Annotated in this window: 40 protein-coding genes; 20 read left to right on the top strand and 20 right to left on the bottom strand. The window is 49.0% G+C overall.

The window, feature by feature from the left end; genetic code table 11:
- Nucleotides 1-77 precede the first annotated feature (77 nt).
- The gene (locus KME12_22530) at nucleotides 78-1,667 is read right to left on the bottom strand and encodes a hypothetical protein (GenBank protein MBW4490566.1); all 1,590 of its coding nucleotides are present in this window, start codon (nucleotides 1,665-1,667) and stop codon (nucleotides 78-80) included.
- 708 nt (nucleotides 1,668-2,375) lie between these two features.
- Here KME12_22530 and KME12_22525 point away from each other — a divergent pair.
- Nucleotides 2,376-2,582, top strand: coding sequence for a hypothetical protein (locus KME12_22525; protein MBW4490565.1), 207 nt, complete (start codon nucleotides 2,376-2,378; stop codon nucleotides 2,580-2,582).
- Between the two features lie 124 nt (nucleotides 2,583-2,706).
- On the opposite strand, the gene KME12_22520 is transcribed toward KME12_22525, so the two are convergent.
- Nucleotides 2,707-4,137: a HAMP domain-containing histidine kinase gene (locus tag KME12_22520; GenBank protein ID MBW4490564.1), complete on the bottom strand. Its 1,431-nt coding sequence runs from the start codon at nucleotides 4,135-4,137 to the stop codon at nucleotides 2,707-2,709.
- A gap of 225 nt (nucleotides 4,138-4,362) precedes the next feature.
- On the opposite strand from KME12_22520, the gene KME12_22515 reads away from it, so the two are divergent.
- Together KME12_22515 and rpsU are read left to right on the top strand one after the other, a co-directional pair.
- On the top strand, nucleotides 4,363-4,698 hold the full coding sequence (locus KME12_22515) for an RNA-binding protein (GenBank protein MBW4490563.1): 336 nt from the start codon (nucleotides 4,363-4,365) through the stop codon (nucleotides 4,696-4,698).
- A gap of 136 nt (nucleotides 4,699-4,834) precedes the next feature.
- Nucleotides 4,835-5,020 (top strand): 30S ribosomal protein S21, encoded by a 186-nt coding sequence (gene rpsU / locus KME12_22510; GenBank protein MBW4490562.1) that lies wholly within the window; start codon nucleotides 4,835-4,837, stop codon nucleotides 5,018-5,020.
- A 69-nt stretch (nucleotides 5,021-5,089) separates the two neighbouring features.
- Here rpsU and KME12_22505 read toward each other — a convergent pair whose 3' ends face one another.
- The 3 genes from KME12_22505 to KME12_22495 all read right to left on the bottom strand — a co-directional run bounded on the left by KME12_22505 (nucleotide 5,090) and on the right by KME12_22495 (nucleotide 9,327).
- Nucleotides 5,090-5,725, bottom strand: a complete 636-nt coding sequence (locus KME12_22505; protein ID MBW4490561.1) for a Uma2 family endonuclease — start codon at nucleotides 5,723-5,725, stop codon at nucleotides 5,090-5,092.
- 53 nt (nucleotides 5,726-5,778) lie between these two features.
- Complete coding sequence (locus tag KME12_22500) at nucleotides 5,779-5,997, bottom strand: type II toxin-antitoxin system HicB family antitoxin (protein ID MBW4490560.1); 219 nt, start codon at nucleotides 5,995-5,997, stop codon at nucleotides 5,779-5,781.
- Between the two features lie 120 nt (nucleotides 5,998-6,117).
- On the bottom strand, nucleotides 6,118-9,327 hold the full coding sequence (locus tag KME12_22495) for a glycoside hydrolase family 15 protein (protein ID MBW4490559.1): 3,210 nt from the start codon (nucleotides 9,325-9,327) through the stop codon (nucleotides 6,118-6,120).
- A gap of 353 nt (nucleotides 9,328-9,680) precedes the next feature.
- Between KME12_22495 and KME12_22490 the strand changes: the two genes are divergently transcribed.
- A complete protein-coding gene (locus KME12_22490; protein MBW4490558.1) occupies nucleotides 9,681-9,851 on the top strand; it encodes a hypothetical protein in 171 nt (56 codons plus the stop codon).
- Between the two features lie 123 nt (nucleotides 9,852-9,974).
- On the opposite strand, the gene KME12_22485 is transcribed toward KME12_22490, so the two are convergent.
- Nucleotides 9,975-11,063, bottom strand: coding sequence for a hypothetical protein (locus KME12_22485; protein ID MBW4490557.1), 1,089 nt, complete (start codon nucleotides 11,061-11,063; stop codon nucleotides 9,975-9,977).
- 300 nt (nucleotides 11,064-11,363) lie between these two features.
- On the opposite strand from KME12_22485, the gene KME12_22480 reads away from it, so the two are divergent.
- Nucleotides 11,364-12,155, top strand: a complete 792-nt coding sequence (locus KME12_22480) for a WecB/TagA/CpsF family glycosyltransferase (protein ID MBW4490556.1) — start codon at nucleotides 11,364-11,366, stop codon at nucleotides 12,153-12,155.
- Nucleotides 12,156-12,215: 60 nt separating this feature from the next.
- A complete protein-coding gene (gene ftsE, locus KME12_22475; protein ID MBW4490555.1) occupies nucleotides 12,216-13,040 on the top strand; it encodes a cell division ATP-binding protein FtsE in 825 nt (274 codons plus the stop codon).
- 54 nt (nucleotides 13,041-13,094) lie between these two features.
- Here the strand turns inward: ftsE and KME12_22470 are convergent, their stop codons facing one another.
- The 3 genes from KME12_22470 to KME12_22460 all read right to left on the bottom strand — a co-directional run bounded on the left by KME12_22470 (nucleotide 13,095) and on the right by KME12_22460 (nucleotide 18,704).
- Nucleotides 13,095-14,225, bottom strand: a complete 1,131-nt coding sequence (locus tag KME12_22470) for a HEAT repeat domain-containing protein (protein MBW4490554.1) — start codon at nucleotides 14,223-14,225, stop codon at nucleotides 13,095-13,097.
- A 58-nt stretch (nucleotides 14,226-14,283) separates the two neighbouring features.
- Nucleotides 14,284-16,197, bottom strand: coding sequence for an ABC transporter ATP-binding protein (locus KME12_22465; GenBank protein MBW4490553.1), 1,914 nt, complete (start codon nucleotides 16,195-16,197; stop codon nucleotides 14,284-14,286).
- A 95-nt stretch (nucleotides 16,198-16,292) separates the two neighbouring features.
- Nucleotides 16,293-18,704, bottom strand: a complete 2,412-nt coding sequence (locus KME12_22460) for a response regulator (GenBank protein MBW4490552.1) — start codon at nucleotides 18,702-18,704, stop codon at nucleotides 16,293-16,295.
- 355 nt (nucleotides 18,705-19,059) lie between these two features.
- Here KME12_22460 and KME12_22455 point away from each other — a divergent pair, with 355 nt between their 5' ends.
- From KME12_22455 to KME12_22425, 7 genes are all read left to right on the top strand, one after another.
- Nucleotides 19,060-19,575: a 5-formyltetrahydrofolate cyclo-ligase gene (locus tag KME12_22455; GenBank protein ID MBW4490551.1), complete on the top strand. Its 516-nt coding sequence runs from the start codon at nucleotides 19,060-19,062 to the stop codon at nucleotides 19,573-19,575.
- A 55-nt stretch (nucleotides 19,576-19,630) separates the two neighbouring features.
- Entirely contained in the window at nucleotides 19,631-21,097 is a 1,467-nt protein-coding gene (locus KME12_22450; GenBank protein ID MBW4490550.1) for an ATP-dependent DNA helicase, read from the top strand.
- A 502-nt stretch (nucleotides 21,098-21,599) separates the two neighbouring features.
- On the top strand, nucleotides 21,600-22,667 hold the full coding sequence (fbp, locus tag KME12_22445; GenBank protein ID MBW4490549.1) for a class 1 fructose-bisphosphatase: 1,068 nt from the start codon (nucleotides 21,600-21,602) through the stop codon (nucleotides 22,665-22,667).
- Between the two features lie 69 nt (nucleotides 22,668-22,736).
- The gene (tal, locus tag KME12_22440; protein MBW4490548.1) at nucleotides 22,737-23,882 is read left to right on the top strand and encodes a transaldolase; all 1,146 of its coding nucleotides are present in this window, start codon (nucleotides 22,737-22,739) and stop codon (nucleotides 23,880-23,882) included.
- Nucleotides 23,883-24,092: 210 nt separating this feature from the next.
- Complete coding sequence (locus KME12_22435; GenBank protein MBW4490547.1) at nucleotides 24,093-25,622, top strand: glucose-6-phosphate dehydrogenase; 1,530 nt, start codon at nucleotides 24,093-24,095, stop codon at nucleotides 25,620-25,622.
- Nucleotides 25,623-25,710: 88 nt separating this feature from the next.
- Complete coding sequence (gene opcA / locus KME12_22430; GenBank protein MBW4490546.1) at nucleotides 25,711-27,093, top strand: glucose-6-phosphate dehydrogenase assembly protein OpcA; 1,383 nt, start codon at nucleotides 25,711-25,713, stop codon at nucleotides 27,091-27,093.
- Nucleotides 27,094-27,176: 83 nt separating this feature from the next.
- Nucleotides 27,177-28,565 (top strand): cobyrinate a,c-diamide synthase, encoded by a 1,389-nt coding sequence (locus KME12_22425; GenBank protein ID MBW4490545.1) that lies wholly within the window; start codon nucleotides 27,177-27,179, stop codon nucleotides 28,563-28,565.
- Here KME12_22425 and KME12_22420 read toward each other — a convergent pair.
- The 4 genes from KME12_22420 to KME12_22405 all read right to left on the bottom strand — a co-directional run bounded on the left by KME12_22420 (nucleotide 28,562) and on the right by KME12_22405 (nucleotide 34,115).
- Nucleotides 28,562-29,071 (bottom strand): Crp/Fnr family transcriptional regulator, encoded by a 510-nt coding sequence (locus tag KME12_22420; GenBank protein MBW4490544.1) that lies wholly within the window; start codon nucleotides 29,069-29,071, stop codon nucleotides 28,562-28,564. The genes KME12_22425 and KME12_22420 overlap by 4 nt on opposite strands.
- A 124-nt stretch (nucleotides 29,072-29,195) precedes the next feature.
- Nucleotides 29,196-32,243 (bottom strand): HEAT repeat domain-containing protein, encoded by a 3,048-nt coding sequence (locus KME12_22415; protein MBW4490543.1) that lies wholly within the window; start codon nucleotides 32,241-32,243, stop codon nucleotides 29,196-29,198.
- A gap of 619 nt (nucleotides 32,244-32,862) precedes the next feature.
- The gene (gene infC, locus KME12_22410) at nucleotides 32,863-33,411 is read right to left on the bottom strand and encodes a translation initiation factor IF-3 (GenBank protein MBW4490542.1); all 549 of its coding nucleotides are present in this window, start codon (nucleotides 33,409-33,411) and stop codon (nucleotides 32,863-32,865) included.
- 239 nt (nucleotides 33,412-33,650) lie between these two features.
- Complete coding sequence (locus tag KME12_22405) at nucleotides 33,651-34,115, bottom strand: hypothetical protein (GenBank protein MBW4490541.1); 465 nt, start codon at nucleotides 34,113-34,115, stop codon at nucleotides 33,651-33,653.
- A gap of 203 nt (nucleotides 34,116-34,318) precedes the next feature.
- On the opposite strand from KME12_22405, the gene KME12_22400 reads away from it, so the two are divergent.
- The 4 genes from KME12_22400 to KME12_22385 all read left to right on the top strand — a co-directional run bounded on the left by KME12_22400 (nucleotide 34,319) and on the right by KME12_22385 (nucleotide 37,786).
- The gene (locus KME12_22400; protein ID MBW4490540.1) at nucleotides 34,319-34,672 is read left to right on the top strand and encodes a hypothetical protein; all 354 of its coding nucleotides are present in this window, start codon (nucleotides 34,319-34,321) and stop codon (nucleotides 34,670-34,672) included.
- Between the two features lie 104 nt (nucleotides 34,673-34,776).
- Nucleotides 34,777-36,291, top strand: a complete 1,515-nt coding sequence (locus KME12_22395; GenBank protein ID MBW4490539.1) for an AAA family ATPase — start codon at nucleotides 34,777-34,779, stop codon at nucleotides 36,289-36,291.
- A 146-nt stretch (nucleotides 36,292-36,437) separates the two neighbouring features.
- Complete coding sequence (locus KME12_22390) at nucleotides 36,438-36,791, top strand: DUF1257 domain-containing protein (GenBank protein MBW4490538.1); 354 nt, start codon at nucleotides 36,438-36,440, stop codon at nucleotides 36,789-36,791.
- A 131-nt stretch (nucleotides 36,792-36,922) separates the two neighbouring features.
- Nucleotides 36,923-37,786 carry an inositol monophosphatase family protein gene (locus tag KME12_22385; GenBank protein ID MBW4490537.1) on the top strand — a complete coding sequence of 288 codons (864 nt, stop codon included), beginning with the start codon at nucleotides 36,923-36,925 and terminating at the stop codon, nucleotides 37,784-37,786.
- A gap of 37 nt (nucleotides 37,787-37,823) precedes the next feature.
- Here the strand turns inward: KME12_22385 and KME12_22380 are convergent, their stop codons facing one another.
- Nucleotides 37,824-38,096 (bottom strand): hypothetical protein, encoded by a 273-nt coding sequence (locus tag KME12_22380; protein MBW4490536.1) that lies wholly within the window; start codon nucleotides 38,094-38,096, stop codon nucleotides 37,824-37,826.
- A 166-nt stretch (nucleotides 38,097-38,262) separates the two neighbouring features.
- Here KME12_22380 and KME12_22375 point away from each other — a divergent pair, with 166 nt between their 5' ends.
- Complete coding sequence (locus KME12_22375) at nucleotides 38,263-38,934, top strand: Fe2+-dependent dioxygenase (protein ID MBW4490535.1); 672 nt, start codon at nucleotides 38,263-38,265, stop codon at nucleotides 38,932-38,934.
- A 59-nt stretch (nucleotides 38,935-38,993) separates the two neighbouring features.
- Here the strand turns inward: KME12_22375 and gshB are convergent, their stop codons facing one another.
- The 5 genes from gshB to KME12_22350 form a co-directional block, all read right to left on the bottom strand.
- Complete coding sequence (gene gshB / locus KME12_22370; GenBank protein MBW4490534.1) at nucleotides 38,994-40,019, bottom strand: glutathione synthase; 1,026 nt, start codon at nucleotides 40,017-40,019, stop codon at nucleotides 38,994-38,996.
- Nucleotides 40,020-40,138: 119 nt separating this feature from the next.
- Nucleotides 40,139-40,405 carry a glutaredoxin 3 gene (gene grxC / locus KME12_22365; protein ID MBW4490533.1) on the bottom strand — a complete coding sequence of 89 codons (267 nt, stop codon included), beginning with the start codon at nucleotides 40,403-40,405 and terminating at the stop codon, nucleotides 40,139-40,141.
- Between the two features lie 235 nt (nucleotides 40,406-40,640).
- A complete protein-coding gene (locus KME12_22360; protein MBW4490532.1) occupies nucleotides 40,641-41,420 on the bottom strand; it encodes a cistern family PEP-CTERM protein in 780 nt (259 codons plus the stop codon).
- 232 nt (nucleotides 41,421-41,652) lie between these two features.
- The gene (gene hflX / locus KME12_22355; GenBank protein MBW4490531.1) at nucleotides 41,653-43,335 is read right to left on the bottom strand and encodes a GTPase HflX; all 1,683 of its coding nucleotides are present in this window, start codon (nucleotides 43,333-43,335) and stop codon (nucleotides 41,653-41,655) included.
- Between the two features lie 74 nt (nucleotides 43,336-43,409).
- Nucleotides 43,410-43,958, bottom strand: coding sequence for a tetratricopeptide repeat protein (locus tag KME12_22350; GenBank protein ID MBW4490530.1), 549 nt, complete (start codon nucleotides 43,956-43,958; stop codon nucleotides 43,410-43,412).
- 396 nt (nucleotides 43,959-44,354) lie between these two features.
- Here KME12_22350 and KME12_22345 point away from each other — a divergent pair, with 396 nt between their 5' ends.
- Together KME12_22345 and KME12_22340 are read left to right on the top strand one after the other, a co-directional pair.
- Nucleotides 44,355-45,158, top strand: a complete 804-nt coding sequence (locus KME12_22345) for a TPM domain-containing protein (protein MBW4490529.1) — start codon at nucleotides 44,355-44,357, stop codon at nucleotides 45,156-45,158.
- 196 nt (nucleotides 45,159-45,354) lie between these two features.
- Nucleotides 45,355-45,984, top strand: a complete 630-nt coding sequence (locus tag KME12_22340) for a precorrin-8X methylmutase (GenBank protein ID MBW4490528.1) — start codon at nucleotides 45,355-45,357, stop codon at nucleotides 45,982-45,984.
- 10 nt (nucleotides 45,985-45,994) lie between these two features.
- Here the strand turns inward: KME12_22340 and KME12_22335 are convergent, their stop codons facing one another.
- Nucleotides 45,995-46,684: a phosphate ABC transporter permease gene (locus KME12_22335; GenBank protein MBW4490527.1), complete on the bottom strand. Its 690-nt coding sequence runs from the start codon at nucleotides 46,682-46,684 to the stop codon at nucleotides 45,995-45,997.
- Between the last annotated feature and the right edge of the window lie 191 nt (nucleotides 46,685-46,875).

The raw sequence follows: 46,875 nt of genomic DNA, 5'->3' as shown, positions 1-46,875 counted from the left end.
AATCAAATTGCTGGCTGAGGAATTAGAATCCTATCTCCCCTTCTGGCAACGGTCTGAAACTTTACCCAAATGGGATATCACCATTCTTCCTGCTTGACAGGGGTGTTATTTATTTGCAACCCCCTTAAAGCAATGCCCAAGCCTAAAGCTAAGAATTCACTCCAGTCCGCGAGGCGTGGTTGCTGCCGTTGTCGCCAATACTGAGCCACCACGAGCATCAACGCTAAATAGGGGAAGAAGCCTACCCCAGCCAAGCTCGCAGCGGTGAATGAAGCTCCTGCTACCTGTTCACCCCAACTCAGAACAGCTTGCCTGTTTCCCACCGGAATCAACCGCCACAGCAACCAATAAGCCTGTAGCCCCACCAGAAAAGCAGCGGTGAGTGGAACAACCTGATGTAGCTGCCGTAAGCGATCGCTGAGGAGCCATAACCCTAAGCCACTAATTGCGATCGCTTGCCAAGGAGGTGCCACTGCGACTGTAGCCAACCAGCCAATCAGCAATAAAGCGGCTCCCGCTGGAACCCACAAGGCTCTGCCCGGATTCTGTCGTGCCAGCCAGCACAGCAGCCAACCACAAATGCCCACCGCCAACCCTAACTGATGGACTGGGACTTGGGCGACCAAAACAGCTCTGGCAATCAGTAGCAAAGCTGAAGCTGCAACCGCAATGATGCTAGGCGCTAGCCATGCCTGCCCCGGTGTGGGAGAAGAAACGGCCTCTGAATCAGGCGATCGCGCTTCTGGAACGGCTCGGGTCGTAGTAGTTGCTGAAGCTTGGTCTTGCTGCAACAACACAAATGCAGTGCCGACTGTCCCTAGATAGGTAGCAATCAGCGGAAATCCGGGCCACCCCCAACCCCAATGCAGCCAACTGAGGGCAATGCTATCGAGCAGGAGCAACCGAGAACTAGCGATCGCACTCTGCCTGAGCCCCAAACGCCTGAGTCCTAAAAGTTGCAGTAGCAGCGCCGTCAGCACCAAAGCCGCAATAGCCGCGATCGCCCAGCCCCCAGGTTGTTGCCACAACTTAAACCCATCCATCATCCAGAAATTAACTGGAATGATCAGCAACGTCGCCGTCTGCAACATGCGAGTGGTGAGCTGTAAGTGAGGTTGCTTCGCGGTCCACAAACTGACTGCCCAGAATGCCAAAGTGTAGGCAAACAGAATCCCGTATTGCCCCGTGGGAGGAAAGTTGCGCCACTGGCTTGCTGCGAGCACTCCAGAAGACACCACCACCATAAACACGCCCAGAAATAGCAGCCAAATGACGCTAATCTCGGTCATTAATGATTGCAGGCGTTCGGCTAAGAAGTTGCTTTGCCTGGTAGTAGAGCTTGTAACGCTAGTAGGGCTAGCAACGCTGGCAGAGCGAGAGGAAGATCGAACACCTGTTCTAATGCGGGGTCTTGACGGGGATCGCTCAGGTAGCTCAGTGACAAAGTCCGAGTCAAACTCAGCATCACTGACGGACAGGGGGGTGGGCAGGGGAGTGACCGGAACAGGCTCTGGTAAGGCACAGGTGAGATAGCGATCGCCAAGTTGCTTAATTTGAGTGTCTGAGAGTAGCCCCAGGTTTTGCCACGCTTCCAGCCCTTCTAGCAAGGCAGAAGTCTCCTGAACGGTGAGTTCAATCCTAACCAGGCGATCGGATTGAGATGCCATGCTTCACTGCCCTCCCCACTCATATTCGAGATTGCTAGCAAGATACCAAGCTTTTTTGCATGACCGCTCACTACTTGCACTTTATTAAGCATCAGCCCTTCAGGAGCGTGATCTTTTCACAGATAGCTATCCCATAAACCAGCTTCAAAAGCCTGATGAACATTTAGATTACATTAGGGCGTTTGAGGGCATCAGTTTTCCATCTGAAATCACAAGAATGAATTAGATGAACTTTTGTAATTGAGGATAAATACTTACTGATTTAAGTTGCAATATTGAATTCCGTAATTGAGGATAAATACTTACTGGTTTAAGTTGCAATATTGAATTCCGTAATTGCTATAGCTCTTGAGTAACTTGTTGCGTCATTTATTGAGTTGCTTTTTGTATCTGCCTCAGGGGGATCAGCACTTCAAGTTCACTGAAACCCTTGAGGCGGTGAGTGATTCGACTTCTACCTCTACCAAAAGGCAGAGATCATAGAACCCTCTAATTGCTTCACTAATTCGCTCGTTCTTCATTAGTTAGCGTCACTTCTTGGTGATCCCTCAATTGTGTAACAAAGGCTGCTTTCTGTTTTAGTGAAATATTAAATAACTTAATGATCGTTCTCTCTGTCTAGTGATAAGCTTTTAGGAATCAAGCGAAGATGTGAACGAAACACATCAATCGTAAATTTAAAAAAGCTTAATCTTGGGGAAAAACACCATGGCTATTACAGATAACTATAATGTTCAAATCGAATCAGGAACCCGTAACCATAAGGGTTTCTTCATTGAAGATACAGACTATAAATTAGTTGGGATCGACCAATCTGGCTGGGCGCTGATTTGCATGAATGATGCTGTTTGCCATTACGTTGATCCTGACAACATCAAGGTTTTGGCCGATGGCTCGGTAGAAATAGCTGAATAGAGTCTGCTCAGATAGCAGTCTAAAAGCTCATTCCTGTTAATCGGCTGTCCATAAGGGCAGCCTCTCTTTTTTGAAGCTTATCTGAGTTGATGATTTGGGTAATCCTGGTCGTGAGGCAGGGCCACTACCCCCTTGTGATTAAGGAGTGATGGCAGGTCAAGGTAACGGTAAAGGTCGTGCCTTGTTCCGGTTGACTGTCAACGCAAAGGCTACCTTGATGGTTCTCGACAATGGCATGAGCGATCGCCAGTCCTAAGCCAGAACCCGTGGTTGCAGGTTTGGCGATGCTAGTTTCGGCGTTTTCGTGAGTGCGGGCGGGGTCAACTCGATAGAAGCGATCGAAGATATAGGGCAATGCTTCCGGCGGAATGCCAATGCCTGTATCTCTCACCTGTATTTGCAACTGCACGATATGATTGCGCTTCACCTGCTGTAGCATCACTTCAACCTGTCCGCTACTAGGCGTATACTGCACGGCATTGCCGACCAAATTGGTAAATAGGCGGGCCAATTGATCGCGATCGCCCTGTAAGGTAAAGGGTTCGGGCGGGATTTCACCTTTACTGCTATTGCGCGGACGACTCTCAGGGCGAAGCTCTAATGGAGGCTCTGCTGGCTCCTCTATATCTAAGGATAAAAATACGCCTTTTTCGAGAGCGATCGCTTGTTGTTCCTCCACCACATCAATCAACAGCGCATCCAAGGCCACAACTGTCCAACGCGGTTGCACCATACCACTGTCTTGCCGCGCTAAAAAGAGCAGATCATCCACTAATCGCCCTAAGCGTCGAGTTAGCCGTTCCACCACTTGAAGTTGTTGTTGCTGCCACTGCGGATCAGGATTGGGGTCAGAGAGTGCCACCTGTACATTGGTCTGAATCGTGGCGATCGGGTTTCTCAACTCATGGGAGGCATCGGCTGTAAATTGTTTTAGCTGTTGGTAAGACGCTTGCACTGGCTGCATGGCTAACCCAGAAAGCAACCAACCAATGGCCGCAACTGCTACAACCATCAGGCCAGTTCCCAAGCTCAAGTCAAAGATTAACTGTCGAATCGGTTTGGTCACTTCAAACCAGGGATGACTAACCCGCAAATAGCCCAGCACTTGCCGCCCCACCTGGACTCGTTGGGTTACTTGCCGTAGCAGATCGGGTTCTTGGGTGCCATCAGTCGGTTGAGGCGGTAGATGTACTGTTTCGCCTGTACTATTGGGATGCAAAGGTACATTTAAGGGAGCTGAAAGAGTGGACCACAGCAGTTCTCCTTCAGGACTGAACCACTCTAAGTCAATGTGGTCATCTTCTACGGTGTCGGCATTGTTGCGAAAACTGGCCTCTATATTGATCCGTAAAGGGCCACCTTCTTTGTGAAAGTGCACTGGTTCCAAGACCAGCGATCGCTGAATTACTTCCACTACATGATTTAGCGTGTCGTCAATCCGCTCAATTAAAGTGCTACGCACATAGAAATAGAAGCCACTAGCAAACAACAACAGGAGCACTGCGGTTACAATCGTGTACCACAAAGCTAAGCGCCGACGAGTCGTTTGAAACATAATCAGTTAATATAAGTTAATATTAAAGCAATAAACCCTCGCTCCAGTCGCAAAATCTAGCTGCGTTATTTTGTCAACGGAACAAGAGATGGCCTTGGATGGGCTAAAGATTCTGTGCTACCGTGTCTAGTGAGCATTAAGTTTCGGCTGACGGGTTTGTTCTTTGATTGACAGGCATCTCTCCGAATCTCAATCTCTACACTTTTTCTGATTCTGGAGTTTTCCATGTCAATCTACATCGGCAACCTATCTTATGAAGTGACGCAAGAAGATGTGAGTGACATCTTCTCAGAATATGGTACGGTGAAGCGGGTTCAACTCCCCGTAGACCGCGAAACAGGCCGTATGCGCGGCTTTGGCTTTGTTGAAATGTCAAGCGACGCGGAAGAAACCGCAGCGATCGAAGCTCTAGATGGAGCTGAATGGATGGGCCGTGACCTGAAGGTTAACAAAGCGAAGCCCCGTGAAGAGAGAAGCCCCGGCGGTGGTGGCGGTGGCAATCGCCGAAGCGGTGGTGGCGGTGGCGGTGGCAGCAGAGATGGATTTTCTCGCCGCTACTAAACCTTCCTTAAAGCTTAGGGTTTAACTTAAAAGTTGTGGGCGAGTGAGGCAGGGGCCAGCCGTGTCTCACTCTGCTAGAAATATACTGGGGTGTTCACAACCACCTAGCAAGTAATGAAGCTCAGGAGGCAATCGCATGACCCAGGTGACTGTTGGCGAAAACGAAGGAATTGAGTCGGCGCTGCGTCGATTTAAGCGTCAGGTCTCCAAAGCAGGAATTTTTTCGGATATTAGACGGCGACGGCACTTTGAGACTCCCATCGAGAAAAAGAAGCGCAAAGCGATCGCTAGAAGACGGAAGAGACGGTTTAATTCAGCTTAATTGAGTCAGTTAAATAACCCGCTATTATCCCCCGCAGCGGTTGAACAGTAGGAGTGTAGTGAGCGATCGCTACACTCTTTGTTCTCTTACCCAGGATCGGAAAGTCCGAATTACACCTGTTTCACCGATCGCAGGGCTTTGATTCAGAAATCGGGGAATGACAGTCAGAAGCAAATTTCCAAAGGTAGGACTGTAGCTAAGTTGAGTATATTGTCCCTGCTGTAGCTGTTTGATGGTTAACTCACCATTGGCGTAACGCCAGATTTCGGGGACTCCCAAGGCAACATAGATCGGCTCTTTGTTTAGGGATGAACTACTGAAGTCTACTTCCAGCACTAAATCAGGTGGCGGGTCGCGATCGAGATCAATAGTTTCTAGCGCTCTCACCTTAGATTCGTTCTGAATGTAGAAGCAGGAGTCTGGCTCAATGCCCTTGAGTAAGTCTTTTCGTTTACAGGTCAATGCCCCAGCGCTACGAATCGGTAAATCCAACTCCTCTACAAGGACATCTATCAGCTTTTCGATCAGGCGTTTGATATGTTCATGAGGAAACAACGGGGACATAATTTCCAGAATGCCTTGGTCATAAGCGAGGCGGGCGTTGCTAGTCTCACCTAGCTCACTCAACATCAGCTCAAACAAACGCCAACTGACGTTGTGCAAAATGATGCGTTGTTCGCCTAAGGTGGGCGTTGCGATGGTCATTCCTTCCTCCGCTTTACTCCGAAAAATGATTCGTAATGCGATCGCCACAACGACTAGGCAACTTGCAGTGTTCTAGGTTCAGGTATAGGTTCACCTTCTGCTTGCCAAGCTTCGAGATACATTTCAATCACTTCTTCGCCTTGGTGAATTGCTTCTTCACGGGTTTTGCCATGAGTGCAAGGCATGACAACCAGATCTGCAAATTCTGGAATTGTCACTAGAAAAAGCTGATCTTCATCGGACCATTGAATAATCATGCTGTATCGACTCATGAATTCTTGTCCTCCCTTAGATTCTCCAGCTCAATTAATAACTGAGCTAACTGCTTTTCAAGGTAGCGCGGCACATCATCTCCATCTTTGCCTGGAATTGTCAGTGCGATCGCGCTTTACTTACACTGGGTTGGCTTGACCCAACTGAGCCAGGAACTGTAACGCCTTCACTACATAGCTGGCGCAGAGATAGGGTGAAGTGTCGTAGAACGATCGCCAAGCCGAGGCTTTGTATTGGGGATATTGCTCCGCGCGATCGGGGAATCTGTCTAGCCAGGACAGGCGCACGGCGTGGCCGATCAATACGTCGAGCACAATCAGTTCTTCAATTTGTAAGTTGGGGTTGCGTTCTGCGATCGCCGCCAATTCCATTAGAGTTTCGATGTTGACTTGGCGATACTCTGGAGCCTGAATTTTGTTCAACAAATGCTCCACTCGCAATGCAAAGTTGGGTTCTCCAGGCGTCATTTCCGCCAGAATTAAATGACTGTCTAGACGGTTGCGCCGCTCTAGCTTGTCGCCAATGACTAAGCCTTTGCAGTGTTTTAACAGTCGCCAAACTTTGAAGTAAAAGTCTTCTGGTACACGGTTGAGGGCTCCATCCAATTGACGTTTTTGTAACCAGCTACCAGTAGGTGACTCGGACTCGGATTGCTCTGGCAACACCACCCACTCGATCGCCTGTTGTTGTTTGACGTGCAACGATTCTTGCTGGAACAGGGTCTGATTCAAACCTTCGTATCCCGCTAAAACTTGGCGGAGGCGCATTTTTAGCTCGAAGGGGCTGAGTTCCATCAAGTGTTCGTAAGCTTCGTCTTGGGTGACTTGCAATTCACGGGACAAAGCAGTGGTAATTAATAAGATTAGGTAGCCCACTCGCAGCGTCAGCAAACCATCAAAAAGCTGTGGCTCCGATTGGATCAGCAAACCGCAGTAGATCAAGATTTCTTGAGTGAGGACGCGATCGCGAATGTCTTCGCCGCAGAACTCCTTGATTTTGTCGATGACCTCGGTGTAAGACATGGGACGGGTAATTAAGGAAGCTTCACTGTAGGACTTGCCCACCGTAATTTGCTTTTGCCGCACCAAAATATCAGTCACCGCATCCGATAAACCAATATCTACTTTATTGAGCAAACCCGCTGCCCGCCGAACTACCGCCCACAATTGCAACGTTCCAGCTTTGGTATAGACCTCATTGAGGAGATCAACTACTGTCACCGAGCGTTGCGGGCCTTCAAACCCCGTCTCAAACTCTAACCCTCGCAACCTTACCAAAGTTTGTAAGAGTTCAATTTGCTCGTAGATGTTTTCCGTCTCTCGCAAACTACTCAATAGCAAGTCGATATTGGTTTCGCATTCCAAGACAAATTCCTGAGTGTAGCCCAAGGGGCCGCTTTGCTCTGGATTGAACGCCAAGTAAGAGCAAACAGGCGAAGCATCTTGGACTGAGGTGGTAGAAAACTTGAAATTATGCAGAAAATCAATCCGCTCAACTCCTGCCGTCAGGATCAATTGGTTCAGTCGTCCCAATCGGACAGCAATGCCATTGCAGTAGCCATTCTGCAACTCTTGCATCAAATCCAGAAGCGCTCCACGGCCTGTTTCTAGCATTGCTTTGGTGATTAGCAATGTGAGAGTGGGTCTACCAAGTTGACACCAATGGGATTGAATATAGGCCAACTCACTTTTGATCTGAGCGACTAGAAAGTGGTAGTCCAGTGTTAGATAAAACTGTTGCGGATCGAGGCAAGAAGGCAAGAAGGCGATCGTTTCGCCACAAATGCGGAAGACGCGGCAAGTAGTGAGACTGCGGAGCCGTCGTATAGGCCGACCGCTCAGGTCAAGTTTATCATTGCGACCAATCTGGGTGTACGCTGCCGATAACTCAGTGGCATGACGAACTTGTAATGGTTCTACCTGCTTCGGAGTTTGGGTGGCGATACCATAGGCCGCAAGTTTCTCCTGAATGGCTTCATCCTCAGCCAGCATCGCAATCTGGATTAGGGGTTCTCGATGTCGTCCGACGCACAGATGCCGCCCTAGAGGATCAATGTCTCCCAAGGCAATTAAACCGTCGCTGAGCATACAGCCGAGAAAATAAAGGCTCTGTGCCCAAACCAGAGGGATGTTTTCATTGGGTAAACGCTTCTGGCTCTGGGGTTTTTGGCGCTCGGCATCAATACTTTCTTGGGGTACGTAGTACAGTTCTGGCAGCAGTTGCAGGCCGTCTTGCTCGACGAGTAATGTTTTTAGCTTGGCTTGGTAGTCTTCCACTTGGGCGCGATCGCCTTGGAACAAGCCATCTAGCAGCAGATAGGTGAAGAACAACGGCCACTCACATTCCACATGCTCAAATTGCTTCAACTCCCAAGGTTCGTAGTGCAAGCGGGTGGTGTCTTCCAAAACTGTCTGATGACCGTCTCGCAAGAAACGCTTACAGCCGTACTTGCCTTGCAGCTTCTTGATGATGGCGGTACGAGTGCGCTCCATCAACGGGCGATCTTCCACAGCAAAGGCAGGAAAGCCAATCACACTCAACAAAGCCGCATCAATTTCTTTAGAACCAGATTCTCGTGGCAACAGGGATTCCAGAGTGATTCGCGCCCGCGCAATCTCGTCGGGTAACACGTGAATGACTGACGCTTGGCTACCCCGCACACCAAACAAATCTAGGCCATTGATCGCCTCTAGCGCCGCCTTCGCCATGCCGATAGAGCTAGCATTCAGCTCTGGATTGCCGTGGTTGGTTTTGTTGCCCCGTTCCCAAATGCCGTAGTCTGGGGTGCGGTAAGCCCGTCCAATGTAGTAGACCAGGTTTTGAATAAAGTTGACTTCGTCAATGCTGTAGACAATTGAGAGGCCAGAAGCCGTCATCTGAGCCAAGATCAGCAAAAATAGGGAGGTGGCATCGAGTTGCAGGTGGCCCCATTCCCCATCTCCTACGACCGTATCGCCAGTGTGGGTGTCGTACTTAGCGTGGAGTGCGTCTAGCGCTGATTGCGTCGCCTTAAACTTCTCGACTTTGTGGGTCTGCCGCATCATGGCAAACAACAAGCCGCGCATTAACTTCACGACGCTATGCTCTAGTTCGTAAGTACGACCTTGATCTTCGTCTACTTTGCGGTAGGCCAGCGCTAACCCCCACACGGCCAGAATGCTATAGACGTTGTCCCTAACCCAGGCATCGGTGTAGTCGCCGTGGGCATTGACCGCTGTGCTTGCGGGTAGCAGCCCTGTTATGGGATTTTGGCGCGTCAGGATGATGGTGTTGATTTGGCGGTAGTAGTCATCTAAGCGCGCTTGCAAATCAAGGGATGCGGTTGCCATGTTTCGGTTACTTGGAGAACTGAGCCTAAAGTTGTAGAAGTCAATTTTAGTCTTTCGGCCACGTTTGAGTGATGCGATCGCGACGTTGCCAAAGCCTGCTGATCCGACGGGCTGAGTGCCTTTATTATCCCCGGTTTATGAGCAATTTATACCGGAGCAGAAAGGACTGAATGGGTGGCTGCTGTCGTCAGCAATTTCACCATATCTTCATCAGAATACTCATCGCTATACTCGTATCTTTACGAGGGATCAGCTAGAACAAGAATTAGGACAAAGGAAAGAGACGAAATAAATCATTTGGCAGAAGTGGTCTGCTCGGCCAATTGGATACTTTGAAGTCAGGAGCAGACAATTTGTTCATTCTTACTCCTATTCATCCGGTGGTGTGTATGTCTCGTCGCCTCAATCAAAACAAATCTCCCTTTCTGAAGATCGTCTACTCTCAAGTCAAGATAAACGGCAAGGTTGAACTCGTCCCGATGGAAATGTATGCGGATGGTTCACTAAAGCGCTGTGAATTCTAAAACTATCAAATCTTTTTTCTAAGCTGTTTTCTGTAATTTTAGATTCCATTTAAGCGATCGCTTTTCTTGATTTTTTACTAGTTTCTAGTTTTACTAACCAAGCACTCACATTAACCCTTTAATTCACTTAAAGTTCAATAAATCTTCTAAGACTATTTGATCAAAAAAGTAAGAAATATGTGTTTCCCCACTAAGCTGCTTAGACAAGGGTGCTTTGAAACGTATCAAATTACTTTTGAATTTTTGATTATTTTCTGACTTAGGAATGGGAGTTTTAGTACATAACCAGTCTTGTTTTGAGTAATAATCATTCCACTCTTGAACTGTGCTGCTATTGAGGCATTTAGTAGTTTCTTCAGTTACCCACTGAGCTTTATAGGAATATAGCTCCATTAATCCACCTAGACTGACAAGACGAATGGGTATTTGAGTTGGGTTGTAGTAGTCAGCCAATAGGTCAACAGCGATCGTTACTCCATGACTATGTCCTACAAGAGTTACTTTTTCATAGTCTCCATGCTTCAGGACATCATCCAACATCATTTTAATTCTGAGCCTAATGCGGTCTCTAACGCATCCTACTTCAAGCTCGGCTTCGTCCTGAAGATAACGAGTCGTAAAGTCAATCTGATTAACTAGAACACTTACAGGTGTAGGTAACAAGTTCAGAAGAATACTGGCAATCACCCATCCTGACCAACCTCCCATCCTTTGACCTATTTGGCCTAGTGTTGTTGCCCAATCAGGTGGAAGAGGAAAGCCAAGCGTATCTGGGGCTTTCCCAATTGCTGTTAACGTTACAGCCACGATGCCGTAGTACCAAAGCACTACCAAGAACATCACAATCATGAGTTGAAAAAATAGAACTCTTGACTGTTTCGCCATGAGCCAAAATTTAAATGTAAAACAGTAGATAAAAAGATAAAGTCCTCTAACAAGTTGCTCTTTGGGAGTTTTTTCTCCCAGTTTCTCCATTAGATCTAACCAATAAGCCTCATAGATATCTATAGTTTTTTCTTCATTACTCTGAGAGTGAGCAATAAATCTTTTCCCTGTTTGCCCAGCAATTTTAATTGGCTCTCTTTCTATATCAACTCTGTAATTCTCTAGCCGACTGGTTAGGCCAATCGTTAACAATTTATCTAAATAATCATCTTGAGCCTTGGCGAAGAAGCCAGGAACTAGGATGACTGCTTCTTTTGCAGTTGACATCGCTCGTCACTCGATAAATTCTTATCTAAAATAATGCCAATTTTCCCTAAAGTCTCAGAGATCACATCTCAAGAGAACTTTTAATATCCGATCGCCTTAACAGTACAGTATTCCTCAGTATGTGCATCTGTAAAACGTATTAAAATTTACTTGGCTCGTAATTTATCAGGATTTGCTGCGATCGCGCTCGTAATGGGTAGTTGAGGTGAAAACTGCTAGAGCAGTAGCAATTAGTAGCGCTCTGGGCTAGAGTGCGGTAGAATTTAGCGCCTGAGAGAGCTACTCAACGACCATTACTAGATGCGTGAGGCAGTGCAAGTGCGGTCTATGTCTGAAGCACCCAAACCATTTCCTGTACTGGGGCTCCCAGTTCACCTATCGAATGACTATGCAGGTTGGCTGTCAGCCCGTTTGCAAGAAAGACGGGGAGTGCATGTCGTCACGCTCAATGCCGAAATGACCATGCAGGCAGAAGACTCCCCTGCTTTAGCTAACATTATTCGTCAAGCAGAACTAGTGATTCCCGATGGGGCTGGGGTGGTGCTGTACCTGCGATCGCAAGGGCGACGGGTAGAACGGTGCCCAGGCATTGAACTAGCAGAAGCACTCCTCCAAAAAGCAGGACAAGCGGCAGAACCCTGGCCCGTGTTCTTTTATGGTGGGGCTCCCGGCGTGGCGGAAACTGCGGCGAGACGGTGGCAAGAGCAGGTTCCAGGGTTGGCGATCGCGGGAGTTCAAAATGGTTTTCTCTCTGCTGACGCTCAGCCAGAGTTTCGGCAAATGCTACAAACCTTGCAACCTCGCTTAATTTTTGTCGGTTTGGGCGTGCCTCGCCAAGAGTTGTGGATTGCAGAGCATCGCCACCTTTGCCCGGAAGCAATCTGGATTGGCGTAGGCGGTAGCTTTGACATTTGGGCAGGAGAGAAATCGCGGGCACCTGCTTGGCTGCGGGATAACCATTTGGAATGGGTCTATCGGTTATATAAGGAACCTTGGCGGTGGCGACGGATGCTAGCGTTACCAAAATTTGCAATTCGAGCCCTAATTTATCGTTTCACCCAAAGACATCCCGTCACTCAGCGAGTACCATAATCTCTACGTCACAATCACGCTACGTCACAATCACGCTGCTCAAAGGCACTGTTTTCCTCTATGCCCCAGGTTTTGAACGGCAAATCTCCCCAGGCTGCTGCTAGCGGTTCGGGTTCTTCAGTTAGCGATGTCTATGCCCACCTTCAGACACCGCTTAGTGACACTCAGCCTCAAGTCACAACTCAGGCTACGAAAGGGCCTCAACCCGCAGCGACCACGCCCATTATCCAGTTGCAGAGTGTCACGAAAACTTACCCCAATGGCAGCCGTGGCTTGTTAGGTGTGAATCTGGAAGTTAAGCGGGGCAGCTTCTTGTTTGTAACTGGCCCCTCTGGTTCTGGCAAGACTACTTTTTTGAAGTTGCTCTATGGGGCAGAACGTCCCAACCAGGGTGATGTGGTTGTAGATGACTACAATTTGTCGAAGCTGCGGGGCGATCGCCTGTCTCTGCTGCGGCGGCGGATTGGCATTGTCTTTCAAGACTACAAGCTGATTCCTCGTCGGACTGTGGCTGAAAACGTGGCTTTTGTTCTGCAAGCCCAAGGCTATACCCGCAAGGAAATCCAGCGACGGTTGCAACCCACGCTGCGGATGGTCGGTCTGCAAGACAAAGCCGACTGCTTCCCTGATGAACTGTCTGGAGGAGAGCAACAACGGGTGAGCATTGCCCGTGCGGTTGTTAGCACCCCACCGCTACTGCTGGCCGATGAGCCCACAGGTAACTTGGACTCAGAGAATTCTTGGCAGGTAATCAAGATTCTGAAGAAGCTGAACAGCATTGGGATTACCGTAATCGTCACCACTCACGATGAGCAACTGGTGCGGATGTCTAACCATCCCGTCGTACAAATCAAAAACGGCAGGCTCAGCACCGTAAAATCTTAGTGATTTAGTGGCGGCTGTCGTCAACATAATAAGACGTACAGACCCAGTGAGAACCTAAGGCCATTGGCGGCGATAACGGGCGATCGCGTCTTTGGCTTCTGGAGTCCCAATTTCAGCTAAAGCTTTGGCGGCACTCTGACTGACTCGTTCTACTTCATCTTTAAAGGCTTCGATCAAAGCGGGGACAGCGATTTCCGCATGTTTGCCCATCAGTTGTAGGGCATGAGCCGTACTCGCTCGGACTGAGGCATTTTCATCTTGCAACAGCGGCATCAGTAGCTCCGCGATCGCTGGGTTCTCCGGCTCGATCTCTCCCAAGGCTTTTGCTGCCGTTGCTTTAACCTCAACGGATTCGTCTTCCAAGGCCAGAATCAAGCCAGGGACAGCGGCTTTCGCGATAGGACCGAGACCTTGCAGCGCTTCGGCGGCAGCTTGACGGAGACCCGCGTCTTCTTGCCGCAAAAAATCGATTAGGGTGGGAATAGCAGCCTCGGAGCCGATTTCTCCAATTGCTTCAGCGGCCCGTCCCCGGAGATTTTCATCATCTCGTTGGAGTGCTGTGAGTAAGTGCGGTAGGGCAGCTGCAGCTCCAGGCCCAATGCTACCCAGCGCCGAAGCTGCGTAAACCTCAATGTCATGCCAAAAGGCATCGATTAGGTAAGGGACGGCGGGCTCGGCTTCGTCCCCAAAGCACTGAATCGCGATCGCGGCATCTTGACGAACTTCTGCTTCTTCGTCAGCTAAGCCTGCGATCAAAATTGGCAGCACTTCCTCTACAGGAGCTAGCTCACCCAGCGTTGACATCACGGTAGAACGGACAAACCAACAGCGGTTATTGACGGCTCCTGCCAAAGCTGTAAACACCTGTTGTTTCGTCGAAGGGGGAAGGTCAAAGCGCTCCACCATCGTAGAGATGCCTCTAGCGGCACTATTGCGGACCCGATCGTCATCATCCTCTAGGTTCTGGATTAAGGCGGAGACTGTGGAATCGAGGTTGATTTTGCTCAGGGAGGCGATCGCACTGTCCCTCACCGCCGCAGAGCGATCGTTGACAGCTTTGATTAAAGCAGGAACCGCTGCTTTGGCGGTGGCACCATGTTCACCTAACATTTTGGCAGCGTCAGCCCGAACCTCAACAGCTGGATCGCTGAGGTTCTGAATCAACTCAGATATCGTCTCACTCATGGTCTTGGTCTCGCTGGCTGGAAAAGCAATTTGGTTGCAAGCAATGCTGAATTCGAGCTTACCCCACTGCGATCCCCCGCTCGACTTGGCGTTCTCGGATGCGTTCTAGACTACCGACTGGAATTGCTGCAATCAACTGACGAGTATAAGGCTGTTTCGGTTCGCGGTAGATGATTTCCGCAGGGCCGATCTCTTCAATTTTGCCGCGATTCATCACCATGATGCGATCGCTCATAAACTTCACCACACTCAAATCGTGAGAAATAAAGATGTAGGTGAGGCCAAATTCGCCTTGCAGTTCTTTCAGGAGGTTCAAGACTTGCGCCTGTACCGATACGTCTAAAGCAGAGACCGATTCATCGCAAATGATGAACTTGGGGTTTAAGGCCAATGCTCGCGCGATCGCCACCCGTTGCCGTTGTCCACCAGAAAATTCATGAGGATAACGGTGCATTAGTTGCGGATCTAAGCCGACCCGCTCTAGCAAATAGGCCGCTCGTTCTCGATTCTGCCGCTGATTGCCCCGGCGATGAATTTTGAGCGGTTCCATCACCGCTGCCCCAACCGTCATACGTGGATCAAGTGAACCAAAAGGGTTTTGGAAGATAATCTGCATTTCTTGCCGCAGTTGCCGCAAAGCTTTACCTTCCAAGCTGTGGGCTGGGCGGCCTTCAAACAGAATTTTGCCCTGGGTAGGCTCGATCAAGCGCAACAATGTCCGAGCCAGTGTGGTTTTGCCGCAACCCGATTCTCCCACCAAGCCCAAGGTTTCACCGGGATACACATCAAACGAGACACCATTCACGGCCATGACGTAGCGCTTGGTTTCCCCCCACACGCCTCGGACTGGGAATGCGACCTGTAGGTCTTGTACCGATAACAAAGGGGCTTGCTGTTGCAGTTCGGTGAGCCGACGGTCTAGGTCAAAATCACTCATTTCAGCCCCGTTCCGCACCGCTTGGAACATATCCGTGGGCTTTTCTTGGATGAGCGTCTCGCCGCTAGGGGTGGTCACCACTTCCATAAAGTCTGAGACTGTGGGGAGTAGCTGCAAACGGCGATCGGGTCGGGGACGGCAGGTGAGTAGGCTCTTGGTATAAGGATGTTGCGGACTAGAGAAAATCTGCCAGACAGAACCGTACTCCACAATTTTGCCCTGATACATCACTGCCACCGTGTCGGCAATGTCAGCAATTACGCCCAAGTCGTGGGTGATGAACATGATGGACATGTTGCGGCGATCGCGCAGTTCCCGCAGCAAATCCAGAATTGTGGCTTGTACCGTAACATCCAAGGCCGTGGTAGGTTCATCCGCAATCAACAAGCTGGGGTTGCAGCTAATCGCCATCGCAATCATCACTCGCTGAATCTGACCCCCAGAAAGTTCGTGGGGATAGCGGTCTAAGATGCTTTGCTTTTGCTGGTTAATATGACGATTTAGCTCAGCTTCACTAGGGGGATGTGCCAACTCACTTTGAGGCAATTCTTCTAAATAGCGCTGCTTGAGTTCTTCATCGCTGGGCAAGAGCTTCACTTCTTGCAAGAGGGCGATCGCTTGCCGCCGAGCCTCAGCTTCAGAAATGTTTTGGTGTAGGCGGATCGCCTCAGTGAGCTGAAATCCACAGGTATAGACTGGGTTCAGCGAACTCATCGGTTCCTGGAAAATCATGGAAATTTGGTTGCCCCGATAGGTGCGGCGATGGCTAGGAGGCACTTTGACCAAATCGATCGCGCCCGTATCGCTCTCTGCCCCTTGGAACCAAAGTTCACCCCCCGCCACTCTACCCGGTGGAGGCACTAGGCCCATCACTGCCAGAGAAGTGACGGATTTACCTGAGCCTGACTCTCCGACAATCCCTAAGGTTTGTCCGCGCTTGACCTCAAAGGAAATTCCATCTACTGCTTTAATCAACCGTTCATCGGTTTGAAATTGCACGTGCAAGTTGTGAACGTCAAGGATGCTATCAGTCATGGAGTCGTAGGCCACAGGCTTACTGAATCTAAATAGAAAATTAGCTGGATCATAACAACACCGAGGGATGGATGGTGACGGTTTGGTATTGTTTTTTAGTGCGTCGTCAGTACAACCCGTAAGTTTTGCAGGAGTTCTTCTGAGGTGTAGGGCTTGGGTAAAAAGCTCTTGACGTTGCTGCTATTGACAAACTCAGTCATCGGGCAATGGGAGATCAGCCCACTGACGCCAATAATCTTGACTTGGGGATTGATCTTTTGCAGTGTCCGAATTGTGGTGGGGCCATCCATCGACGGCATCATCATATCCACGAGCACCACATTAATTTCGCTTTGGTGCCGCACATACAAGGCGATCGCTTCCACACCGTCTTTAGCCGTCAAAACCTTATAACCGTAGTACTCCAGGGAAGTCTTGGTTACTTCACAAATCGCCTCTTCGTCGTCAACCACCAGTACAACTTCACCGTGCCCAGCTTTGAGTCCATCGTATTCAGTTGCGTTTGGTTTGAGGTCATAGGTTTGGGCGATCGGCAAGTACAACCTAAACTCTGTGCCTTGACCCATTTGGCTCTGAACTTGGACAAAGCCACCATGACCTTTCACAATTCCCACGACGGTTGATAATCCCAGACCTGTGCCTTGACCCACCTCTTTGGTGGTAAAAAAGGGTTCAAACACGCGATCGATAATAGAGGCAGGAATGCCAGTTCCTGTATCCGTGACGGTAACGCGGACATAAGGCCCGACCTTAGCATCAATATTGAGCTGAGCGTATTTCTCATCGAGCCAGATATTGCTAGCCGTAATCTTCAGCGTGCCTCCATCAGCCATAGCATCGCGAGCATTGATGCAGAGATTTAGCAGCGCTTGGTGTAGTTGGGTTGTGTCACCAGCCACCAGCCACAGGTTTGGGTCTACATTCGCCTTGACTTCAATCCATTTGGGAAAGGTTTCTTGAGCAATTTGTTTGATTTCTGTAATCAGATGCGACATTTGCAAGGTAATGCGCTTGCCTTCCACGCCCCTCGCAAATAAGAGGACTTGCTTAACTAAAGCAGCGGCTCGTTTGGTGCTGGCTTCCATCGTTTTTAGCAACTTTTGCCTTTTGTCTTCTGGCAGCTTTGTGGGCATGAGGAGCAGTTGGGCCGAGGACAAGATGGGAGTGAGCAGGTTGTTGAGGTCGTGGGCAATGCCGCTGGCTAGGGTGCCAATGCTTTCCATCCGTTGCGCTCGGAACGCTTGAGCTTCCAATTGTTTTTTGGCAGTGACATCTAGCAGCATGGCGATCATGCCCGTTACTTCACCGTTGGCATTGCGGAGTGGGGCGGTGGAGAGGTTGAGTTCTAGTAAGGAACCATCTCGCTTTTGGCGGCTGACCTCTTCGCCTGTAAAGGATTCCCCTTGCAACACACGTTGCATAAAGGTCTGAAATTCACCTTGCTTGGCAGTAGGCACGATGGGCAAAATTTCGCCCAAAACTTCTGATTCGCTCCAGTCAAAAATTTCCTGGGCGGCTGGGTTCCATAGTTGCACTCGACCTTCCGGATCAAGCACGACGATCGCCAAGGGAGAGGCTTGAATCAGCGCTTGTAGCATCTGGCTGGTTTCGCGTAACGCTTCTTCGTAACGTTTGCGAACGATTTCGTCGCGCTTCGCTTCGCTAATGTCTACGATGAACCCTGTCATCCGGACTACTTGCCCATCGCTGTCGGCAAAGAAATAACCCTTGCTCTCGACTGTGATGTAAGTGCCGTCTTTGCGTCCAACCCGAAATTCTTGTTGAAAGGGTTGTTTCGTCGTAATGACGCGATTGACTTCTACATTAAAGCGGCTACGGTCTTCGGGATGGATCAGGGTTACCCAGCGATCCAGTCCCCCTGCCAGTTCCTCTAGGGAGTAGCCGAGAATTGAGGTTAAGTTGCCACCATAGGTTACTTCGTGGGTCTGCGAATTCCAGTCAAACAGGATTTGGCCGCTGGCCTGAATGATGGCTTCGTAACGATTTTTCCATTCAGTTAGCTCCGCTGTGTGAAGACGCAGGTCTGCTTCAACCCGCTTACGCTCAGCTATCTCTTGTTCTAGCTGAAGATTCTGGGCTTGCAACTGCTTTGTCAACTGCCGCAAGTTGAGATGCAATTTCACTCGTGCCAACACTTCTTCGTGTTGCAGCGGTTTTGTAATGTAATCAACAGCTCCTAAATTTAAGCCTTTTACCTTATCGACGGTTTCGGTCAGGGCCGTCATGAAGATGATGGGAATGTTTTGAGTAGCCTGATTCAACTTCAAACGATGACAAGTTTCAAAGCCATCAATTTCTGGCATCAGCACATCGAGCAGGATTAAATCTGGAGAGGCATACTCAGCGATCTGTAGGGCGCTTTCACCGTCCTCAGCAATTAAGACCTGGAACCCAGCATCAGCCAGAAAATTAAATAAAACTCCTAGATTAGCTGGAATGTCATCCACGATTAAGATGACACCTTCCTCGGTAGTATCAACGCTCATCGATGCCTCTTGTTCATACCCTGTGATGAACGCTTGAATTTGTTGAATCTAAGAGTTTTTGCTAGACTGCTCAACTACACTATTCCCCATAAAACTGATCGCAACTCAAAGAGCAGCGGCTTGATACCTCTCTAGGATGACAAACTCCTTAGTAAAGCGTCTTTTGTGCAAACTTTATTTACTAATATCAGGGCTGTTGATTCGAGCTTGGCGACTTCAGAAATGCTTAGAAGCGATCGCCGTTGTAGAGGCCAGTCGCCAGTAGTAGTAAAGGAATCAAATCGTGAATCTTGGGCCGAACTCTTCAGTTGAAAAGGCAGAATTACGACTACTTTTATTGCAACAACGCCGAGCGATGACAATGGAGGATTGGCGAGCTAAAAGCGATCGTTTATGCCACCACCTACAAGCAGCTTCTCTATTGACCGAGGCCAAAACCATTTTGGCTTACTTCAGTTTTCGCCAAGAGCCAGATTTAACTCCTCTGATCAATCAAGCTAGCGATCGCGTTTGGGGTTTTCCTCGCTGCGTCGGTAAATCGCTGATTTGGCATGTTTGGTCCCCCACCAGCAGTTTGCCTTTGCAATCAGGAACCTACGGAATTACTGAGCCTCATCCCGACTGCCCGACTTTAGCAGCTGATCAAGTTGATTTAATTTTGGTGCCTGCGGTGGCTTGCGATCGCCAAGGCTATCGGTTGGGGTATGGAGGCGGCTTTTACGATCGCCTTTTAAGTGATCCTGCTTGGGCCACCAAGCGCACCATTGGGATCGTGTTCGACTTCGCCCGCTTACCCCAGTTACCTGCCGATGCCTGGGATCAATCTCTCTCAGCAGTTTGCACCGAAACTGGTCTGTTTGCTGTACCGTAATAGCCTCAAGGCGAGTTTGGGCATGCTAAGCCAGGGCGCGATCGCGAGCAGAGCCATGAACTCAGTCCAAGCAACTACCTGCAACCAAGCCCAGCAAACCTTAGAAACAGTTTGGGGTTATTCGTCTTTTCGCCCGCCGCAGGGTGAAATTGTGCAAAGCTTGTTGGCTCAGCGAGATTCTCTAATCATCATGCCGACGGGTGGGGGGAAGTCAATTTGCTTTCAACTGCCTGCCCTACTGCAACCTGGTTTGACGCTAGTCGTCTCTCCTTTAGTAGCGCTGATGGAAAACCAGGTACAAGAGCTACAAAAACGCCGTCTGCCTGCGGCTTTACTCCACAGTGAACTGCCGATTCGACAGCGCAAACAAACGTTGTGGGCACTAGAACAACAAAAGCTGCGTTTGCTGTATCTCTCGCCAGAAACCTTGCTAAGTCCCGCTGTTTGGGAAAGACTGTGCCAACCAGCCTTGAGAATTAATAGTTTGGTTTTGGATGAAGCTCACTGCTTGGTGCAATGGGGTGAAAGCCTTCGACCCGCTTACTATCGCCTCGGTGCCGTCCGTCCAGCGCTGCTAAAGACAAAGCCTCCAGGCACTCGGATTGCGATCGCCGCCTTTACCGCTACGGCTGATCCCCAAACTCAACAAGTTATTCAACATAGTTTGCAATTGCGGCAACCGCAGGTCTTTCGCTGCAATCCCTACCGCGATAATTTACACTTGTTGGTCAAAACCGTTTGGACTCCCAGAGATCGCAAACAGCAACTCTTGCAGTTCATTCAAGCGAGAGCACAGCAAGCAGGTTTAGTGTATGTCCGCACTCGGCGCGATAGTGAAAGTTTAGCCACTTGGCTAGAGCAAGCAGGTTATGCCACCGCTGCTTACCACGCCGGGTTGAGCCCGGAGGAGCGTCGTGCCATTGAGCAAGCTTGGTTGCACGGACAAACCCAATTTGTGATTTGCACCTGTGCTTTTGGCATGGGGATCAACAAGCCAGATTGTCGCTGGGTAATCCACTTTCACGTTCCCTTCCTATTGTCAGAATACGTACAGGAGATTGGCCGAGCGGGACGAGACGGAGAACCCGCAACAGCATTGACATTGGTGAGCGAACCCACAGGATGGCTGGATTCTGGGGATAAACAACGTCGTCAATTTTTTGCTGATAAGCTGCGATCGCAACAGCAAACGGCTAGTCAGTTAATCCACAAACTCCCCCGCCAAGGCACCGTAGAAGCGGTATCACGGCAGTTTCCCGACGGGGCGATCGCGCTTTCTCTATTGCAAGCTGCTGGACAACTGCGTTGGCAAGACCCCTTTCATTACGCGATCGTCTCTACCAGCCAGAATTCTGCTGCTTCGAGCCAACTTCAGACTCAAGTAATGGCTCAAGCAATGGCTCAAATGACGGATTATTTAGGCACTCGGCAATGTCGGTGGCAGTTTTTGTTAAGCGCTTTTGGCTTCGCATCAGAGGCAACTAGCTTTCACTGTGGGCACTGCGATCGCTGCAAAGTCTAAACAACCTGGCTTTTCTGAATCTAGAATCTCAACCGTAAACCTCTGGGTTTTGTATCAAGGTTGACTGTTGTATATCCCACTGCATCGCTTAGCATCGGACAATCTCGATGAGACTGCTATCCGGTAGTCCCAGTGGCTAAAGGCTAGTTAAAAGCTAGTTAGAGAATTCGCTCTCTAGAATAGAAGTAAGAGAGGTCAGTGACTGCTCACCCCTAGGTTTATGAAGTAAGTTTACGACAAGGGATAGAAGCGATAGAAATTGCAGTAGCCCCTACACCTGACAACAAGATTAGAGAAACACGGTTGCAGCTGACCGGAATGGATTCTCCTAGCGATCGCCCTCTCAGGGGTGACACTGTGAATACTTTCATCTCAGTTTCTGTAGTTTACCTAAAGTCAGATTCCAGTTTGGGAATCCCTCTCTAAGATAGAAGGCAGAAATAGCCAGGTTTTGAACTCAGTGAGTTCTTTACTAATACTCACTAGATCAGGAGGAGAAGACGTGGTTGATACTCAACAACCTTTGGCTCAGGAAGAACATAGCCTGGATCGCGATTGCACGACCTTATCCCGCCACGTATTACAGCAATTACATAGCTTTTCCGCCGACGCTCAAGACTTGAGTGCCATCATGAATCGGATTGGCTTAGCTGCAAAGCTGATTGCTCGTCGTCTCAGTCGTGCTGGGTTGATGGAAAACGTCCTGGGAGTTACAGGAGACATCAATGTCCAGGGAGAAACCGTCAAGAAGATGGATGTCTATGCTAATGATGTTTTCATCTCTGTCTTTAAGCAAAGTGGGTTAGTCTGTCGCCTCGCTTCTGAGGAAATGGAAAAACCCTACTACATCCCTGAAAACTGTCCCATTGGTCGCTATACGCTCCTTTACGACCCCATTGATGGTTCATCCAATGTAGACATTAATATCAATGTGGGTTCTATCTTTGCGATTTGCCAACAGGAAGGAGAAGATGACGGTACAGCCAGCGACCTACTCCAGAGCGGACGGAAGCAGATTGCGGCAGGTTATGTGCTCTATGGCCCTAGCACGATGCTGGTCTATTCGATGGGTAAGGGAGTGCATGCGTTTAACCTTGATCCCAGCTTAGGCGAGTTTATTTTATCGAACGAAAACATTCGCATTCCAGATCACGGCTCCATCTATAGCGTCAACGAAGGCAACTTCTGGCAGTGGGAAGAATCGATTCGGGACTATATCCGCTACATGCACCGTCACGAAGGTTATACAGCTCGTTACAGCGGCGCTTTAGTTGGAGACATTCATCGCATCCTATTCCAGGGTGGTGTGTTTCTCTATCCAGGCACCGTGAAAAAGCCAGAAGGCAAGCTGCGGTTGCTGTATGAGTCTGCTCCTCTCGCCTTTTTGATTGAGCAAGCCGGGGGGAGAGCGAGTGCTGGCACTCAGGACATTCTGGATGTGGTGCCTGACAAGCTGCATGCCCGCAGCCCTCTGTTCATTGGCAGTAAAGAAGATGTGGCGCTGGTCGAGTCTTTTATTCAGGAGCGCGATCGCGAACAAGACGAAAGGTTGATGGCAGCCAAACGATAACTAGCTACCCTAAGCCTCAACGCACAAGTAATTTTCAGGAACTAAATCAGGAACTAAATAAGGACTGTTATGACTACAAACCATTTACTAGAAATCAAAGATCAAGGTCAGAGCATCTGGATGGATAACTTGGCCCGTGATTTGATTCAATCCGGTGAACTGAAGCGATTGATTGAAGAGCAAGGCATCCGGGGACTTACCTCTAACCCAGCTATTTTTGAGAAAGCGATTATCGGTAATGCCATGTACGATGCCGATATTGAAGCAGGAGTGCGGGCTGGCAAGCCTCTGCAAGAGATCTATGAATCGTTGATCTTTGATGACATTCGGAATGCTTGCGATATCTTTCGCGCTGTGTACGATGAGTCCGGTGGCCTGGATGGCTACGTCAGCATTGAAGTTCCTCCCACGATCGCCAACGATACGCAAAAAACCATCGAAGAGGCCCGTCGCTACTACCGCGAAATTGGTCGTGAGAACGTCATGATCAAGATCCCCGGTACCGCAGAAGGTCTACCTGCCGTTGAGCAAGTGATCAGCGAAGGGATCAACGTCAACGTCACCCTGTTGTTCTCGGTTGACAGCTACATCGAAACCGCTTGGACTTACATTCGGGGTCTAGAAAAGCGAGTTGCTGCGGGTGGAGACATCAGCAAACTAGCGTCAGTTGCCAGTTTCTTCCTCAGCCGCATTGACATCAAAGTGGACGAGGCCATTGATAACCAACTGAAGGCAGGGGTCGATCGCCTCGAAAAAGAAGCCAAGCTCAGAGCGGTGAAAGGTAAAGTCGCGATCGCCAACGCCAAAGTTGCTTATCAAGAATACAAAAAGATCATCCAGAGCGATCGCTGGCAAGCTTTAACAGCCAAAGGCGCGAATGTGCAACGTCTGCTGTGGGCGAGCACTGGAACGAAGAACCCCGACTACAGTGATGTCATGTATGTGGATGGTCTAGTGGGGCCTGACACCGTCAACACCCTGCCTCCCAGCACCATTGATGCCTGTGTGGATCACTGTGATGTCGCGAGCCGCATTGAAACTGATGTAGACCAAGCGTATAACCTGATTGAAAGTCTGAAAGATCCCGACATCGATATCGACCTCCACCAAGTCATGACCGAACTGTTACACGAGGGGCTTGATAAGTTCGTTCAACCCTTCCATTCGCTGATGCAGGCGTTGGAAGAAAAAATCAATCTTCTCTCTCCTGTGTAGAGCAGGGTTGGTGCTTAGCTTTTAGCGGTTGGCAGTTGGCTTTTCGGTTTAGCAACTGAAGACAGCGCCAGAGGCAGTGTCAGCTCTCTTCGCTAAAAGTATTGCGATCGCTCCAGCCAATGGCTAAAAGCTAAGTGCTAAAAGCTAAACTCCAACTGCCTAAGTGCTAATTACTAAGTTTTAACTCATTAATTCATTGCCAATTCTAATATGGTGACTTTGCTCGAAAATCCTCTGCGCGTCGGTTTGCAGCAGGAACGAATTCCTGAACCCCTGATTATGGTTATTTTTGGTGCCTCAGGGGATTTGGCGCAGCGCAAGTTAGTGCCCGCTATCTATCAACTCAAGCGAGAACGGCGGCTACCTTCTGAAATGACTATTGTTGGGGTGGCTCGTCGGCCTTGGAGTCACGACTACTTCCGCGAGCAAATGCGGGAAGGGATTGATCAGTTCTCTGATGGGGTGGGCTCAGAAGAGGCTTGGCAAGATTTTGCTCAAGGCTTGTTTTACTGCTCTGGCGATATTGATGATCCAGACAGTTATCTCAAGCTCAAAGAATTTTTAGGGGAACTTGATGGCAAAAGAGGCACCAGAGGCAATCGAGTTTTCTACCTAGCGGTTGCTCCCAAATTCTTTGGTGAAGCGATTCGGCAGTTGGGCACAGCCAACATGCTGACCGATCCCCAGAAAAGCCGCTTGGTGATCGAAAAACCCTTTGGGCGGGACTTAGGCTCGGCCCAATCTCTCAACCAAGTAGTGCGTCAGGTTTGCAAAGAAGAGCAGGTCTACCGCATCGACCATTACTTGGGTAAAGAAACCGTTCAAAACCTCCTTGTGTTTCGCTTTGCCAACGCTATTTTCGAGCCATTGTGGAACCGTCAGTTTGTCGATCACGTACAGATCACAGTTGGCGAGACGGTAGGGGTTGAAGATCGGGCGGGCTACTACGAAAGCTCTGGGGCGCTGCGGGATATGGTGCAAAACCACCTGATGCAGCTGTTTTCACTCACGGCAATGGAAGCTCCTAACTCTCTTGATGCCGACAGTATCCGCACCGAAAAAGTCAAAGTGATTCAGGCGACGCATTTAGCCGACGAGCATAACCTAGAGTTTTCCGCGATTCGGGGGCAGTACACAGCCGGATGGATGAAGGGCAAGCAAGTTGCGGGTTATCGCGAAGAGCCAGGAGTTGATCCCAACTCGACCACGCCGACTTATGTCGCCATGAAGCTAGTAGTAGATAACTGGCGCTGGCAAGGCGTGCCCTTTTACTTGCGAACTGGGAAGCGGTTGCCCAAGAAGGTCACAGAGATTGCTATCCAGTTTCGGGAAGTGCCATTTTTAATTTTCCAGTCGGCCACGCAGCAAGTAAACCCCAACGTGTTGGTGCTACGAATTCAACCGAATGAAGGGATTTCTCTGCGCTTTGATGCCAAAATGCCAGGGCCGAGCTTGCGGAGTCGCTCAGTGGATATGGATTTCCAATACGGCTCTACCTTTGGCGTTTCTAATGCTGATGCTTACAATCGCCTATTGCTGGATTGCATGATGGGGGATCAAACCCTGTTTACCCGCGCGGATGAAGTGGAAGCAGCTTGGCGAGTCGTGACTCCCGCCCTAACAGTTTGGGAATCTCCCACTGACCCCACCTCAATCCCTACTTACGAAGCGGGTACGTGGGAACCAGCCGAAGCCGAATTGTTGCTGAACCGTGATGGCAATCGTTGGCGGAGGCCGTAGTTTTTTGGTAGCCAGCATCGAGAGCACTGAACTACATCTCTAACCTCAAAACGCTGATTCCTGAACCCTAACTACCCCAATAAATCCTATGGCTAAACAGTCTTCTCCTGTTGTTTCTCTGCAAGCTCCCAAAGATGTTTCGCTCAGCGAAATTGACGGGGAACTTGGTAAGATTTGGCAAAGTTATAGTGCTACAGGTGATGATGGCTCCTTTCCTGTGGCGACGAGGGCCGCTACTTTTAGTTTGATCGTTTATGAACCGGAGGAAACTCAGCACTTACTTGCTGACCTCGGTTTTTATACGGGGCCGATTGATGGCATTACTGGTCCTCGCATGGAAGCAGCTCTGAGGACAGCCCAGGAAACCTATGGTTTACCTATTACAGGCAAAGCCACTTCCGAAATACTACAAAAGTTGCAGGAGGAACTCACCAAAAAGCGTACGAGTGCTGCCAGTGGTGAATCTTCCTCGGTCAGCCCTTCCTATGCCAGAGATGCTAGAGGGGCAGGGGTGGCAGATGCGATCGCCAGCCAAAATCCTTGCCGCATCATCGCTCTATTCCCCGTTTCTGGAGAAGATGAAGGGGTGACAGCTCAAGTTTCTGCTTACTGCCCCGTGCAAAAGCAAAGCCGCAGTACTTTGATTTGTTGTGAGTACATTACTCTGCGAGGTACAGAAATAGCGCTAGACCGATCTAGTAGTTTGGTTTCTTCTTTGTTGATTAGTGACCTGCCAAAGTTTCTGTGGTGGAAAGCGACGCCTGAGCCTAACCAAGACTTATTTAGGCAGTTAGCAGGTTTTTCTACCTGTGTGATTGTAGACTCCAGCACTTTCTTGGAAGCAGAAACTGGCCTGCTCAAAGTCCAAAGCCTTCTGGAACAAGGAACTCATGTGGCTGACCTGAACTGGCGACGGCTGGCCCCATGGCAGGAATTAACTGCGGAGGCTTTTGACCCCCCGGAGCGTCGGGCTGCCTTAACAGAAGTCGATCGCGTCACCATTGACTACGAGCAAGGAAATCCGACCCAAGCTTTAATGTTTCTAGGTTGGTTAGCAAGTCGGCTCCAGTGGCATCCCGTCTCTTATGAGTACGAAGGAGGCGACTACGATTTGCGGCGAGTGCGGTTTGTTGCGGCTGATCAGCGCCCGATCGAAGCAGAATTAGCAGGAATGCCCACGGCTGATTATGGGGATGTGGGAGGTGACTTGATGGCCCTGCGTCTTACTTCGACGAATCTTAATGCTGATTGTTGTACAGTGCTTTGCTCTGAAACCTCTGGTTGTATGCGGATGGAATCGGGGGGCGGTGCCCAAGCCTGCCGAATTCAGCAGGTTTCATCCCTATTGGACCAGAAAGCAGAGAATCTGCTCAGTCAACAACTTCAAAGTTGGGGTCGGGATGCACTGTACGAAGAAAGCCTAGCCGTGTCAGCTCAAATTGCTAAATTGCAGGAGCGTTCAGCCGAGTAAATACCTGAGTTAGTTTATTAAGGTGTTAGCAAGATCATCATGGGGTGATTTCTGGCTAGCACCTTATTTTTTATGGTTCAGTTATGGCTTTGGCGATCGCGGGTGAAAGAAGTGGGGTTGGCAAAACCACGGTGACTTTGGCGCTGTTGGCAGCATTGCAGCGGCGAGGGTTGCAGGTGCAATCTTTTAAGGTCGGTCCAGACTACATTGACCCGATGTTTCATGCGCGGGTAACGGGTCGGGCTTGCCGCAACCTTGATCCGGTTCTTACTTCAGAAGCTTATGTTCAGCAATGTTTCGCCCGTCATGTAGCTGGGGTGGATTGTGCCTTAGTTGAAGGGGTGATGGGCCTATTTGATGGTGCCAGTGGGTCAGAAGATTGGGCCAGCACAGCTCATATTGCCCGCCTGCTCAATATTCCAGTTTTGTTGGTGCTCGATTGCAGCCGTTTATCGCGTTCTGTCGCCGCGATCGCCCACGGATATCGTTCTTTTGATCCGCGCCTTCAATTGGCTGGTGTGGTCCTAAACCGAGTGGGCAGCGATCGCCATTTAGAACTGTTGCAGTCAGCTTTGGAGCCGCTCAATTTGCCGATTTTGGGAGTATTGCGTCGCCAAGCAGAGATCACCATCCCCGACCGTCATCTCGGTTTAGTCCCTACCGGAGAGTTAGATCAGTTCAACTCATTAATCGACAGACTCGCTGACTTAGGCGAAACCTGCTTCAATTGGTCAACCCTGTTACCGTTGCTCAATGCGCCATCTTCTCAGCTTTCTGAACAGAGTCATGGTCAAGACCAAAACTCGTTTCCGCAGCCTCAAGTGCGAATTGCCGTGGCTCGCGATCGCGCCTTCAATTTTTACTACGCCGATAACTTAGACTGTCTGGAACAACTAGGTGCGGAACTGGTTCCTTGGAGTCCTCTGAGCGATCCTCATTTGCCTACAGGAGCGCAGGGGCTTTATTTGGGTGGCGGCTTTCCTGAAGTTTTTGCTGAGCAATTGGCAGATAATGCCTCTGGACGAAATGCGGTACGAGCAGCAATTCAAGCGGGGTTGCCCACTTACGCCGAATGTGGTGGGTTGATGTATTTGTGCCAGCAGATTCAAGGGTTTGATCAGCAATCTTGGCCAATGGTTGGTATTTTGCCGACTACCGCTGTGATGGGAGGGCGTTTAACTCTGGGTTACCGACGAGCGATCGCGCAACAAACCAGCCCCTTAGTCACGGCAGGAACAATGGTTTGCGGTCACGAATTTCACCGCTCCACCTTAGCTGCAACCACGCCCCAACCCCTATTTCAAACTTGGCGCTATGATCAATCGTCGCAGGAAGCACCCAGTCTGGAAGGCTGGCGATCGCATCAAGTTCATGCGTCTTATCTGCATCTCCACTGGGGTAGCCGACCCGAATTAGCCGCTCAGTTTGTGCGTTCCTGTGCTCAATTCCAGCAATCCATCGCGAAAGCTTAGTAGGAAGAGGGCAGACGGTTATCTTGCAAACTGTTCACGTGACGATTGTACAAAGACAGTAACTTTTGATTTTCGGCGTCTTGAGCGTTAATCCTCTGATTTAGCTCCCGAATGCGGCGGGACAACAGCCGAATAATATTGAGGGCGATGCCAGGAGTCTCATCAATGGCGTCGTAGAGCTGCTGCTGCGTCAGAACCAAGCACTCACAAGTCTCCAGGGTTGTAACTGAAGCTGAACGCGGCTCGGCATCAAACAAAGACATTTCCCCAAAGCAAGCGCCTTTTTCTAACTGCGCCAAATCCTGATTGCTTAGATGCACCCGAACTCGACCAGACACCACAATGTAAAGCGATCGCCCCTCCTGCCCCTCTTTAAAGATGGTGTGCTTTGTCGGAAAAGAGAGCTCATCCATAATGGAGGCTAACCTAACGAGAAAATCATCCCGTAGTTCCTTAAAGATAGGTACTCCTCGAACAAAAAGCAGGCGATCGACGCTGGTTAACATAAAGTTTAGGGTACGGATGAGTTCACATCGGGCTTAAGTTGAAATAGAAATTTAGTGAGAAAACAGAGGGCTAAAAGACGGCTGTAAACGTTGTTAATTGCCTTGAGTTTGGATAGGTAGAAGGTTAAATAGGCTCAAATCCCGCTATATCCGAAAAGTTGGTAGGCTGCTCCGGGGGTTTGGAGCCGTTGGGGTGCGCTTTAGGAGTCGCTAAGCCCAATTCTGCCATCATCTGCTGGACTTGAGCCGCTACCAGTCGATCTGGATCGTTAGTCAGCTTGGGCAAAAGCTCTTTGAGGGCTCTAGGAGATGCAACCTGCAAATAAGTCAGGACGGCCTCCCGGACATATCCCGTGGGGTAGCGCAAACAAGCTAGAATTTGCTCGGATGTGAGACTCCAGCGAGCCTGACGCGCTAAATGAAAACAGCAGGCTAAAGGCCAGTCGGGTAGAAAATAGCGCAAATCTAACAGGTAGCGCAGGCGATCGCTAGCACTCATCGGTTCATAGACCACCATACTCGAAAGGCTTTGCAGCTTATCCAATTCAGGGCGGCGATCGAGCACACTCAACAAAGCGCGTTTATTGGCAATATCCAAAGTATTGTCTAAGATCTCCAAGCCCTGAGCCACACTAGAAGGCGAGGCGGATTGCAGGTTGAGTGCTGCTGCCTGAATCGCTTCTAAGGGATACAACACCTTCATCAGCAAAAATAGGCGCTCTACTGCATCGGTATGCACATCTTCTAACGCCCGACGCAGTAAATCTGCTTCTCCGCCTAAAATCTGCTCAGAATTGAGATCCACTAAGGCAGCATAGAGCTGTCCAATAAACAGCATTTCTTGATCAATCAGGGTTTCTACCCCACTCCGTCCCAAGCGATCGGAGATGGCATCAATACCCTGCTCATGGGGAATTTTTAACAAAATTCTTAGAACGTTACGTCGAGTGGCTCCCCAGGCGGTCATCAAATGAGCCACTAGCACGTCTAAAGCTTTGTGAGTGCCAATTTGACCGATCGCACTCCAAGCCTGCATGCGGACTAAGTCTGGTTTATGACTATCCTCGGCTAAGTCCACCAACAAAGGAATGGCTTCATCCTCCAGCCTGACCAGGGCTCGCATAGCTGCTTCACGAGTCGATTTGTAGTGCAAGCCCCGTAGTAGCGAAGGATAGTATTCATCTAAATGGGTGGCAGCGATCGCCTCCAGCAAAGCACAACGGACTCGCAAAGATTCATCTTGCAACAAGTTGGGGATGTAAAGCCGCAGCGCTTGGAGATAAACCGCCTCACCCAAAGCGCGACAACCCATCACCCGTTCGCGCTCTTTTTTGTGAGTCAGCATTTGCCGCAACGTATTGGTAGCCTCCGCCTTCTGTCGAGGGGTGCCTCGCCGCAACATCAGAGATGCCGCCGTACCTCGCACCACCGGATCAACTTCTGGGCGCAAGTAAGGCCGCAATTGCCGAATATCAGGTTCTCGTTCTGTGAGCCAGATGTAGCGCAACGCCACTGCCAGCACTTCGGGGAACAAAGGTTGCTCAATTAAAGCTCTAATCTGACTGAGATAGGCTTCATTGGGATACACCAACATGGCCTCTAAGCTCTGACGCTGCAAGGCGGGCGGCAGATTTGCGATCAGTGGAGCCAGCGCGTCACCTACATTCTGCGGATCAATCTGGCTCAGTAACTCAATACAAGAGCGCTTGTCTGCTTCTGTGCCAGGGCGATTGAGCGTTTCAATCACAGCTCGCTTCAGCTCCCGCAAATCTACATCAGAAATGCTAAGTTGCCCTCGCTCTGCTCCCACCACCAGGAGCCCTACATAGCGGCTACGCAGCAGCCAAACAGTAAAGAGCCAAATGGCTGCCAGAATAATGATTTGGGCCAAAAAGATCCAATCTCGCAACTGGATGGCAAGATCCGTATTTTTGTAAAACCAGATAATCCCTAAAATACTGAGTCCCGTTAGGCCCGTCGCGATCGGTTCAGCGATTCCTCTCACTAGAGACTGTAGCCCGCTGCGGACGCTCTCAGGTAAGGCTTGAAAGAGGACAGGCCCTGTACTGGTGAATAAGGTATAGTGCAGCAACTCATCCAGAAACTTGAGGATTACTAAGCCTACAAAAAGGGGCACCAGACCCGTCATGGAAAAAGAGCCTAAAACAATAATGGCGATCGGTAAAACCATGGCTGCAGTAAACACTCCAATCCGCTCAATTACGCGACTAGAGGCAAACCACTGCGTTGCCAATTCAAAAACGCCTAGCACCCCATTAAAAAGGCCTAAAAAGCTAGCAATGCCACCAACCAATCCCTGCGCTGATAAATTTTGGTTTTCTAGCTGACTGAGAAATTGGAAATCTACAAGCAGAAATAGCACCTGCGCCATCATAAAGAAGGCGAATAGCAAAACTACATATCGCCGCAACGGCCCTTTCAGCCGACGAGCCGTAAGTTGGTCGGGATGAGCTTCCTCTAAGCGTCTGCGGGGAGCCTCTGGAAAAAACTGATTGTAACTTTGGCTCAAGTAGAATAAGACGCCTGCTCCGATCGCCATAACCAAGCAGGCAATCAAGATTACATCTGCAACTTTGATAAAAGACAGGAGAAATGGCAACGAGAAACCACTAATGACATCCGCCACCAAAACTCCACTACTAATGAGTGGAAATGTTCGTTTAATTTCACGAATATTAAAAAGTTGGTTGGCCGTAATTGAGGTGTTGAGATCGTTAAGGACGTAAATCGCCTCTAGCCAGAGCCGCATCAACAAAACTGTCAGGCTGAGAACGGTAAGGCTGCCAATTGTGGCTCCATCCTCAACATTGAGACCGAAGCGAAATAAGAGTAAGGGAACTGCCATTAATAAAGCAGTTAAAACAATGACGCGGCGTAGCGGTAGGATGCGCTGCATCCAAGAATAGAGAAATCCTAATCCTGAACCAATCCCGGCGCTAGCAATATAAATCCAAGGTAGCTTATCGGCTCCGTACTCTTTTAAGAATAAAGCGACTGTACTTGCTTCTAACCAGAGCAACCCGATAGAGGTTGTGGTGTAAAAAGCAAACATCAACATCGTACGCTCGCTCTCTTCTGGGCGGAGATTGACCCATCGCAGTAGCTTTTGGCCAAGGCTATTTTTAGCAAGCCACCGATTTTTTAGCGTCATGTAGCGTTGATTTCCTCTATCGCAGCCTGGTTGAGTTGATTCTCATCTAAACATGCTTTATCACTCTCGTTCCCCTGAATCTGTTACAGCAAGTTTTGTTTGCCAGGGGCGCGGATTGAGATCTTCTGTAAGGTGTGGAACCCATTCCCGAAGCTTTTATCCATGATCCTGATGCAAGATGGGCAAGAGGGGGTTGAGAGTAAGGGCATGCTTAGAGATTACACGACTGGAGCCAAGGTCGATGGATGACACTGACTGACCAGTCTTTTACCAAATTTGAGCAGAACCGCGTTCTCTCTAGGGTGCCCAAATCCAGCTCTATTTTAGAAAGCAATTAGAAAGCAAATGGAATTGAAATAGGCACGTTGTTGTGACTTGAAGTGTCATGACATTAAAAAACAAGGTTGGCAATAAACCCACCTTGTTCTTTGAATTTCTTAATAGTATTTAGCTTTAGAGGCAGCTGGAGCCACTAAATATGGCATCCATGATATGGCATCCGTGACTTTGCGATCGCGACTGGCTCACCGTTACGGTTGAAGCGATAACGAACTAAAAGAAGCAGCGAGGCTCCAATAGAGACTTGCTACACCTATTTTGCTCCAAGGATGCTGACTGCCTATGCTTTCTTGGGCGCAAGCAACATCATCATATTGCGTCCTTCTTTCTTGGGGAATTGCTGCACTTCAGCCATTTCTTGCAAATCTTTTGCCATTCGCATCAGCAAGGTTTCAGCTAAGTCGCTGTGCTGAATCTCCCGACCCCGAAACATAATCGTCGCTTTGACCTTGTCTCCTGCCTTCAGAAAACGCTCAGCCTGGTTAATGCGGACGTTGTAATCGTGCTCTTCAATTTTGTAGCGCATCTTTACTTCCTTTACGTCGGAAGTGTGCTGCTTCTTTTTAGCTTCTCTAGCTTTTTTCTCTTGTTCAAATTTAAATTTGCCGTAATCCATAATCCGGCAGACCGGAGGATCGGCTTTATCACTAACCAGGACCAAATCCAGCTCTTTCTCCTCTGCAATTTGCAGAGCCTCACGAGGGGTAAGGATACCTAGTTGTGCCCCATCAGTATCAATGACCCGAATTTTGGGAAATCGAATGCGCTCGTTGATTTGGGGTAAATCACGATTTTGTTTTTTTTCGATTAAGGGTGCTCTCGTTGACAACTCCGTTTTGACCTACTGCTAAAGGATAATTAGTGAGGGGTGTAAATTACAGATGAGTTCGAGTACTATCAACCCTTGGCCCAAAGGGGTTTGGTTGAGATATGGCACTTGAGAACTTGATATTTGCTATTTTACTCAGTCTGTTTAAATTTCTGTCTAGTTGTTAACTTAATTTCTGAAATAACTATAACTAAGTTTAAGTTTCGCTATCTTAGGAGCCTGACTCTAAGGGCCTTAATCTAGGGTTGTTGGGGTGGAGGTGGAACTCGATATTGTCGGGCACTGTAATAAAAGAAGCGGTAGTAGTCATCAAACTGCTGACTTGGCGATCGCCCTTGCCAGTTGTAGCGAATGTCGCCCTGCTCTAAGACCAGCTTCATCGAACTGATCTCTGGGCCAATATTGACTTGGAGTTCACCCGGTAAACCCTGCTCAGTTGTGAAGTTGGGCTTTAGTGAGGGTAAAGTACCCGATTTTGGTTTGGCGATCGGCTTGATTTGATGAGCTGCCCAGCCTCGAATCTCCGCTTGAGCATTTTGGGGGTCGTGAAACGCTTGCCCGTCTTGATTGTCGGGAGGTGGCTCGGCAATCCAATTACTGGGAAAGGGAAACTCAAAGTTGTAGCGAGGGTTGCGGTAAGTCTGCCAACTGCCTGGGGGTGATGCCTCAAAGCTCCGACAACTGATCAGGAAAACCAAGCTCATAGCCAGCCCAGCCAATCTTGTTACCTGAGCCAATCTAGGACTTGTGTTCGTGTGGTGGGCCTTCTTGGGGTCGAGAGTTAGTGAATAACCTGGTTTTGTAAACAGATGTAACAATACTGCTGTCATAACGTCTTGCTGTCTTGACAGTACGAATAAGAGTCGATATTCTGACAGATACATACCCGGGTAGAACTGGAAGTTATATGCAAGATAAGCAAAAGGTTACGTTGTATCTTTCACCGGAGCTGCATCGAAAGTTGAAAATTCGGGCGGCAGTCGATGCAGAGCCTATGTCAACAATTGTTGAACGAGCTGTTGTCTTCTACCTAGCTCATCCAGAGTTGGTAGATGAGGTGGAAGCATCCTACGGCCAATCTCATCAGGTTTACAACTGTCCAGAGTGTACTAGCTCGGTTGTGATCCAAAACGGAGAAATGCTTACTCTTAAAGATCAACCGGGTGTATTGGATGAAGTGGGACAAACCTTGCCCGTTCAACAAGCTCAGAAGGTTGGCTCTAATCCTAATCAGCCAGGTGAGGAACTCGTTCCTTGCTAAGGCTCTAACCTGTAGGTTAATGCTAGCAAGGGTGCCGCATTAATTTCAGGTCAGGTGAACTCGGGTCTAGCAATGTCTGCACCGTCTCTAGTAGGTCGATGGTTATGCAAGAAGAGCTCAATATTTTAATTCAAGCTCAATACCCTCTTATCTATCTAGTTACCTCTGAAGAGGAGCGGGCTGAGCAGGCAGTTGCCGCAATTGTTCAAGCTAGATCACCCCAACGGCCTCAGCTGTTTATTTGGACAATGACTGAGGGCATGGTGGGTCACGAACAGTCCCGTAGCCCAGTGCAAAGCAATACTGTCTCTCCAGAAGCAGCGATTGATTGGGCCATTCGGCAGCCATCTGGTGTGTTCCTGTTCAAGGATCTACACCCCTTCAAAGATTCTCCAGCAGTAACGCGGCGACTTCGAGATGCGATCGCCAGATTTAAGGGAACACAAAAAACTATTATTTTGATGTCTCCCGTGCAGCAAGTTCCGATTGAGTTAGAAAAGGAAGTTGTAGTGCTCGATTTCACTCTGCCAACGATGGCTGAGTTGAATCAAGTGCTATCCCAACAGCTAGACCAACAGCCTCGCAACCGTCGGATTACAACTGAAGCACGAGAAAAGCTCCTAAAGGCGGCTCTGGGACTTACCCGAGATGAAGCCGAGAAAGTTTATCGTAAAGCCTTAGTGACCGCAGGCCGCTTAACAGAGGCGGAAGTAGATATTGTTTTATCGGAAAAGAAGCAGCTCATTCGCCGTAATGGCATCTTAGAGTACATCGAAGAAGACGAGACAATTGATTCTGTCGGTGGTTTAGAAGAACTCAAGCGCTGGCTCAAGCAACGCTCTAACGCTTTCACAGAGAGAGCTAGAGAGTATGGACTACCTCAGCCCAAAGGTATGCTGATTTTGGGGGTTCCGGGTTGCGGTAAGTCCCTGATTGCTAAAACTACTTCTAGACTTTGGGGTTTGCCACTGATTCGTCTGGACATGGGACGAGTTTATGATGGCTCGATGGTAGGTCGCTCTGAAGCCAATTTGCGTAATGCCTTAAAAACAGCTGAATCGATCTCTCCAGCAATCCTGTTTATCGATGAGATTGATAAAGCGTTTGCAGGTAGCACTGGTTCTGCGGATTCTGATGGTGGTACCTCCAGCCGTATTTTTGGTTCCTTCCTCACCTGGATGCAAGAAAAAACCTCTCCGGTATTTGTCATGGCAACTGCCAACCGGGTGGAGCGTTTACCAGGGGAGTTCCTCAGAAAAGGGCGTTTCGATGAAATCTTCTTTGTCGATCTGCCAACTAAAGAGGAGCGCACAGAGATCTTCAATATTCACTTAAGCAAGCGGCGGCGTGAAATTGCTCGGTTTGATCTAGACCAGCTCGCGACTGTTTGCGAAGGTTTTTCCGGGGCGGAAATTGAACAGGCTTTGATTGCAGCAATGTACGAGGCATTTGCCCAAGAGCGTGAATTTACTCAGCTCGACATTATTGCTGCCATCAAGTCAACATTGCCTCTATCTAAAACAATGAATGAGCAGGTGACAGCCCTAAGAGACTGGGCAAGGCAGCGCGCGCGACCTGCTGCATCTTCCGTCGCAGAGTATCAGCGACTGGAGTTCTAAAAGGCTTTCACTCCTGCTCCCAACAGGAGGAAAGGCTAGCAAATTTTTGCTAGCAGTTTGACAAAATACCGTGCCAGTATCGCGGTAAACATCTCATCAAATCAAACGTTGTCGTTTCTCTCAATCTCTCCAGGAGGAAATCCGAAATGTCTCACTTCAGCACTCTACGTACCAAGATTACTGATGCAGAAATCCTGAAAGCTTCTTTGGGTGATTTGGGTATTACGGTCAAATCTGAAGCTGATGTACGTGGCTACAACGGTCAAAGAGTTCGTTCTGACATCGTTGCTGTTCTCGAAGGTGAATACGACCTAGGCTGGTCTCGTAATAGTGATGGTTCTTTCGACCTCATCGCTGACCTCTGGGGCGTTGCTAAGAAGCACAACCAAACCGAACTCATCAACTCCATCAATCAAAAGTACGCAGTTAATAAGACTCTGGCAGAAGTTAAGCGGCCTGGTCTGCAAAATGCCAACGTTAAACTAGTTCTGCAAAAGTAATTTCTCTGCGCGTTCCCAAGCTTACGGGTTAACCACTAAAACGGGTTAGCCCGTTTTTTTATGCCAATCGTGTAGACTGACGGGAGTGACCTCTAAGATAGATACTTCTAGCCCTGTTGCGATCGCCCGCTATGCCCTTGCCTTCTGCTGAACAAGACCAAAAAATTCGCCAAGTGATTCGTAGTTGCGGTTTGCAAGTAGAACGGATGGCGAAAGAGCAGTTCCAAATTTCTCAAAAGGGTCCGGATGACTACGTAACCAATGTCGATCGCGCTTTAGATCGAGAATTGACAGCAGCTTTCTCAACTTTATTTCCTCACGATGGTTTGATTACCGAGGAAAATGCTCAGTCAAGGCAAGCTTTTGGGGCTGACTACTCGCGGCTTTGGCTGATTGATCCGCTAGACGGTACTGAGGATTTTATTAAAGGCAAAGCAGAGTTTGCCATTATGGTAGGGCTGTTGCAGGAATACCAGCCGATCGCGGGTTGGGTCTATGCGCCAATGCTGAACCAGATGTATTACGGTGGCTGTGGTTGGGGATTGTTTCAAGAAAAACCTGGGCAGGATAGCACGCGGTTGGAGCCTGTAGAGCCGCCGCCGCCTCAATCTGGGTTTTGCCCCATGATCATCGGGACAAAAGACCAAAATAACTTTGGAGAAGCGATCGCTCGACTAATCCCGGATGTGCAATTTGGCACGCTAGGCAGCTTCGGCCTGAAGGTGATGGAAGTGATTTGTGGCCGCGCTGGTCTTTATGTTTACTTTAATGGTCGGGTCAAGCTTTGGGATACGACCGGGCCTTTGGCTCTTGCAAAAGCAGCAGGATTAGTTTGCTGCGATCTCGAAGGAGAACCGATTCGCTTTACCCCAGACGCGCTTGATCCAGAAACGCTGGCCCACAAGCAACCCATTTTAGTTGGCTGGCCTGCCTATATAGAGCCGTTACGCCCCAAATTGCAAAAAGCGATCGGGATGTTACGGCTCCAACGGTAGGTTAATCGGTGTTCAGTTGAAACTGAAACTCTCAGCTTTAACCTTCGCCACCTTCGCCGCCTTCGCCAGCAGGAGAAGGAGAAGTTGTGGGAGATGGAGAAGTCGTAGTTCCTTCTTCGCCGCCTTCGCCACCTTCGCCAGCACTGCCTTGGGCATCTGGGGAAGGAGAAGTTGTGGGAGATGGAGAAGTCGTAGTTCCTGCTCCACCATTCTGCTCAACAGGTGGGGTGGTTTCGTTTTCTGTACCACATCCCGCTACAGGAGCGATCAAACCTAGAAGTAGTAGTAGCCCAGCCGACTTTGTACGCATTGAGTATTTCTCCTCAGTTCTTTATGTACTTTATAAATAAGTCACTCATTCTACAAGTTTTTGAGTTCGTCGCTGCCTAAAACTGCCACAAGCCGACTTAAGCTAGAACTCGGCCAGTCTGTGGTTTATTCCTTTTCGTTATTGCTGCTGTCCGAGGTTGCTTGCAATGATGCTGACTATTCCTGATGTCCTTACGTCAGAAGAACTGAATTCTGTAGTTTCTATCCTAGATACGGCTGACTTTGTGGATGGCAAAACCACTGCTGGTTGGCATGCAAAGCTAGTCAAGCAAAATACTCAGCTCAAAAGTGAAGCTAGCTATGGCCAGGACCTGAAGGAAACCATCCAAAATGCTTTGAAGGGCAACACTCTGTTTCAAATTGCTGTGCAGCCTAAACGAGTCCACTCGCTGCTGTTTAGCCGCTATGAACTGGGGATGTCCTATGGTAGCCATATTGATAATGCCTTGATGGGCGGCCAAGAATTTTTACGCTCCGATGTCTCCTTGACGTTGTTTCTGAATCCTCCTTCTAGTTATGGTGGGGGTGAGTTAGTGATTGAGAATGTTGAAGGGGAAACGATGTTTAAGCTGGAAGCAGGCTCAGCAATTATTTATCCTTCTTCGACCCTACATCGCGTTAACCCAGTTACTGAAGGGGTGCGATTAGTGGCTGTAGCTTGGGTGCAAAGCTTAGTGCGTGACCCCCACGAACGGGAGATCTTGTTTGACTTAGATGTAGCTCGTCGGGCTTTGTTTGATAGACAGGGTAAGACGACAGAGTTCGACCTAATTTCTAAAAGCCATGCTAATTTGCTCCGCAAGTGGGCGGATGTCTAACTCTAGTCAACTAGGTTTTGAAAGTTTAGTTTCTATGCCCAGCCTTGCCAGCGATCGCCCTAAGCAGGTGCAGTCAGGCTGAGCTTGTTAGCTCTAACTTTCTCTAGCCACTGAACTACTTGATGGCCCAGTCTAGATTGATTGAGGCGATCAATCTCGCGGATACCTGTAGGACTGGTGACATTAACCTCTGTCAGGTAGCCGCCAATCACATCTATTCCCACAAAAATTAGTCCATCTCGGCGCAATACTGGAGCTAGCTGAGTGCAGATCTCCCTCTCTCTAGGTGTGATATCTACTGACTCGACTCTGCCACCCACGGCCATGTTGCCCCGGAACTCATTGCCCGTGGGCACGCGGTTAACGGCTCCAATCGGCTCTCCGTCTAGCAAGATAATTCGCTTGTCACCTGCTTTCGCTTCGGGCAAGTAAGTCTGAATCATGATTGGCAGTTGTCCTTGTAGGGTGCTGATTTCAATCATGGAATTCAGGTTGCGATCCCCCGGTTCCAAGAACAAGATGCCTTCACCCGCTTTGCCACCGAGAGGCTTCAGAACCGCCGCTCCTTGCTGCTCCACAAACTGGCGAATCACCTGCTTGTTTTGAGTCACGATCGTAGTGGGGATCGCCTCGGTAAACTGGAGCGCATACATCTTTTCATTGGCGGCTCTCAGACCTCTCGGTGCATTCACGACCAGCGTTTTAGCTGGATCAATGTAGTCCAGAATATAGGTTGCGTAAAGGTAAGCCGTAGTGACGGGAGGGTCAGTTCGCATAAAGACTACGTCCATTTCTTCTAACGGACGCAGGTTGCCCAAACCCTTAGCCTGGGTGGAATCTTGTAAGGAACTTTCTAGGGAATACCAAGATTCAGCAGCAACCCAGCGGCTATCCACTAATTGAATCGGTGTCAACTTGACCTGTTCTAATATTGCCCAAGCTTTCCCATCTACCACACTCAATAAATTCGCTTGAGTCACCCACACTTCATGACCCAGTTCTTGTGCTGCTTCCATCAGGGCAACACTTGTATCATGACAAGGATCAAGTTTTTGAATGGGGTCAATAATAAATGCGAATTTCAATGAATTACCCTCTGCAACAATGTGGCGCTTTTACACCGATGAGACAGTGCTGTCTGTGCGATCGCTTTGAGTCTCGCACAATCCTTTAATTAACCAACTACTAATTAACTAACTACAAACTAGCCAGCAGTCTGCAAAAGTTGATCAAGCTTGCCTTGAGCATTCAAAGCATGAATGTCGTCACAACCACCAATATGCTGGTCGTCAATAAAAATTTGGGGCACGGAGCGTTTGCCGTTAGCACGCTGAGACATTTTAGCGCGAGCTGCTTCATCTCCATCAATACTGTATTCGGTATATTCAACGCCCTTTTTGTCTAGCAGCGCTTTAGCACGAATGCAAAAGGGACAGGTCTGCCAAGTGTAGATTTCAACTTTAGAAGCCATAGCAACCTCAAACGTTAAGCAATGTTTCTTGATCTTAGTTTAGCCCGACGAGTTTAATTTGGTTCCAGTGGTAGTTTTGAAGCGTCGCGACTGTTTGAAAAAAGCGTATGAAGAAGGCAGTAGTTAACGTAGGCGATCGCTGAATTGTGTAGTCGTGATTAAAAAACCTTCCTACTATTTCAGTAGGAAGGCTAGAAGGTGAATGAAGGGCTAAAAGAAATTAGAGTAACTAGACCTAAGCGAGTTCAGACCGCTTCTTACGGCCATAGAGCAACCCAGCACCAAGTATTACAAGAGCTGTGGTGCTACTAGGCTCAGGCACATGTTTAGTAGGTGGCTTGGGTGACTCAGGTTGGACAGGAGTGCCTTGGCCTGTGCCACTGTCTCCGTTGAAATCATCACCATCAATGCTTTTACCATTAATGCTTTGGTAACGAACTCCAAAGTTACTGAGAGTAAAACTTGATACGGTACTGCTGAAAGCGAGAGTGGAAGAGAACTTTCCGGGGGAATCAGCCGTTTTTACCCCACCGTTACTACCGCCTTGGCAAGTCTTACCGTCCGTAAAGCAGACATCAACTGCACCAAACTGATTAGGAAATGAACCAGACCTGTCGTTAGTGAAAATTCCCGAAGAGCGGGTATTCCCACTGCCAGAAGCCTCGCCAATACCGACTAGCGTTTGGTTAACATTGAATCCTAAAGCAGAAGTTCTAGAAGTAATACCACCGCTAGAGGTGTTATCTAGGGTGACTTCAAAAGCGGCTTCAGTTTTGGTTCCTGCCGTGTTAAAGCCCAAGAACTTAAAGATGGCTTGGGAAGACAATCCAGCGACAGTTTTCGTTGCGACATTGCCGTCGAAGTTGACTGTGAAGGACTTGTCTTTATCGGTTGCATCAATGGTGACACTACCACCGCTGAAACTGAAGGCCGAAGCTGCGGGAGCGATCGCGAGAGTGCCTAAGGCAGATAAAATAGAAACCCCAAGAGCCAGGTTCGTAAGAGACCTCAACATTGCCCTATTTCCTTTGATGAAGTAACAAAACAGTGCTCAAAGTTGTGAAAAGGGCTTACTGAGATAGATAGATGCAAAACTATACTAGTATCTGCAAGCCTGAGTTGAATTTGCCCAGGTTTTTGACAGAACTGGCAGCTTCTCTATGGCTTTATTGAAGCTTTATAACGATACTAATTTTTTTGAAACTAGCTCAGTAGTTCTCCGCTCGGCTTTTGGGTTTTTACACCTGCTAAGAGACAGCGTAGTCCACGAGTTGAGCTAGCCGATGGCGTAAGGTTTCTAGGCCTAGGCGATCGCTGGCCGAGAGAAATACAGCTTGAGGAAACTCTTCTTGGGCCAAGGCTAAGGTATCTCCATCCACTTGGTCAATTTTGTTGAAAGCCACTAACGCGGGTCCCGGTGTGATGGGCATCTCTGACAAAATCTTCATGACAGAGCGAATTTGGTTTTGCCATGCTGGATGGGAGAGATCTACCAAATGCAATAAAGCATCTGCCTCTGTGACTTCCTCCAACGTGGCTCGGAACGCATCAACCAGCGACGGGGGTAGCTCATGGATAAAGCCAACTGTGTCAGTCAACAAAATAGAGCGGGGTTCATCCGTCACTACGTCTTGGATGATTAACCGTCGGGTGGTAGGGTCAAGGGTCGCGAAGAGCTGATCTGCGGTATATACTTCCGCATTGGTCAATGTGTTTAATAGCGTAGACTTGCCAGCGTTGGTATAACCTACGATCGCGATCGATGGGACTTCTCGGTGCTGGCGACGTTGCCGTAGTCGAGAACGGTGAGCTTGCAATTGGTTCACTTCTTGTTGCAATCGCGAGATTCGCCTTTGAATGCCACGACGCTCGGTTTCTAGCTTGGTTTCACCTGGGCCTCTGGTACCAATGCCACCTCCCAAGCGCGACATGGCTTGTCCTCGTCCAATCAAACGCGGCAGCATGTATTCTAACTGCGCCAACTCTACTTGCAACTTCCCGGCTCTAGACTGAGCCCGCTGGGCAAAAATATCTAAAATGACTTCGGTGCGATCGACCACCCGAATGCCGATTTGAGTTTCCAAGTTGCGGATTTGGGCAGGATGCAGGTCGCGATCAAAAGCGATTAGATTTGCACCCACTGTCTGAGCAGCGAGCGCAATTTCTTGCACTTTACCTTCACCGACGACAGTTTGCGGATGGGGGCGAGAGCGCTTTTGGGTGAGGGTTTCTACAACCGTGCCGCCCGCAGTTTCTATCAGGCGAGTTAGTTCGACTAGGCCATCCTGGAAGCGTTGAGATTTTCGCTCATCAGTCATTAAGCCCACAATCAATACTTGATCGTGATCGCGATCGACTTGCTGGGCAACGTACTCACGCTGAAACTCGGCTTCTAAATTTTCTACTAAATCCAGAAAGTCTTGATCGGCTAAATCATCCAGCTTGGTGGGTGATGAAACAGTCCAATTAGCGGCTGAGTCGGGGACTAAATGCGCTAAATAAGCGTGTTTGACATATCCAGTGGCTCCGCCGCCACGCCGCTCAAATCCTGCGCCCGACAAGGTAAGCACCACCAAGCTATCGAGCCGCTGAATTGCCATCGCTGTCAAAGCCGCTTCGTTCGGAGGCTCAATTTTTAATTGGGTTGCCAAGCAGCGAATGCCACTGAGACGCTCGGCTCCATAACGAGGCAGTTCTAGAGGTGGAATCTGAGTTTGTCGTGGGGTACCGACTCCTACCCGGATGACCTGACCTCGACGATTGATATAAACACAAACAGGTTGGTTAAGGTCTGTACTAATCGCGGCCAGTCGTTGGGCAAATTCGGATGTGGTGAGGCGATCGCCCGGTAGCCGCTGATGGTACAAACGTTGCAGCTGCTTAAGCTGACTGGATTTTAGACCTTGAAGATTGCCGTAAATCGTTTCTATAGACTTATGTAACCAGAAAGCTGGCCCTCGAATGCACTCAATCCTATTCTACTTCTACTGACTCTTATCAAACCTTAGGGTTGACGGTTGCGACTCGCGAAGCATCCTAGAATTCTTGAAATATTTTGCCAAAGGGAAGGTCTGCGAATTCCTAAGGCGTTGTCGTAACTAGCGTAGGCTGCTTGGTAGCGGTGTAAAGAACGCAAGGCTACTCCACGAAACAACCAAGCTTCTGAGTGATGAGGTTGAATGGCCAGAACGGTATTGCAGCTGAGTAAAGCTTCTTCATAGCAACTCAGGTGGATAAACGCTACGGCTCGAAATACTAAAGCAGCCGTATGCTGAGGTTTTAGGGCTAGAGCTTTGTTCAAGCTGGCGATCGCCTCTACATAAGAGCCTAAATTTGCTTGTGCCTGTCCACGCTCATACCAGGCATTGACATCATCTGGTTGTCGTGCAATGGCTCGATCACAGCTAGCGATCGCGGCTTCGTACTCCAGCCGTCGCCGGGGATCAATACTATCCTGCAAGCGAACAGATCGGCTGCTTCGGGCAGAAGTGGCCTGCTGATACGGATAGCGTGACCGAGCATGAGACGACTGAAATGACTGGGTAGTAGACATAGTCAGACAGGGAGCAAATTTAAGTACCGCAGATCCTTATAGTGCCCTGGCAGCAGAAACGACTCGCATTTGTAGCAAGCAACACTACGTTTTCTTAATTTGAGAGTACTCGTTGTTTCTGCCGATGCAGCATTAACTTCATCAGTTTTTACAGAATTTAGCGATCAAGCCCGATTAAAGTACAAGTTTCGCCACAATTGCTGGAATAATTTGCCGATTTAGCCCAGTTACTGCGGAAAAGTTCCTGATTTTTAGGCGACAGGTAGAATTGACGGCTTCCGTCCCAAGTCCGTAAGATTAAATTAAAGTAAACAAGTGTAAACAAATAGGTGATTGTTGTTCATTTGTAGCATCACCCATAGCATCCACTTATTAAGGTTGAATCCAGCGTTGCCAATGCAGTACCTTTCTCCGCGACGGCTTCTCACTTTCCTCGCCACATTTTGCTTATCGTTGTCGATCTGGGCGATCGCGCCAGCAGCCCAAGCCTATGACAATCCCCAGTTGTTGCCCAGTGAGCCAACTACAGTTATTGACTTGGCGAAAAACCTAACTGGAGTTCAAGAAGAAACTCTGGCCAAAGATTTAGAGGCATTTGAAGCAGAGACAGGCTGGAAACTCCGAGTTCTGACTCAGTTTGACCAAACTCCCGGTCGGGCTGTCAAGGACTTCTGGGGTTTAGACGATAAGAGCGTGTTGTTAGTGGCTGATGCGCGGGGTGGCAACATCCTTAACTTTAGTGTTGGGGATGCCTTTTATGAATTAATGCCGCGTACCTTCTGGATTGAGCTGCAAACTCGCTACGGCAACCAATTCTTTGTGCGAGAAAATGGCGAAGATCAAGCCATTATTCAAGCACTAGAGTCAGTCAAAACCTGCCTGCGTCGAGGTGGGTGCCAAGTTGTGCCCGGTTTACCTCAAGAACAGTGGATTCTTACCTTAATTACCTCCCTCGTGGGCGGCGTGATCTTTGGCTTTGCAGCTCATCCCCGCAAAGAAGGTCAAGTTTTTGCTTGGCAATGGGCTTTAATCTTCTCGCCTTTGTGGGGAATCTTGTTTATTGCCTTTGGGATTGGCCCAGTGGTGACCCGCACCTCCGAGTGGCTACCCCTATTTCGCAATGTAGTGGGGTTCATGCTAGGGGCTTTGGTCGCCTACCTATCACCGACGTTTACTCAGTCTTCCACCTCTGAGAGTTAATTTTGGGTGACTTGACTGTCGGTAAAATTGAACGGAACCTCTTACAGAGACTAATATCAAGCAGCTGAGACATAGAAATACCGACGCGATCGCCTAGCTCGCCAGCAGCAGTCATGCAGCAATTACGCTGTGTGGCTGCTTAGGAGTGTATAACTATCTCAAACCCTGAAAACTATATTTGAGGGATAAGTTAGGCATGGAGTGGCATATTACGGACGCTCAAAGTTTAGGAATTATCGACCGAGAAATAGGTGAACACACGTTTTCCCCGGCTGAATATGAAATTGTGCGTCGAGTGATTTATGCCACTGCTGATTTTGAGTACAAATCCTTGATTCGCTTTTCGGAACAAGCTCTGCAAGCAGGAGCCGCAGCTCTAGCAGCGCGTACCACTATTGTGGTGGATGTACCAATGGTGCAAGTTGGTATTACTTCCAACATCCAAAATACGTTTGCCAACCCGGTATATTGCAGCATGGACGCCCTAACGAGACCCCAACGAGATAGAACTCGTGCGGCATGGGGCATTGAAACTCTAGCGCGACGCTATCCAGAAGGCATTTTTGTCATTGGTCAGGCCCAAACTGCCTTGTCTGCCATTGTGGATTTAATTGAAGCGGAAGAAATCCGCCCAGCTTTGGTGGTTGGCACTCCTTCAGGATTTGTCGATATTGAAGTAACCAAACAGCGTTTACAAGATTCGTTGGTGCCTCACATTCGCATTGAAGGGCGTAAAGGCAGTGCTGTCGTCGCTGCTGCAATTATGAATGGCTTAGTGGATTTGGCCTGGAAAGCCTACGGTCAGGACAACTCTGGCATTGGCTAAGGCGCAAAGTTTAGATATCCATGGCGGCGCGACGACGAGATGGTCTGCGAGGTTTGGGCTCAGAGCGTAGTCGTCGGCTTACTTCCAGAAAATTATCCCGTTGCACTTGGGGGTAGTCGCTGACCCAGATATTTTGACTTGGAATGTAAATGTCAGAGACTTTGGCAATGCGACTTAAGTCAGGCAAGTGGGACATTACCACCATCTCGACGGGTTGATCGGGGCGAATGGCTTTGTGCTCTCGGCGCAGAGGCACCTGGACTGGAATTCTAAATCCACTTTCGTCGCCTACTTCTAAGTTCAAACGGCGTTCGCGATTTTCGACTAGTACCAACTCTCCCTTCTTATTCACGGTCTCTTCCGTACCGATCAGTTCTTCGCTGACGTAGGCATCTAGGACGCGGCCTTGCCAAAAACCACTATGGCGGGGTTTGCGAGCTTCCAGGTTTCGGAGGGTAGCCCAAAGAATGGGAGCCCAGAGCCAGTAAAGGCTGCTGGCAACTCCTAGAAAGAAAAGGATGACTCCACCAGCCTCACCAATCAGGGAGTGGGTGATCGCGACAACTACAATTCCGATGACGGAAATGAGTAATCGCTTCAAAAAATCTGAAAGCTTTCCCCAGTGATACTTGTACTGAGGAAAAGTAGCCACGAGCGGCACCAGTTGTTCAAACTTTTCGCGGGTTAATGGAACTAGCATCAGTACAAGTTTATATACGCTTGAGTCAGGGATAATGTGTGAGCGATCGCTTTAGACTTTAGTCTTATAGAAATCGCCGTAAAACCCACATGCTGTCTTCGGTGGGATATAAGGCGGTGAGTCGAAGACGAACAGCTAGGTAGGCTACTTCTCCAACGACCTAATGAACTCTCGAATCACATCTGTCTTGG

This window comes from Trichocoleus desertorum ATA4-8-CV12, assembly GCA_019358975.1.
Taxonomy (GTDB): Bacteria; Cyanobacteriota; Cyanobacteriia; order FACHB-46; family FACHB-46; genus Trichocoleus; species Trichocoleus desertorum_A.
The sequence above is the reverse complement of the archived record's forward strand: the minus strand, read 5'-3'. Positions and strand labels throughout refer to the sequence as shown.

What these genes read in the sequence shown, in the direction of transcription:
- KME12_22530 (MBW4490566.1), bottom strand. Translation starts at nt 1,667, where the DNA reads ATGGCATCTCAATCCGATCGCCTGGTTAGGATTGAACTCACCGTTCAG.
- KME12_22525 (MBW4490565.1), top strand. Translation starts at nt 2,376, where the DNA reads ATGGCTATTACAGATAACTATAATGTTCAAATCGAATCAGGAACCCGT.
- KME12_22520 (MBW4490564.1), bottom strand. Translation starts at nt 4,137, where the DNA reads ATGTTTCAAACGACTCGTCGGCGCTTAGCTTTGTGGTACACGATTGTA.
- KME12_22515 (MBW4490563.1), top strand. Translation starts at nt 4,363, where the DNA reads ATGTCAATCTACATCGGCAACCTATCTTATGAAGTGACGCAAGAAGAT.
- rpsU (MBW4490562.1), top strand. Translation starts at nt 4,835, where the DNA reads ATGACCCAGGTGACTGTTGGCGAAAACGAAGGAATTGAGTCGGCGCTG.
- KME12_22505 (MBW4490561.1), bottom strand. Translation starts at nt 5,725, where the DNA reads ATGACCATCGCAACGCCCACCTTAGGCGAACAACGCATCATTTTGCAC.
- KME12_22500 (MBW4490560.1), bottom strand. Translation starts at nt 5,997, where the DNA reads ATGAGTCGATACAGCATGATTATTCAATGGTCCGATGAAGATCAGCTT.
- KME12_22495 (MBW4490559.1), bottom strand. Translation starts at nt 9,327, where the DNA reads ATGGCAACCGCATCCCTTGATTTGCAAGCGCGCTTAGATGACTACTAC.
- KME12_22485 (MBW4490557.1), bottom strand. Translation starts at nt 11,063, where the DNA reads ATGTCAACTGCAAAAGAAGCAGTCATCCTAGTTCCTGGCTTCTTCGCC.
- KME12_22480 (MBW4490556.1), top strand. Translation starts at nt 11,364, where the DNA reads ATGCGTGAGGCAGTGCAAGTGCGGTCTATGTCTGAAGCACCCAAACCA.
- ftsE (MBW4490555.1), top strand. Translation starts at nt 12,216, where the DNA reads ATGCCCCAGGTTTTGAACGGCAAATCTCCCCAGGCTGCTGCTAGCGGT.
- KME12_22470 (MBW4490554.1), bottom strand. Translation starts at nt 14,225, where the DNA reads ATGAGTGAGACGATATCTGAGTTGATTCAGAACCTCAGCGATCCAGCT.
- KME12_22465 (MBW4490553.1), bottom strand. Translation starts at nt 16,197, where the DNA reads ATGACTGATAGCATCCTTGACGTTCACAACTTGCACGTGCAATTTCAA.
- KME12_22460 (MBW4490552.1), bottom strand. Translation starts at nt 18,704, where the DNA reads ATGAGCGTTGATACTACCGAGGAAGGTGTCATCTTAATCGTGGATGAC.
- KME12_22455 (MBW4490551.1), top strand. Translation starts at nt 19,060, where the DNA reads ATGACAATGGAGGATTGGCGAGCTAAAAGCGATCGTTTATGCCACCAC.
- KME12_22450 (MBW4490550.1), top strand. Translation starts at nt 19,631, where the DNA reads ATGAACTCAGTCCAAGCAACTACCTGCAACCAAGCCCAGCAAACCTTA.
- tal (MBW4490548.1), top strand. Translation starts at nt 22,737, where the DNA reads ATGACTACAAACCATTTACTAGAAATCAAAGATCAAGGTCAGAGCATC.
- KME12_22435 (MBW4490547.1), top strand. Translation starts at nt 24,093, where the DNA reads ATGGTGACTTTGCTCGAAAATCCTCTGCGCGTCGGTTTGCAGCAGGAA.
- opcA (MBW4490546.1), top strand. Translation starts at nt 25,711, where the DNA reads ATGGCTAAACAGTCTTCTCCTGTTGTTTCTCTGCAAGCTCCCAAAGAT.
- KME12_22425 (MBW4490545.1), top strand. Translation starts at nt 27,177, where the DNA reads ATGGCTTTGGCGATCGCGGGTGAAAGAAGTGGGGTTGGCAAAACCACG.
- KME12_22420 (MBW4490544.1), bottom strand. Translation starts at nt 29,071, where the DNA reads ATGTTAACCAGCGTCGATCGCCTGCTTTTTGTTCGAGGAGTACCTATC.
- KME12_22415 (MBW4490543.1), bottom strand. Translation starts at nt 32,243, where the DNA reads ATGACGCTAAAAAATCGGTGGCTTGCTAAAAATAGCCTTGGCCAAAAG.
- KME12_22405 (MBW4490541.1), bottom strand. Translation starts at nt 34,115, where the DNA reads ATGAGCTTGGTTTTCCTGATCAGTTGTCGGAGCTTTGAGGCATCACCC.
- KME12_22400 (MBW4490540.1), top strand. Translation starts at nt 34,319, where the DNA reads ATGCAAGATAAGCAAAAGGTTACGTTGTATCTTTCACCGGAGCTGCAT.
- KME12_22395 (MBW4490539.1), top strand. Translation starts at nt 34,777, where the DNA reads ATGCAAGAAGAGCTCAATATTTTAATTCAAGCTCAATACCCTCTTATC.
- KME12_22390 (MBW4490538.1), top strand. Translation starts at nt 36,438, where the DNA reads ATGTCTCACTTCAGCACTCTACGTACCAAGATTACTGATGCAGAAATC.
- KME12_22385 (MBW4490537.1), top strand. Translation starts at nt 36,923, where the DNA reads ATGCCCTTGCCTTCTGCTGAACAAGACCAAAAAATTCGCCAAGTGATT.
- KME12_22380 (MBW4490536.1), bottom strand. Translation starts at nt 38,096, where the DNA reads ATGCGTACAAAGTCGGCTGGGCTACTACTACTTCTAGGTTTGATCGCT.
- KME12_22375 (MBW4490535.1), top strand. Translation starts at nt 38,263, where the DNA reads ATGATGCTGACTATTCCTGATGTCCTTACGTCAGAAGAACTGAATTCT.
- grxC (MBW4490533.1), bottom strand. Translation starts at nt 40,405, where the DNA reads ATGGCTTCTAAAGTTGAAATCTACACTTGGCAGACCTGTCCCTTTTGC.
- KME12_22360 (MBW4490532.1), bottom strand. Translation starts at nt 41,420, where the DNA reads ATGTTGAGGTCTCTTACGAACCTGGCTCTTGGGGTTTCTATTTTATCT.
- KME12_22350 (MBW4490530.1), bottom strand. Translation starts at nt 43,958, where the DNA reads ATGTCTACTACCCAGTCATTTCAGTCGTCTCATGCTCGGTCACGCTAT.
- KME12_22345 (MBW4490529.1), top strand. Translation starts at nt 44,355, where the DNA reads ATGCAGTACCTTTCTCCGCGACGGCTTCTCACTTTCCTCGCCACATTT.
- KME12_22340 (MBW4490528.1), top strand. Translation starts at nt 45,355, where the DNA reads ATGGAGTGGCATATTACGGACGCTCAAAGTTTAGGAATTATCGACCGA.
- KME12_22335 (MBW4490527.1), bottom strand. Translation starts at nt 46,684, where the DNA reads ATGCTAGTTCCATTAACCCGCGAAAAGTTTGAACAACTGGTGCCGCTC.